Below are 56,403 nucleotides of genomic sequence, written 5' to 3' on the forward strand. Positions count from 1 at the left end.
CGTCCGCACGGTGCTGACCTACACCGACTTCGGGCTCGGCAGCGCGTACTCGTGGGTGATCACGATCGTCACGCTGGTGATCTCCATCGGCTACATCTCGACGCTGTACCAGAGAGGGCGGATCGAGGTATGACCAAGAAGATCGTCCTCTACGTACTCGCGATCGGCTTCGCGCTCTACCTCGTGGTGCCGTTCTACTGGATCGTCAACATGAGCTTCATGCACGAGGTGGACGCCGCGTCGGTGCCGCCGCACTTCCTGCCCGACAACCCCACCCTGGAGAACTACCTCAGCTTCGTGAACCCGAGTGCCAAGGAGGCCCTCGTCGGGTCGAACGCGGTGGCGGACACGCCGTACGCGGTGCTGAACAGCCTGGTGGTGGCGTTCTCGACGGCGGTCGTGAACCTGGTGCTCGGCACGTTCGCCGCCTACTCGTTCTCGCGGATCCAGTTCCGCGGGAGCCAGCTGCTGCTGATCGTCTACCTGCTGACGCGCATGGTGCCCGGTATCGCGATCATCATCCCGTTCTACCTCGTGATGCGCGCGCTCGACCTGCTCGACACCTACGGCGCGCTGATCCTGTCCTACACGACGTTCGCGCTCCCGATCACGATCTGGATCCTCAAGGACTACTTCCGGACGGTCCCGCGCGAGCTGGAGGACGCCGCGCGCGTGGACCGGTGCGGCTGGTTCCGCATGATGTGGACGGTGTTCCTCCCGATCTCCGCGCCGGGACTCGTGGCGGCGGCGATCTTCTCGTTCATGACGGCGTGGAACGAGTTCATGTTCGCGCTGTTCATGACCAGCACCATCAGCTCGCAGACCATCCCGGTGATCGCCGCCAACTTCGCCACCGACGTGGAGACCCAGGTCACGTTGATGGCGGCGGCGGGGGTGCTGGCCGTGGTGCCGCCGCTGGTGCTGGTCCTCATCTGCCAGCGGTTGATCGTGCAGGGCATGGCGGCCGGTTCGGTGAAGGGATAGACGATGGCCGAAGTCAGGCTGGAGAACGTACGCAAGGAGTTCGGCGGCGTCGTCGCCGTCGAGGACGTCTCGTTGACCGTCGCCGACCGCGAGTTCCTGACGCTGGTGGGGCCGTCCGGCTGCGGGAAGTCCACGACGCTGCGGATGATCTGCGGGCTGGAGCGCATGTCCGGCGGGGAGGTGTTCTTCGACGACGCGCCCGTGGCGCACCTGCCCGCCAACAAGCGCGACGTGGCGATGGTGTTCCAGAGCTACGCGCTCTACCCGCACAAGACCGTGGCGCAGAACCTGGGGTTCGCGCTGCGCAACCTGCGGGTGCCGAAGGCGGAGATCGACACGCGGGTGGGTGAGGTGGCCGCCTCGCTGGGCATCGAGAGCCTCCTCGAACGCAAGCCCAAGGAGCTCTCCGGCGGGCAGCGGCAGCGCGTCGCCCTCGGGCGGGCGGTGATCCGGGACGCCGGCGCGTACCTGCTGGACGAGCCGCTGTCGAACCTCGACGCCCAGCTGCGCGGCTCCATGCGCGCGGAGCTGAAACGGCTGCACGCCGACCTGCGCCGGACGTTCATCTACGTCACGCACGACCAGGTCGAGGCGATGACGATGTCGGACCGCATCGCGGTGATGAAGGACGGCCTCGTGCAGCAGTGCGCGTCGCCGGAGGAGATCTACGCCCGCCCGGCCAACCTGTTCGTCGCGTCCTTCATGGGGAGCCCGCCGATGAACTTCCTCTCGGGCGAGGTGCAGCGCGACGGCGGGCGGCTGCTCTTCCGGCACGGCGAGGTCACCGTCGAGCTGCCCGGGCACGCGTCCTCGGCGGTCGACGAGCTGTCCGGCCGGGACGCCGTGCTCGGCATCCGGCCCGAGGACGTGCAGCTCGCAGCCGTGGGCGGCGTGGGCGGGCAGGTCTTCGTGGCCGAACTGCTCGGCGCCGACGTGCTCGTCACGGTGCGGCTGGGGGAGGAGCTCGTCAAGGCGCGCGTACCGGCACCGTACGACGGCCGGGTCAACGAGGCGGTCTCGGTCGTCCTCGCCCCGGACAAGGTGCATCTGTTCGACCCGTCCGACGGGCGGGCGGTGCTGGCCGCGCGGTCGGCAAGTGTTCTGAAACAGGAGAGCCTGTGACGCAGGTGAACGTGTATCGACCCGACGATTTCGACGATTTCTGGGGCTCGACGCTCACGCAGGTGGCGAAGGTGCCGCTGCGGCCGTCGTTCGAGTACGTGGCGGAGCGGTCGACCGACGAGGTCGCCGTCTACGACGTGCACTACGACAGCTGGGAGGGCGTGCGGATCTCCGGCTGGTACGCCGTGCCGCGGGCGGCCGGGCCGCACCCGGTGCTGATGCTGGTGCCCGGGTACATCTCCGAGCCGGTCATCCCGCGGAGCTGGGCGAAGAAGGGCTACGCCGCCTTCGCGGTGGCGCCGCGCGGCAAGCTCCGGTCGAACGAGCTGTTCAACCCCGGCTACCCGGGGCTCCTCGTCGACAACATCGCGGACCCCAACACCTACGGGTACCGCGGCTTCTACGTCGACGCCGTGCGGGCCGTCGACGCGGTGCTGACCCGGCCGGAGGTCGACCCCGACCGCGTCGGCGTGCACGGGTCCAGCCAGGGCGGGGCGCTCACCATCACCACCGCCGCCCTGCTGCCCGACGTCGTGACCTGCGGCGCGGCCGGCGCACCCTACCTCTGCGGGTTCATGGACTCGGCGAGGCTCACCCGCTCCTACCCGTACGAAGAGATCAACGAGTACCTGCGAGATCATCCCGACCATGAGCAGCGGGTCGCACAGTCCGTCGGCTACTACGACGGCATCAACTTCGCACCGAACATCCAGGCCCCCATGCTGGTGTACATCGGCCTGGAGGACGACGTCTGCCCACCGGAGACGGGGTTCGCGGTGCACGAGGCGATGAAGTGCGAGAAGGAGCTGCTCACCTACGAGCGCTGCGGCCACGACGCCGGCAACTTCTGGGCGATGGAGAAGCTCGAGTCGTTCCTGGCCGGGCACCTGGGGGTGGTCCGGTGAGCGTCCCGGACGCGGAGTTCGACGAGTACTGGAACGCGGTCGACGCCGAGCTGGCCGCGCTGCCGGCCCGGCCGGTGCTCGAGCGCGTCCCGCGCCGGTGCACCGCCGACTACACCGGCTACGAGGTGCGGCTCACGAGCCTCGGCCCGTACCGGATCTTCGGCTACCTCAGCGTGCCGGCGGGGGACGGGCCGTTCCCCGGGCTGCTCACCACCCCGCGGTACGGCAGCGTCAACAACCCGCCGCACCACAACGACCGCCTCCGGTACGTCACCCTGACGATCGCGCACCGCGGCCAGCGCACCGCCGACTCGCCGTACGCCGCCGCGTACCCGGGCCTGCTGACCGACGGGATCGTCGACGCGGCCGGCTACGTCTACCGCGGGATCGTCGCCGACTGCCTGCGCGCGGCGGAGTACCTGACCGGCCTGCCCGAGGTGGACGCGTCCCGCGTGGCGGTCGCCGGGGACGACCTGGCGGTGCTCACCGCGGCCCGGCGCCCCGTCTTCGCCGCGCTCCAGGTCACCGGTGCGCTGCTGTACCGGGGCGGCGAGCAGTCCGACGCGGACTACCCGGCGGCCGAGTTCGGGGACCACCTGCGGGCGCACCCCGGCGACGCCGACGCGGTGCGCCGGACGCTGGCGTTCTTCGACGCGGACCGGCACGCGCCGGCCGTCACGGCGGCCGCCCGCGTCGAGGTCCCCGGCCCGCTGGCGACGCTCGCCGAGCGGATGGGCGCGGAGCAGTACGTCCTGACCCACGAGGGGCAGGCCGACAACGACGCGGCGGACGCCTGGCTCGCCGGCAGGTTCGGTGTGCCCGCGATGTCCCGCTTCAGCCGGGCGGCGGCATGACCGTCACCGACAACAGGTACGAGAACGAGGTCTACGCCGAGCTGGGCGTGCGGCCGGTGGTGAACGCCGCCGCAACCCTGACGAGGCTCGGCGGTTCCCTCGTGGCGCCGCCCGTGCTGCCCGCGATGGCCGCGGCCGCCCGCAACTTCGTCGACGTCGTCGACCTGGGCAAGGCGGTCGGTCGCCGGCTGGCGAAGTCCACCGGGAACGAGGCGGCGTACGTTTCCAACGGTGCGGCCGCGTTGCTCACCCTCGGCGTGATCGCCTGCATCGCCCGTTCGAAGGGCGGGCCGTTCGTGATCGAGGACCTGCCCTACCTCGACCGGACCGGTGAGAAGACGGTCGTCATGTTCCGCGACCAGCGCAACCCGTACGACTACGCGGTGCGCCAGGTCGGCGTCCGGATCGTCGAGGTGGGGCCGGAACCCGCCGAGCTGGAGGCGGCGCTCGACGGCCGCACGGCGTGCGTGCTGTGGTTCGCGGGTGCACACTTCGCCGCCGGCGCGCTGCCGATCGAGCAGGTCGTGGAGATCGCCCACAAGGCCGGGGTCCCGGTGCTGGTCGACGCCGCGGCGCAGATCCCGCCGGTGTCGTCGCTGTGGCACTTCACCACGGAGGTCGGCGCCGACGGGGCGATCTTCAGCGGTGGCAAGGGCATGCGCGGCCCCCAGTCGACCGGCCTGATGGTCGGCAAGGAGTGGCTGGTCGCGGCGGCCCGGGCCAACGGCGCACCCAACCACTCCCTCGGTCGCGGGATGAAGGTCGGCAAGGAGGAGCTGCTCGGCCTCCTGGCCGCGGTCGAGTGGACGCTGCAGCAGGACGAGCCGGAGCTGATCGCGGCCTACGAGGCGTCGGTCGAGAAGTGGATCGCCGGGCTGTCCGGGCTGGACGGGATCACGGTCAGCCGGGGCTTCCCGAGCGAGGCCGGGCAGCCGCACGGCCGGGCCATCGTCGAGATCGGCCCGGACTCGGGGTGGAGCCGCGACGAGCTCATCGGGGCGCTGTGGCGCAACGACCCCGCGATCGCGGTGGCCCCGGACGGCACGCGCGCCATCGCACTCAACCCGCAGACCCTGCAGCCCGGCGAGGACGAACTCGTCCTCGCCGAACTGCAACGACTGCTGAGAATGAGAACCAAGGAGGACGTGTAGTGGGCGACATCGACGACAGGTTGAAGGCCGCCGGCATCGAACTGCCGACCAAGGTGGCGCGCGGCGCCGGCCTCGTGCCCTGCGTGCAGCACGGCGACCTGCTGTTCGTCTCCGGCCACGGCCCCGCGGACAACGACGGGAACCTGCTCTACAAGGGCCGGGTCGGCGCGGAGGTCAGCCTCGAGGAGGCCTACGACGCCGCCCGGGCCACCGGCGTGCAGCTGCTGCGCAGCATCCGCGACCACCTCGGCGACCTGGACCGGGTCGAGCGCATCGTCAAGGCGCTCGCGTTCGTCAACAGCGACGACGACTTCCACGACCAGCCCGCCGTCGTCCACGGCTTCTCGGACCTGATGGTCGAGATCTTCGGCGAGCGCGGGCGGCACGCCCGCTCGGCGATCGGCACGAGCAACCTCCCCCTGAACCAGCCGGTGGAGATCGAGCTGATCGTGGCGGTGCGCGCCTGAGTCCGCATGGAGCGAACGGCACCTTCGCGCTCCAGTACACAGCCGGTGTCCGTGATGGTGTCCGGCGCAGCGTCGTTGGTGGCGTGGGGTTCGCCGGCTGCGGCCAGCAGCCGGCGCCGGACACCGGCCCATGTCCCTCGCGTCCGGCTGGTGGACGCCGTCCGGGGTTGCGTTCGGAGGTCGGGCCGGCCGTGACGCTCGCGGGTGCTGTCGGCGCGATGTCCCACCCGGTTCGAGCCTGTTCAGGCGGTGGGGTGTGTTCCGCGGAACGCGCAAACGATCATCGGCTGGGTCTGACCAGGGATTCGCTGCCGGTGGGTGCGCCGTACCCGGCTCGTAGCCCGACGGCCGCATCCCGTCGACGCGGTCCTGGGCGTGGGCCCCGTGTCTGTCCCCTCCTCGCGCTTGTCCGAGGTGGCCGGGTTGGCGTCACTACCGTCCCCGGTGACCCCGGGGGACGGTGGTGGTGCCAACCGGATCACCGGCGGGGGTGAGGTCGGGTCCGGACGGGAGTGGCCGCGCCCGGGGCCGGGTCGACGGGGTGGGGCGGTCGGGCTACGGGCCGGGTACGGCGCGCCCACGGGCAGCCGATCCCGTGGCGAGGCAGACCCGACCGCGAGGCGGCGGTCACGTTCGTGATCCGCGGTATCGGTTGTTCATGGCTGCGGCGACAGCCATGGACAACCGATATCCGCGATCTTCCCCGTCAAGATCCGAGGTATCGGGTGTCCATGGTCGTGTGGACAGCCATGGGCAACCGAAACTTCGGATCATGCCCGCGCATCGACGGGCTGGGCCGACGACCCGACACCACCACAGCGCCCGAACCAGCCATCAGCATCGTTCCCGTGTTCGCGGGGCCGCTCTCGGGAGCGGCGCCGGCATCGCCTCCCTCCCGTGGATCGGGGCGGCCTTGGCGCTGGCCACGATCCCCGCCGTGCTCGTCGATCGGAGGCTGTCTCAGAAGACCTCGTAGCCGGGCGTGAGGACGTCGTCCGGGTCGAACGCCTCCTTGGCCGCTCCGAACCGGTCGAAGGCCGGCCCGAAGTGCTGGCGCCAGTCCTCGGGCGACATCGTCAGGGCGCTCGGCGGGTAGAGCGTGCCGCCCTCCGCGCGGACCCGCTCGTAGACCGCCCGGTTGTCGGCGACGAGCCGGGCGGCGGTGTCGGCGGCCGCCGGTATCCGGATCAGGTTGAACGTGAAGCAGAGGTCGTCGGCGGGCAGGCGCAGCAACGGGCAGGTGACCGACCGCCCGCGGAACGCGGACACCGCGACCTGGCCGAAGGGGCCCAGATCGGCGGCGGTCAGCCGGTCCAGCTCGGCGGCGACGACGGTGTCGACCTGCGCATCCCCCACGAACGTCGTGAGCCACGGGTGGGGGAGCGACCACTGGCCGTTCGCGCGCAGCGCCCGCTCGAGCCCGGCGAGCCGGTCGAGGTGGTCCAGCTGCGACATCGTGGTGACCTGCGCCTGCCGCCGGTCGTCGGACAGGCCGGCCGGCAGGTCGGCCGCCGGGTCCCCGTCGGCGACGGCGTCGAGCCGGAACGTCCACCCGCCGGCGGGGTCGGCGAGCACGGCGCCCTGGACGGCGGCGAACCGGTCGTCACGGGCGAGCAGGCGCTGGTCGGCGAGCATCGCGGCGAGGTCCGGGTAGGACAGCAGGTGGCGCCGCACGCGCGGGGCGGCGGGCACGAGGGCGAGCGTCGCGCGGGTGACGACGCCGACCTGGCCGAGCCCGCACCGCACCGCGTCGAAGAGCTCTCCCGAGGAGCACCCGGCGACCTCGCCCCGGCCGGTCACCACCTCGACGTCGAGGACGTTGTCGGCGAGCACCCCGGAGCGCGACACCCGCGCGCCCACACCGCCGACCGCGAGGGTGCCGCCGACCGACAGGTCCAGGTAGTCCGGGAGCCCGGCCGGGACGCGCCCGCGGGCCAGGGTCGCGGCCAGCACGTCGCGCCAGGTCGCGCCCGCGTCGACGGTCACGCGGTCGTCCTCCACGGAGTGGACGGTCCGCAGCGCCGTCATGTCGGCGACGACCCCGCCGTCGACCTGCGCGCGTCCGAACACCGAGTGCCGGCGGCCCTGCGGCGCGAACCGGCGGCCGTCCTGGGCGGCCCACCGCACGCCCGTGGCCACGTCCCGGGCGGAGGTGGGGCGCAGCACGGCGTGCGGAACCCGGTGCACGAGGTGCCCGAAGTCGTCGGCGGCGGCCGCCCGGGTGGCCTCGTCGAGGCGGATGTCGGCGTCGGGTCGGGTCGGCACCTCGAGCACGATAGGAACCGACCTGGCAGGCTGTCTTGAACGAAGTTCACCTCGCGGGCCCGGAGGGTGAGCGGTGGAGGATGCCGAGCTGGAACGGCTGCGGTCGCCGCGGGTCGTCGGCGCGCCACACCCGCTGCTCGCGCCGCACCTCGCGCGGCGCCACACCGGGTTCGTGGAGCAGACGCTCCCGCGCCACCTCGTGATCCCGGCGTCGGCGACCGTGTCGGTCGTCGTGAAGCTGCGCGACTCCGCGCACCGCCCCACCGCGTTCGTGAAGGGCCCGCACCACGCGCACCTGGTGCCGGGCGGGGACTGCGCGGCCTCGTACGTCGAGATGCGGCTGAGCCCGCTCTCCGGCTACACGCTGCTGGGCGTTCCGCTGAACGAGCTGCGCGGTGGCGTCGTCGACCTGTGTGACGTGCTCGGTGCGGACGGTCGCCTGCTCGCCGAGCGGCTGCGCGAGGCGCGCACATGGCGCCGCCGGTTCACGATCCTGGACGAGCTGCTGCTGGCGCGTCTCGACCGCGGGCCCCGGCCATCCCCGGAGGTCGCTCGGGCCGTCCAGATCCTGGCCGCGACGGGCGGATCGGCGCGGATCGGCCGGCTGGCCTCCGAGGTCGGCTGGAGCCACAAGCACCTGATCACCCGGTTCACGCAGCAGGTCGGCCTCTCCCCGAAGGCGGCGGCCCGGCTGGTGCGCTTCGACCGCGTCCTGCGCAGTCTCGACCGGCCGGACTCGCCGGGGTGGGAGCGGATCGCGGCGGAGGCGGGCTACGCGGACCAGTCGCACCTGGTGCGGGAGTTCCGCACCTTCACCGGCGGCACGCCGACCGCCTTCCTATCGGCCCGCGGTAGGTAGGTGAACGGGCCCCGGCCCCGAGGGGAGAGGCCGGGGGCCCGTTCCGGGTGTCGTCCTGCCCCTCCGGGCCGTCGAGACGGCGGGACGACTGGCTCGGTCAGTCGTTCTGGCGGTGGTCGGCCGACTCGCCGCCGCCACGCCCTTGTCCTCCCCGTTCGGACCGGGTCCTTCCGCTCTCCGAGTCGTCCTCGCGGTCGCCGTCCCGGTTGTCCCGGGAGTTGGAGCCGGTGCTCTTCGAGTCGGTGCTCTTCGGATCGGTGTCCGCACCGCCCCGGTTCGCCCGGTCGGCCTTCGGGCCTGCCGGGTGGTCGGGGTTGCCGGGTGCGGCGGTCGGCGGGGTGCCGCGGCCCTCGGACCGGCCGGGGCCGTCCGTGGGGTCTGCGTCCGGTTCGTCGTCGGCGTGGCCGGGTGCCGTGTCGGACCTGCCGGGGTCGGTGCGCTCGCGGTCGGCGCAGAAGTCGGGGACGTCCTCCTCCGAGCCCGCCGCCTCGATGAGCGAACGGAAGGCCGGGTTCTCCGCGGCCTTGCCGGGGTTGTCGGTGGCGCCGGCGGCCCACGCCTTGCACAGGCCGGCGATGGACGGTTCGGGGGAAGGGCCGGCGGCGTTCGCGTCCGGGTCGACGGCGTCGTCACCTGCCGGGGCGGACCCGTCCGTCTCCGTGGACGTCGTCGACGTCTCTCCGGTCGGGGACGACGACTGGGACGCGTTCGCGGCGAGTGCCACGCCGCCGCCGGCACCGGCCAACAGGACGACGGCGGCGAGGGCCTTCGCCGCGAGGATCTTCGAGAGTGCGGTGCTGAGCATCGAGCGTCTCCGGACTTGTGCGCTGGAGAGCGGAATCGCTCGGGGAGCGTCGACGAAGGCGGCTTTCGCGGCCGTCTCGCCGGCGAGCTCGCTCGCCGTGCCGGGGCCCGCGGCGGCGGCGAGGAGCCGGGTGAGGCCGGCTGGGCCGGGGCCACCGTCGAGCAGTTGCTCCGCGGTGGCCGCGGTCAGGCGGTCCGGGTTCGAGGTGCGCATCTCGGGCCGTCCAGCGCCGTGTCCGCGCGAACCGTTACGCATCGCCCGCACCGGTCCAACGGTCGTCGCCGATCGCCTTGGCCAGCTTCTTGAGGCCGCGGTGGGCGGCCACGCGCACCGCGCCGGGGCGCTTGCCGAGCACCGCGGCCGCGGTCGGGGCGTCGAGCCCGACCACCGCGCGCAGCAGCACGGCCTCCGCCTCCGTCTGCGGCAGCGCGAGGATCTGCGCCATCGCCCACCGGGTCGACATCCCCTCCACGGCCGAGCCGTACGTGTCAGCGGCGTCCGGGTGCTCGGCGAGCACGTGCGTCTCGGTCGGGTCGGCGGGCCGGCGGGACCGGGTGCGCGCCCAGTCCATCGCGCGGTTGCGGCAGATCGTGCTGACCCACCCCCGGAACCCGTCGAGGTCACCCTCGAAGCCCCGCAGGTCCCGGGCCACCTGCAGCCAGGTCTCGGCCGTGACGTCCTCCGCCTCGGCGCCGATCAGCGCCATCGCGTACCGCAGCAGCCGGGGCTGCAGGTCGCGGTACAGGGCGACGAACCCCGCTTCGTCGCCACGGGAGGCGGCCCGCAGTGCCTCGTCGAGGAACGCCGGGGCCCGCGGTGCGATCACGTCGCCCGCGGCAGCACGCACACGTCCTAGCGTCCTCTCCACGACCGCGTCCTCTCCGGGACGGAGGGCGGGTGCGTGGGGAGCGCCGCCCGGAACCGTCCGGTCCGGCAGCGCCGTGCGCCGCCGGACCGTTACACGGACCGCGGCGCGGGACGGTTCGGTCTTGACATGTTCCGGCCTGCGGCCGACTCTTCTCCGGAGTAGAACTAAGACTGCACCCCCGGTTTCCGGGGCGCGGAAGTGCGATCGCCTGCGCAACGAGGAGCAGCTGCGGATGAGCATTTCGGAAACGACCTCTGCCACCCCGCCAGTCGGTTTCCGCGCCAAGGTCAAGCAGGTCGGCCCGGGCCTGCTCGCGGCCGCCACCGGCGTCGGCGCCGGTGACCTCGTCTCGACGATGGTGGCCGGAGCCCGATTCGGCACCGTTCTGCTGTGGGCCGCTGTGCTCGGCGCCGCGCTCAAACTCGCGCTCGCCGAGGGCGTCGGCCGCTGGCACCTGGCCTCGGGCATCACCCTGCTCGACGGCTGGCGCCGCCTGGGTTACTGGGCCACCGTCTTCTTCGGCATCTACATCGCGATCTTCGGGTTCGTGTACGGGGCGGTGGCGATGTCGGCGGTGGGGCTGCCGCTGAACGCCCTGTTCGGCGGCCTGGACGTGCGCTACTGGGCGATGATCGCCGGTGTCGCCGCCCTGGCGCTGGTGTGGGCCCAGCGCTACCACGCCTTCGAGAACTTCATCACCGTCCTGGTTCTGATCAAGTTCGCCGCGGTGGTGTTCGTGGCGATCCTCGTCGCGCCGAACCTCCTCGACCTGGCGAACGGCCTGGTGCCGCGCCTCCCCGACGGCTCGGTGATCTACGTGCTCGGGTTGATCGGCGGCGTCGGCGGCACGATCACGCTGGCCGCCTACGGCTACTGGACGATGGCGAAGGGCTGGAGCGGCCCGCGCTGGCTGTCGATGATGCGGCTGGACAACACGATCGGCTACGTCATGACCGCGATCTTCGTGGTCGCGATGCTGATCGTCGGCGCCGAGATCCTGCTCGGCCAGGACCTCGTCAGTGGGGACGAGGGCCTGCTCACGCTCGGCAGCGAGCTGGGTCAGCGGTACGGGGAGTGGGCCCGGATCGTGTTCCTCGTCGGGTTCCTCGCGGTGACCACAACCTCGTTGCTCGGCTCCTGGAACGGGTTGAGCCTGCTCTTCACGGACTGGACGCGGACCATCCGGCTCCCGCACGGCGCCGCAGGCGAGGAGGAGTCCGCGGACGCGACCCGCTACCAGGCGAGGGCCGCCGAGCGCAGCGTTCCGTTCCGGGCGTACCTGCTGTGGCTGACGATCCCGCCGATGACGCTGCTGTTCTTCGACCGCCCGTTCGCGCTCACGCTGGTCTACGGCGTGTTCGGCGCGGCGTTCATGCCGTTCCTCGGGGTGACGCTGATGCTGCTGCTGAACTCGAGGCGGGTCGCGCCGGAAGGCCGGTCCGGGTGGCTGTCCAACATCCTGCTCAGCGCCGCGTCGGCACTGTTCGTCGTGCTGCTGGCGATCGACCTCGTCGAACGGTTCAGCTGAGCCGCGCCCATCCGCGGAGCGCTCCGTAGTACGCCTGGGCCAGGTTGCGCAGCGCGACCTGCTCCGGCAGGCCGGTACCGGTCAGGTCGAGGATCTCGCGCGGATCGAACATCAGGTTGTACAGGAACAGCGCGTGGTCGAAGTGCTCGTCGGGCACCCCCAGGTGGCGCATCACGCTGCGGATCGGCCGTTCCCACGCGTCGCGTACCGAGGTGATCAGCTCGTCGCCGCCCCGGAGGCGGGCCAGGAAGCCCCGCCGCGAGCGCAGCTGCACCATCGCGGTGCCGTAGGTGCGCAGCAGGCGCGCCCACTCCGCCGCGACGTCCTCGAACAGGGCGACACCGGTCTTCGGGCAGTCGTGGCTGTAGTTGCGCAGCTGGACGATCACGCTGTGCAGGTAGGCGCCCAGCAGCTCGTCGATCGACGGGAAGTACCGGTAGGCCGTGGCCACCGAGAGGCCGGCCCGCTCGGCGACGAGCGGCATGGCCGCCGCGCCGGGGTCGGTCCGGAGGATCTCCCCGGCGGCCTCGAGGAGCCTGCGCCGGTTGCGGACCGCGTCGCGGCGCATGCTGCGGTGCGTGGCGCCCGCGTACGCCGCCGTCGTCATATCTGCGACATTACTCTTGCTTCGACACCACCCCTTTGCGGAGTCTTCCCTGGTCGGGCTGCGCAGGTCAGCTACTGTTTCTGCTATGGAGAAATCGGCGCCCCGGCCGCAGTACCCGATCGAATCGGTCGACAACGCCCTGAAGATCCTCCTGCTGCTGGGCGAGCGGAGCGAGCTGCGGCTCACCGAGGTGGCCGAGTACCTCGGCGTGGCCTCGTCCACCGCCCACCGGCTGCTCGCGATGCTGCAGTACCGGGGGTTCGTCCGGCAGGAGCGCCGGTCGAAGGCCTACCTGCCCGGCACTGCGCTGACCGGGGTGGCGTTCTCGATCCTGCAGCGGTTCGACGTCCGGCAGACGCTGCACCCCTTCCTCGAGGAGCTGAACAAGGAGACCACCGAGACCGTCCACATGGCCGTGCTCGACGGTGCCACGGTGCGGTTCATCGACGCGATCGAGAGCCCCCGGGCGGTGCGGGTGGCCTCGCGGCTCGGGCAGTCCATGCCGGCGAACTGCACGTCGAGCGGGAAGGCGATGCTCGCGACGCTCACCACCGAGGCGCTGCACCAGCTGTACCCGACCGACGAGCTGCCGGGACTCACACCCCGGTCGATCCGCAGCCGGGACGCGCTGGAGAAGGAGCTCGGGAACATCCGCCGGCGCGGCTACTCCATCAGCTCCGAGGAGAGCGAGGAGGGGGTCTCCTCGATCGCCGTGGCCTTCCCCGTGGAGCACTCGACGTTGCGGCTCGCCTTCAACACCGCCGTCCCGGTGGGCAGGCTGCAGCGCGCCGACGTCAAGCGGATCGCGGAGCACATGCGGTCGACGGTGGAGCGGGCCTCGGAACTGATGCACTGATCAGGTGTCGGGGCCGTCGCCGCGGTTCGTCTCTCGTGGGCGGGCCCGGTCACCTCGGGACAGGATGCCCTCCAGGTCCGTCCCGGGTGTCGTTGCCGGCACCCGGGGTTGCGCAGGTCTCCTTCGTCAGGGTGATGGCCGGGTTGGGGTCACTACCGTCCCCCGGGGTGGCGTGGGCGGCCGTCCCCGATGTGGGGGCACGGCGGTTCTGGACGAGACCGTCGCCGTCGGGTGCCCACGCCACTGTCCGGTGGTCCCGAACGCAGCACCGACCCCCCGCCCTGAGCTGCGTGCCGTCCCGGGGTACCGCGTTCGAGTTGTCCGGGGCGCAGTAGTCCGACGTCGGGCCGGTGGACCCGCGCGCGGGTCGGTTCCGCGGAACGCACCCGAACTCTCACCGCAGCCGTGATGCGGGTGGGGTCGGGACCACCGGATGGTCCGCGCGCACTCGGCGGTGACGGTCTCGTCGGGGACTGGCGTGCGTGACAGCCGGGGACGGCCGCCGACGCAACCCCAGGGGTCGGTGGTGCCCCCAACCCGGGCACCCACCCGAGGCGACGGGGTTCGACGAACCGGAGCGAACACGCGCGAGGCCGGCGGCGGGAGGTGGGGCCGGTAGCGGCCGGTCGGGTACGGCGCGCCCACCGCAGCGGATCCTCGGGGAATGCTCGCGCCGCGCAGCGGTGCGGCCCGTGATCGATGCGAGCAGCACTCGGCTGCGGCCGGGACCGCGCTGGGGTACTTCTCGCGACCCGTGATCGGCCCGAGCAGTACACCAGCGTGGTGGTCGCGACCGTGGTGTGCGGCTCGCCGGGGCTGGCGCGGTCGGCGACGGCCCGGGGTCGCCACCGGGAGGCTCGTGGACTGCAGGGGTGATCGGCGGGCGGGCGGATCGAGGGTGGTGCCCGGTCCCCCCGTCGAGCCGGCTCTTGAGGTGGCCTCCGTGGTGGTCGTGATCAGCAGGATCGGGACATGCACTGCACCTATGCAGCTCATGTCCCGATCGCGCCGATCATGGCGCTCGGACCATCGGCTTGATCAGCAGATGGGTGCACACATGGCCACATGTGGCTGCCCACGCACCGAAGCCGTGATCATGGCACTCCATGCCACCTCCGGCGCGGGCCGACGTGTCAGCGTGCCGACGGGGGCACCAGGCCCGGCGGGAGCCCTTCCATCCGGTCCTGGACGACGTCGACGATGCTCGGCCCCGGCTGGGCGAGCGCCTCCTCGATCGCCGGCCGGAGCTCGGCGTCGGTGGTGACGCGGGCGCCGTGGGCGCCGAGGAGGCGGGCGTACGCGGCGAGGTCGGGGTTGTCCAGGAAGACGCCGTGGTAACGGCCGCCGTGGGCGCTGCGCTGGCGGTCGCGGGTGTTGCCGTAGGCGTAGTTGTTCACCACGACGTTGACGACGGGGATGCGTTCGCGCACGCAGGTCTCGAGGTCCTGGGCCACCATCCAGAAGCTGCCGTCGCCGCTGAGCGCCACCACCCGCTGGTCGGGGCGGGCGATCGCCAGCCCCATCGCGGCCGGGAAGCCCCAGGCCATCGCCCCGCCCGCCGAGCCGTGGTAGCTGCCCGCGCGGTCGAAGCCCACGTGCCGGGCGATCCAGGGGCCGAACGTGTGGACGTCCTGCACGAGCACGGTGCCGTCCCGGTCGGCGAGCTCCTGGACCGCACGGGTCAGAGCCGCCGACGACACCCCTGCACCCGGTGCGGTGGCCGGTGGGAGGGTCGCGGCGTCGGCGAACTCCTTGCGCAGGGTGTCGCGGCGGCGCTGCCGCCGGTCGGCGCGGGCGCGGTCGGCGTCCGCCAGCGGGCGGACGGCGGCGGCGAGGGCCCGGGCCGCCGCGGTGGCGTCGGAGACGAGGCCGACCTGCGGCGGGTGCACGCGGCCGAGCTCGTCCGGGTCGATGTCGACGTGCACCAGCTGCGCCCCGGCGGGCACGAGCGTCCAGCGCTTGGTGGTGAACTCGGAGAACCGGCAGCCCAGCGCGACGATCACGTCGGCGTCGCGGACGAGCTGGTCGGACACGTCGTGCGCGCCGTAGCCGAGCGGGCCGAGGTAGGCCGGGTGGCCGTTCGGCACGGCGTTCTTGCGCAGCCAGGTGCTGACGACCGGCGCCCCGGCGGCGTCGGCGAGGTCGATCAGGGCGGCCGGCTCGCGGGCGCCACCGCCCGCGATGATCGCGGGCCGCTCGGCGGACGCGAGCAGCCACGCGGCCTCGGCGATCCCGGCGGGATCGGGCGCGGCCGGGTGGAACCGCACCTTCGGGCCGGGGACGGCGGTGGTGGCGGCCTGCAGCAGGTCCAGCGGCAGTGACACGACCACCGGGCCCGGTCGGCCCGTCACGGCCGTGCGGACGGCCCGCTGCAACAGCTCGGGTATCCGCTGCGGCCGGTGGATCTCGACGGCCCACTTGCACATCGGCCGGAACGCGGCCACGACGTCCATCTCCTCGAAGGAGCGCCGCTCGACGATGGAGGTCGGGACCTGCCCGACCAGAGCGAGCATCGGGATCGACTCGTCGTGCGCGTTCTGCACGGCGATGGCGAGGTTGGCCGCGCCCGGCCCGCGGGAGGCCAGGCACACCCCGAGCGGCCCGCCGGCCCGGGAGAACCCGTCCGCCATGAACCCCGCCACCTGCTCGTGCCGGGTGGAGAGGTAGCGGATCTCGTCCTGCCGGGCGAGGGAGTCGATCAGCTCCATGATCGTGGTGCCGGGCAGCCCGAACACGTGCGTGATGCCCTCGGCCGCGAGGCACTCGACGACGAGGTCGGCCCCGTTGCGCTCAGACAAGAACGTTCACCGCCTTGATCTCGGTGTAGCTGAGCAGCTCCTCGACGCACTCCTCCCGGTCGATCCCGGACGACTTCGTGCCGCCGAACGGCACGCCCCAGAAGTGCCGGGACGAGCCGTTGACCCAGACGTAGCCCGCTTCGAGCCGGTCGGTCAGCGACAGCGCGGTGGAGACGTCCCGCGTCCAGATGCTGGCGGTGAGGCCGTAGTCGACACCGTTGGCGATCGTGACCGCGTCGTCGAGGTCGGTGTAGGTGAGTACGGACATCACGGGCCCGAACACCTCCTCCTGGGCGATCCGCATGTCCGGCCGCACGCCGGTGAAGACCGTCGGCTGCAGGTAGTGGCCGCGGTCGAGCCCGTCGGGGCGCTTCCCGCCGTAGGCCAGCTCCGCGCCCTCGCCCGCGGCGATGTCGATGTAGCGCCGCGACTTCTCGTACTGCGCCCGGGACGCGAGCGGTCCCATCTGGGTGTCCGGGTCGAGGGGCGATCCGATCCGGATCGCGGCGATCCGCTCGAGCACGCGGCCGAGCACCTCGTCGGCAACCGAGGCGTGCAGGAGCACGCGGGAGGTCGAACCGCAGGACTGGCCTTCCGACCAGGCGAAGTTCATCCCCCCGACGATGCCGGCGGCCGCCGCGTCCAGGTCGGCGTCGGGGCAGACGATCAACGCGTTCTTGCCGCCGAGCTCGAGGCTGACCCCCTTGACGCCGACCTCGGCGGCGTCGCGCTGGATGATCCGGCCCACCCGCTCGCTCCCGATGAACCCGATCCGCCGGACGAGCGGGTGGCGCACGAGCGCGCTCGACGCGGTGGGCCCGTTGCCGGTGATCACCGACAGCACGCCGGGTGGCAGGACGTCGGCGGCGATCTCGGCCAGCCGCAGCGCCGAGAGCGGCGTGATGTCCGACGGCTTGAGCACCACGGCGTTGCCGGCCATCAGGGGTGCGGCGATCTTCGCGGCGGCGAACATGGCCGGGTGGTTGAACGGCACGATCCGGGCCACCACGCCGAACGGCACCCGCCGAGTGAAGTGCAGGTTCTCCACCGAGGCGGGGATCGTCTGCCCGCCGAGGTGCGAGGCGTAGTCGGCGAACAGCTCCAGCACCTCGGCGCCCCACCCGACGTCGCCGCGCATCGCGGTGACCGGGTTGCCGGAGTCGAGCGCGTCGAGCAGGGCCAGCTCGCCGGCGTGGGCACGCAGCGCCTCGGCGAGTGCGCGCAGCCTGCGTCCGCGCTCCCGCGCGTCGACCCGGCGCCAGGCCGTCGCGGCGTCGGCGGCCGCCCGCACGGCGGCGTCGACGTCCTCCGCGCTCGCGTCCGGCGCGACCGCGAGTGTCTCCTCGGTGGCGGGGCACTCCACCTCGTAGGTCCGGCCGCCGGTCGCCTGCCGGGCCTCCCCGCCCAGGTGGAGGAGCCACTCGCGGTCCGCGACCATGGCGTCCGTCGTCGTCGACATCCAGTTCTCCCGCAGCTAGGAAAGTCTCTCTGCTTCCCAGAAGCTAGCCGTTGACATCGGACGACGTGAAGGGCGATTCTGTGATGAGGAGCAACGCTCTGTGATACAGAGAAAGGGGGAGGCCTCGATGGGTGATCTGGGCTCCGTCCTTGCGGACGTCCGGCGGGGGATGATCCCGGCCCACATCTACAACGACGAGGAGGTCTTCCGGCTCGAGCGGGAACACCTCTTCGGCCGGACCTGGGTGTTCGTGGGCCACACCTCGGAGATCCCGCAGCCGGGCGACTACGTCGTGCGCCGGGTGCTGGAGGACTCGTTCATCGTCGCCCGCGGCGAGGACGGCGTGGTCCGGGCGCTGTTCAACATGTGCCTGCACCGGGGGATGCAGGTGTGCCGGGCGGAGCTGGGCAACGCCTCGCACTTCCGCTGCCCCTACCACGGCTGGTCCTACCGCAACGACGGCCGGCTGGTCGGGCTGCCGTTCCACCGCGAGGCCTACGGCGGCGAGGAGGGGTTCCGCCGCAAGGGGCAGGCGTTGCTGCCCGCGCCGCGGCTGGACACCTACCGCGGCCTGATCTTCGTGAGCCTGGACCCGGACGCGCCGCCGCTGCGGGAGCACCTGGGCGACTTCGCGTTCTACCTGGACTACTACACGAACCAGTCCGGGAGCGGGATCGAGCTGCGCGGGCCGCAGCGCTGGCGGATCAAGGCGAACTGGAAGATCGGCGCCGAGAACTTCGGGGGCGACATGTACCACACGCCCCACACGCACACGAGCGTCGTCGAGATCGGGCTCTTCCGCGAGCCGAAGGCCGAGAAGCGCAAGGACGGCTGCACGTACTGGGCGGGCAACGGTGGCGGCACCACCTACAAGCTCCCGCCGGGCACGCTGGAGGAGCGGCTGCGCTACGTCGGCTACCCGGACGTGATGATCGAGCGGATGAAGCGGACCTGGTCGCGCGAGCAGCTCGACGTCGTCGGCCGGGACGGCTTCATGATCTCCGCGGCCTCGGTGTTCCCGAACCTCTCGCTGGTGCACAACTGGCCGCGGGTCGAGGACTCCGAGGACGTCCTCCCGTTCATCTCGCTCCGCACCTGGCAGCCGATAGGGCCGGACGAGACGGAAGTGCTGTCCTGGTTCGCCGTCGACGCCGAGGCGCCGGAGGAGTTCAAGGCGCTGTCGTACAAGGCGTACCTGATGTGCTTCGGCTCCACCGGGATGTTCGAGCAGGACGACGTCGAGAACTGGGTGTCGCTCACCAGCACGGCGGCCGGCTCGATGGCGCGGCGGCTCCTGCTGAACAGCCGGATGGGACTGCTCGAGGACGACACGCCCGTGGTCGCGCCGCTCGGGCCGGACCAGTTCGCCGGGCCGGGCGAGGCGCACGTCGGGTACGGCGAGTACAACCAGCGCCACCTCCTGGCCCGCTGGGCCGACCACCTGGAGGTGTCGCTATGACCACGTCGCTGCCGTTCAACGACGAGAGGCACCTGCAGGCCCACCACTGGCTGGTGGACGAGGCCTACCTGCTCGACGCCCAGCGCTACGACGAGTGGCTCGACCTGCTCGCCGAGGACATCCACTACGTCATGCCGGTGCGGGTCACCACCGCCGTCGGTGCCGGGTTCGACACCTCGCCGGGGATGGCGCACTTCGACGAGAACAAGTACTCGCTCTCGCGCCGCGTGGCCCGGTTCCGCACCGAGCACGCCTGGACCGAGGACCCGCCGTCGCGGCTGCGCCACCACCTGGCGAACGTGCGGACCTTCGCCACCGACGATCCCGATCAGCTCCTCGTCGAGTCGGCGGTGCTGCTCTACCGGAGCCGGGGCGACGTCCGGGAGGCGGCGGTGATCTCGGCGGGCCGGGAGGACGTCCTGCGCCGGGCACCGCACGGCGGGGGCTGGCAGCTCGCGCGGCGCACGATCCTGGTGGACGACGCGGTGCTGCGCACCCAGAACCTGGCGATATTCCTGTGACCGCGCACGAGGCGATCGTGATCGCCAACGAGTTCGCTGAGGTGCGCGTGTCGCGGATCGAGACCCGCAACGGGGCGCGGCTGCTCATCGAGTCGCCCAAGTCCGGGCAGTGGGTGACGCTCTGCCCGCTGGAGGCCGAGGCGTTGACCTGGCAGAACCCGCAGACGTTCTCGGCGATGATCGGCAACCCGCGCGGCCCGCTGATCTCGGAGGAGGACGAATGACCGGCTGGCTGGACGGGCGCCGGGCGCTCGTCGTCGGCGCCGGGTCCGGCATCGGGCGGGCCGTCGTCGACGCGTTCCGGGCCGAGGGCGCCCGGGTGGCCGCCCTGGAGCGGGACGAGGCGAAGTGCCGCGCGCTCGAGGCGGAGATCGGCCCCGACTGCCCCGTCGTCCGGGGCGACGCCACCACGCGCGCGGCCAACGAGGAGGCGGTCGCCGCCACCGTGTCGGCGTTCGGCGGGCTGGACGTGCTGGTCAACTGCGTCGGGGTGTTCGACTTCTACCGCGGGCTCGGCGAGCTGGACGCCGACGGCCTCGACGAGGCGTTCGACGAGATGTTCGCGGTGAACGTGAAGAGCCAGCTGCACGCGGCGAAGGCGGCGCTGCCGGCGCTGCGGGAGTCCGGGGGCTCGATCGTCCTGACCGAGTCGACCTCGGCCTACCACGCGGGGCGGGGTGGCGTCCTGTACGTGTCGTCCAAGTTCGCGGTGCGCGGCCTGGTCACCGCGCTCGCCCACGAGCTGGCTCCGGACATCCGGGTCAACGCCGTCGCCCCCGGCGGCACCGTGGGCACCGACCTGCGCGGGCTGCGCAGCCTCGGCCTCGACGAACGCAGCCTGGGGGCCACTCCGAACCGGGAGGCCGAGCTGGCCGCCCGGGTGCCGCTGCGGGTCGCGCTGTCCGGGGCGGACCACGCCTGGAGCTACGTGTTCCTCGCCTCGGACCGCTCGCGCGGCATCACCGGCGGCGTCGTGCACTCCGACGGGGGGATCGCGGTCGCATGAGTGAAGAGCTCGGGCCGTTGCGGGCGTTGATCGCGCAGGCGTGCCGGGTGCTGGCCGCGCGGGGCCTGTCCGACGGCATCCTCGGCCACGTCAGCCTGCGCGTCGACGAGAGCCGGCTGCTCATCCGCTGCCGCGGGCCGGCCGAACGCGGCCTCGCGTTCACGACCGACGCCGACGTCCGCCTCGTCGACCTCGACGGGAACGCCGGAGCCGCGGGCGAGCTCGACGGCGGGTACGCACCGCCGAACGAGCTGCCGCTGCACACCGAGGTCCTGCGCCGCCGCGCGGACGTCGACGCGGTCGTGCACGCCCACCCGCCGGACGTCGTCGCCGCCGACCTCGCGGGGATCGCGATCCGCCCGATCGTCGGCGCGTTCGACATCCCCGGCACCCGCCTCGCGGCCGGCGGGGTGCCCGTCCACCCGCGCGGGGTGTTGATCCGCGACCGGCGGCTCGCGGCGGAGATGGTGGAGTCGATGGGGGACCGGCCGGTGGTCGTGCTCCGCGCGCACGGGCTCACGAGCGCTGCGGCGGGCGTCGAGCAGGCCGTGCTGCAGGCGCTCGGCGTCGACCGGCTGGCCCGGCTGTCGCTGCGCGTCGTGAGCGCCGGTGGCACGCTCGCCGACCTCCCGGAGGCCGACATGGCGGAGCTGCCCGACCTCGGCACCGGGTTCAACACGGCCACGGCGTGGCGGCACGAGCTGGCGAACCTGTGACAACAACCCGCGACGACCAACCCGTGACAAAACGGACACGACCGGCCTGGGGTTGACACTGACGGACGAATAGAAGAAGGTCTTTCCGCAAAGCAGAGAAGCACGCCGCAAGCTCGAAGGGGAGCTGCCGTGTCCATCCACGTCATCGGGGTAGTGGCCCTCGTACTCGTCTTCGTCATCGGCACGCTGCGGCCGGTGAGCATCGGCGTCCTCGCGCTGATCGCCACGTTCCTCATCGGCACGCTCGTCGCGGGCGAGAGCGTGAAGGAGCTGCTCGACGGCTTCCCGCCCGACCTGTTCGTCCTGCTCGTCGGCGTGACGTACCTGTTCGGCCTCGCGGCCGTGAACGGCACGATCGAATGGCTCATCGACCGCGCGGTCGGCCTGCTCGGCGATCGTCCGGTGCTCGTGCCGTGGCTGATCTTCGTGTTCTCGGCGGTGCCGACCACGGCGGGAGCCCTGGGCCCGGCCGGGGTCGCGATGCTCGCGCCGCTGTGCCTGCGACTGGGCGAGCGCTACGGCATCGACCGGCGCATGTCCGCGCTGATGGTCATGCACGGCTCGTGCCTCGGGAACTTCTCGCCGCTCAACGGCCTGGCGGTGATCGTTCGGCAGGCGCTGGACCACAACGGTCTCTCGGTGTCGTCCGCGGGCCTGTTCTTCGGCAACGCCGCCTACAACATCGTGCTCGCCGTCGTGATCTTCCTGCTGTTCGGCGGGCGGAAGCTGTGGCGCGAGCGCGGGGTCGAGGTGCGCGACGAGGAGGCGACTCCCGGCGCGGGCGGCGGGGTGGCCGTGCGAGAGACCACCCGCACGCCCCTGCGGGCCGACCAGGTGACCACGCTCGTCGTCGTGATCGCGGTGGCCGTCGGGGCGCTCGTGTTCAACTTCGAGATCGGGTTCACGGCGCTCATCGCGGCCGCGCTGCTGCACCTGCTGTTCCCCGAGCGGTTCGCGAAGGCCGACCGGCAGATCGTGTGGTCGGTGGTGCTGCTGATCTGCGGCGTCGTCACCCTCGTCGGGGCGATGCAGCGCTACGGCACGATCGACGCGATCGGCGACGCCATCGCCGGGCTGGGTGCCCCGCTCCTGATCGGGTTCCTGCTGTGCGTGGTCGGGGCGTTCACGTCCGCGTTCGCCTCCAGCGCCGGGCTGCTCGGCGTGCTCATCCCGCTCGCGGTGCCGTTTCTCGTCCAGGGTGAGATAGGGGTGAGCGCCATGATCACTGCGTTGGCGATCTCGGCGACCGTGGTCGACTCGACGCCGTTCTCGTCCGTCGGCGCGCTGACGCTGGCCAACGCGCCGGAGGCCGAACGCCCGGTGTTGTTCCGCACGATGTTGATCTGGGGGCTGAGCATGGCCGTCACGGCGCCGGTGTTCACCTGGCTGCTGTTCATCCTGCCGAGCGGGCTCGCATCGTGAGCGAGCTTGCGAGCGAACCATGGACACAGCGCCCTGGGCGAATGCCCGCGACGAGCGCCAGCGAGGAGCTGGTATGAGCCCGCCCGAGCTCGTCGCGACCGCGTCCCGGATCCTCGCGGCCGCGGGGCACGACGACCTGATCTGGGGCCACGCCTCCGTCCGGGATCCCGGCGGCACGGGCGTGTGGATCAAGTCGGCCGAGTGGGGTCTCGGTGAGGTCACCCCGGACCGGGTGCACCTGGTGGACGCCGACGGCGTCGTCCGGAGCGGCGAGGGGGTGCGGCACAGCGAGTACCCGATCCACACCGAGATCATGGCCGCGCGCCCCGACGTGGGCGCCGTCGTGCACACCCACCCACCGCACGCCGTGGCGCTCGCCGCGACCGGGCAGCCGCTGCGGCCGGTCAGCCACGCCGCCAACGGCTTCGTGCCGCCCGAGGTGCCGCGCTTCACCGACACCGCGGACCTCGTCCTCACCCCCGAACTCGGCCGGGCGGTGGCCGGCGCCCTCGGCGGCGCCCGGGCGATGTTCCTGGTCAACCACGGCATCGTCACGGTGGGGGAGACGCTGGAGGAGGCCACCGTGGCGGCGGTGCTCCTCGAACGCGCCTGCGAGCAGCAGATCCTGACCCACATGGCCGGCGGCTGGCCGACCTGGTCGGCCCCCGAGGAGTCGCTGGCGAAACGCGAGCACATCTACCACGACAAGGCCGTAGCAGCGGTATGGGAATACCTGGTGCGACAGCTGAACGGCGTTTGAGTCGCACTATGGATCCATACTGCTGTTTCGAGGCGCGCCAAATAGCAGTATGGATCCATAGTGCTGTCTGGGACACCCGAAACAGCCCGCGCGATCCGCCCAGGCCTCGTTCGGCCGCTCGTAGCAGCCGCAACTCCCGACCGTGCCGGTCCGCTGCCGGTGCGTAGTGCTCGGCCGGAATGCCTTGACCGGCACTGTGAGCGGCGCTAAACCTCCGCGGCGGGCGACGACGGCGGCCCGCCCGGAGGGGGTCATGGTCGAGACTCCGCGGCGCCCGGATCCCGGCGCAGAGCCAGCGGTCGATGCGCGGTGGCGGCAGGTCCGGGCGCTGGGGCGGATGAGCGCGCTGTCGGGGATGGTCTTCGCCGGGCTGTCCGTGGTGGCGATGGTCCTGGTGCAGCGAGCGCCGAAGCTCGGGGACCCGGACCCCGTCTACGCGACGTTCTACGCCGCGGGCGGCTCGGCGCTGGCCACCCTCGGGATCTACGTCGTGCCGTTCGCCGGGATCGCCCTGCTCTGGCACCTCTCCGCCACGAGGGCGATGTTCCGGGCGGTGCCCCGGGAGTTCTCACCGGTGCAGGCCTGGCTGCAGATGGCCGCCGGCCTGCTGTTCCTCTGCATGATGTTCGTCGGCTCGGCGGCCGTCGGGGCGGTGGCCCTGCTCGGCACGTTCGCGGTGAACCCGTTGCCGGCGCCGGACGTGGCGCGGGCCCTCGCCGCGGTCGGCTACGGACTGCTGTTCATCTTCGGTGTCCGGATGGCCGGCATGTACATGATCACGACCATCGGCATGGCCGTGACGGCCGGTCTCCTGCCGCGGTGGTTGGCCCTCATCGGATACCTGGCGGCGACCTTCCTGCTGGTCAGCACGACGTACCACCCGGTGGTGCTGCTGGTGTTCCCGGCCTGGGTCGTGGTTGTGAGCGTCGCTCTGCTCCTGCGCGCCGGCCGGTCCGCCGCGCCCGAACGCACAAGGAAGTGACCCCATGTCGACACCGATCCCCATCGAGGAGCTGCCCGGCCCGAACGCCCTGCCGGTGATCGGGAACCTGCTCGACATCGACGCCGCCAGTCCGTTCATCGGGCTGATGGAACTGGTACGGCAGTACGGGCCGATCTTCCGGCTCGTCACCCCCTCCGGGCCGCGGTTGATCCTCAGCGGTGCCGAGCTGGTGGACGAGGTCTGCGATGACAACCGGTTCGACAAGAAGGTCGGTGGCGGCCTGGCGAACCTCCGCAAGGGGGCCGTCGGGTCGGGCCTCTTCACCGCCGACACCGCCGATCCACTGTGGCACCGAGCGCACAACATCCTGCTGTCCCCGTTCAGCCTGCAGTCGATGCAGGACTACATGCCGATGATGCTCGACCTCGCCGACCAGCTGATGGAGAAGTGGGAGCGGGTCAACCCGGACGAGGAGGTGGACGTCCCGGCCGACATGACCCGGCTGACCCTGGACACCATCGCGCTCTGCGGGTTCGGCTACCGGTTCAACTCGTTCTACCGCGACACCCAGCACCCGTTCGTCACCGCGATGCTGAGCACCCTGGCCGAGTCGCAGCGACGAGCCCGCGAGCTGCCCATCCAGACCCGGCTGCGGATACGCGCCCAGCGCCGGGTTGAAGAGGACCAGGCGTTCATGAACGACCTGGTGGACAAGATCATTGCCGAGCGCAAGGCCCAAGGCGCCGAGGGTGAGACCCGCGACCTGCTCGGCCGGATGCTGAACGGGGTGGACCGGGAGACCGGCGAGGGCCTGCCCGACGAGAACATCCGCGCGCAGTGCATCACCTTCCTGGTGGCCGGCCACGAGACCACCAGCGGCCTGCTGTCGTTCGCGCTCCATTTCCTGCTCAAGCACCCCGAGGTCGTCGATCGAGCGCGGGCCGAGGTGGACGAGGTGCTCGGCAGCACGACGCAGCCCAGCTTCGAGCAGGTGCACCGGCTGCGCTACGTGAGCCAGATCCTCCACGAGTCGCTGCGGTTGTGGCCCACCGCGCCCGGGTTCAACCGCACGCCGTACGAGGACACGGTGATCGGCGGCCGGTATGCGATCCCGGCCGGCACACCGATCACCGTGCTGACCCCGTCTCTGCACCGTGACCAGAGCGTGTGGGGTCCGGACGCCGAGGAGTTCAACCCCGACCACGTCGCCCCGGAACGGCTCGCGGAGCTGGGCCCCAACGTGTTCAAGCCGTTCGGAACCGGCCAGCGTGCCTGCATCGGCCGCCAGTTCGCCCTGCAGGAGGCCGTCCTCGTGCTGGGCATGTTGTTGCAGCGCTTCGAGTTCGTCGACCTCCACGACTACCAGCTGAAGATCAAGACGACCCTGACGATCAAGCCGGACGACTTCCGGATCCTGGTGCGCCGCCGGCCCGACCGTCCGATCGACCACCGCAGGGCGGCAGCCGGGACCGACGGCCGGGTCACGGCTCCCGCCGCCACCGAGGCGCCGGCCGTGCTCGCGGTGGAGCGGCACGGCACCCCGCTCCACGTGCTGTACGGGTCCAACCTCGGCACGGCCGAGGGCATCGCCACCAAGCTGGGCAGGGAGGGCACCGAGCGCGGCTTCGCGGTGACCGTCGGCGCACTGGACGACCACGTGGGCGCGCTGCCTGCCGACGGTGCGACGATCGTGGTCTGCGCCTCCTACAACGGCATGCCGCCGGAGAACGCCGCGCGGTTCTGCGCCTGGCTGCGCGACCCGGCGACGCCGGCGGACGCCTGTGCCGGCGTGCGGTACACGGTCTTCGGCTGCGGCAACAGCGAGTGGGCCACCACCTACCAGGCCGTGCCGACCGCGCTGGACGCCGAGCTCGAGGCCCACGGCGCGCGGCGTGTGCACCCGCGCGGGGAGGGGGACGCGCGGGCCGACTTCGACGCGGCGTACCGCGGCTGGCACGGGGAGCTCTGGCCCGATCTCGCGGAGGCCTTCGCGCTGCCCGCGGCCGTGGCCGCCCCGGTGGCCGCGGGACCGCGCCTCACCGTCTCGTTCGTCAACCGCCAGCTGGCGAACCCGGTGATCATGTCCTACCGCGCGCGGCCCACCGTGGTCCGGGCGAACCGGGAGCTGGGCGGGATGGCGGCGGGCCGGTCCACGCGGCACGTCGAGGTCGCGCTGCCCGCCGGTACGACCTACCGCGCAGGCGACCACCTCGGGGTGCTGCCGCGCAACAGCGTCGACCTCATCCAGCGTGTGATGCGGCGGTTCACCCTCGACGCGGGGACGTATCTGACGATCATCCCCAACAGCGGCTCGCACACCCACCTGCCCATCGACGAGCCTGCGCCGCTGCTCGGAGTGCTGGGCAGCTGCGTGGAGCTGCAGGACATCGCCTCCCGGTCGGACATCGAGACGATGGCCCGCTACACCGAGGACCCGGTGCAGCGGGCCGAGCTGCTGGCCCTCACCGGCGACGACGAGGAGAGCACCCGTCGGTACCGGGAGGAGGTGTTCTTCCCGTACCGGTCGCAGCTGGACCTGCTGGAGCAGTTCCCGGCCTGCTCACTGCCGTTCGAGGTCTACCTCGACATGCTGCCCCCGCTCCGGCCCCGCTACTACTCGATCTCGTCGTCGCCGCTCGTCGACGCCGACGTCTGCAGCATCACGACCGGGGTGCTGCGGGTGCCGGCCCGCAGCGGTGACGGCGAGTTCCGCGGCATCTGCTCGAACCACCTGGCGGTGCTGGCGCCGAACAGCACGGTGTTCACGTTCGTCCGCGAGCCCACCATCGCCTTCCGGCCACCGAGCGACCCGGCCACCCCAATGATCATGATCGGGGCCGGCACCGGGCTGGCGCCGTTCCGGGGCTTCCTGCAGGACCGGGCGGCCACCGCCGAGCGCGGCACCCCCGTCGGCCCCTCGCTGCTGTTCTTCGGCTGCCGCGACCCCGAGCAGGACCAGCTCTACGCCGACGAGCTGCGGGACCTCGGCAAGCTCGCCTCCACCACGCTGCACACGGTGTTCTCGGGCCGTCCCGAGGACGGGCGGCGCTACGTGCAGCACGAGATGCTCCACCGCCACGACGAGGTCTGGGACCTGCTGGAGCGCGGCGCGGTGATCTTCGTGTGCGGCAACGCCAACACGATGGCCCCCGGCGTGCGGGCGGCGCTGGTCGACATCTACCGGCAGCACACCGGGGGCACGTCGGCGCAGGCGCAGGACTGGCTGGCGGACCTGCGCGCCCAGGACCGGTTCCTGGAGGACATCTGGGGCGGGTGACGCCAGGGGCCTCACCTCAACTCGAACAGCTCGACGGGGTGGACGGTGCCGGCGATCATGTCGTCGTCCCAGCCGCGCAGGTTGTCGTTGACGTCCATGCCGAAGAGGCGGCCGTGGTCGATCGCGAGCAGGCCGACGCCGTCGAGGGAGTGCTTCCAGAGGGTGCCGTGGTCGACCTGGAACGGGTAGTCGGGTCCTGTCAACAGGCGGACATGCAGGTCCGAATGGATATGCCCCGACTCGGGCGCCTGCGGCCTGCGTCACAGCTCTAACCTGGTAAGACGTGACTGTGGCGTGAACGGGGTAGTCGACGCATTCGTCGTGATCGGGGCCGTCGTCGCGGTCGGCTACTTCGTCGGGCGGGCGGGGGTGCTCGGCCCCGCCGCCACCCAGGTGCTCTCGCGCGCGGCGTTCTTCGTCGCATCCCCCGCGCTGCTGTTCAGCACGCTCGCCCGCACGGACGTGGCGGCCGTGTTCTCCGAGGGACTGCTCGTCACGGCCGTGACGAGCGTCCTGACGTGCCTGCTGTACGTGCCGGTCGGGCTGCTGCGCAGGCGGCCCGCGGGGGAGACCACCGTGGGGGCGATGGCGAGCGGCTACGTGAACGCGGGGAACCTCGGGCTGCCGATCGCCACGTACGCGCTGGGGAACGTGACCGAGGCCGTCCCCGTGCTGGTGTTCCAGCTCGCGGTGCTCACCCCGTTCTTCACGACGGTGCTCGGGGTGCTGTCGGAGCGGGCCGACGGGGCGCGGCCGTCGCCGTGGCGGATGGTGAGCGCACCGCTGCGCAACCCGATCGCGCTGGCCACGGGCGCCGGGATCGCCGTGTCCGCGACGGGGCTCGTCCCACCCGCGCCCCTGATCGCGCCGATCGAGCTGATCTCGGACCTCGCGGTGCCCGGGATGCTGCTCGCGTTCGGGATCTCGCTGTGCGGGGCGAAACGGCCGGGAGCGGGGGAGACCGCACCGCTGCTCGCGACCGTGCTGCTGCTCAAGTGCATCGTCCACCCGGCGCTGGCGCTGCTCCTCGGCCTGGTGCTCGGGCTCGAGGGGCACGGGTTGCTCGCGGTGGTGGTCTGCGCGGCCCTCCCGACCGCCCAGAACGTCTTCGGCTACGCGGTGCGGTTCGAGCAGGGCGAGGTGCTCGGGCGGGATGCGGCGCTGAGCACGACGGTGGTCAGCGTCCCGGTCCTGTTCGCGGTGGTCGCCGTGCTGGCGTGAGGAGGGGCCGGGCAAGATACGGCCGAATCGGGGAGGTGCACATGTTCGGTGCGAGGCGATCGGTGGCGCTCGCCGCCGCGACGGCCGTGGTGCTCGCGGTGGCGGCCTGCGGGTCAGGGGGGTCCGGCGGTGGGTCCGGTTCCGGGCCGACGCTCGTGATCGACTCGACGTTCGACCTGAAGACGGTCGACCCCGGCCGCGAGTACGAGCTCACCGGGCAGATGCTCACCCACGGCATGTACGAGACGCTGCTGACGTTCACCGGCGACGACGTCGGCACCCCGGCGCCCGGCCTCGCGTCCTCCTACGAGCTGTCGCCCGATGCCAAGACACTGACGCTGACGCTGGCCCAGGGCCGGGTGTTCTCCGACGGCAGCCCGGTCACCGCCGACGACGTCGTCTTCTCGCTGCAGCGGGTGATCGGCATGAAGGGCAACCCGTCCTTCCTGCTCGACGGCGTGACGGTGGCGAAGAAGGACGACTCGACGATCGTGCTGACCAGCGCCGAGCCGAACGCCGCCCTGCCGTTCATCCTGCCGAACCCGGCCCTGTCGGTCGTCAACTCGAAGGTCGTCACCGCCAACGGCGGCTCCACCGACGACCAGGACGGCGCGGAGCAGTTCCTCAACACCACGTCCGCCGGCTCCGGGCCCTACACGCTCAAGTCGCTCGACGTCGCCAGCCAGGCGGTGCTCACGAGGAACCCCGCGTACAACGGGCCCGCGAAGCCCGCCTACGAGAACGTCGTGATCCGCAACGTGCAGGCCGCCACCCAGGCGCTGAACGTCCAGAAGGGCGACTCGCAGGTCGCGCTGGACCTCTCCGGCGACCAGGTGGGCGGGCTCGACCAGGGCGAGCTGACCGTCACCAGCGGGGCGTCGGCCTACACGATCTTCCTGTTCCTCAACCAGGGCGCGGACGTCTCCGCCACCACCAGCAACCCGCAGTACGTCTCGGCCGTGAAGAAGGCCATCGACTACGCGGGCCTCCTGCAGGTCGCCGGTGCGGGCTCGGTGCAGCCGGCGGGCATGATCCCGACCATGATCGCGGGCTCCCTCGCCGCAGGTGACGCTCCGAAGCAGGACCTCGCGGGGGCCGCGGCGGCGCTGGCCGCGAGCGGTGCCGGCGGCCCGCCGCCGAAGCTCGCGTACCCGAGCGACTTCACGCTCCTCGGCCTCAGCTTCCAGACCCTCGCCGAGCGGCTGCAGGCCCAGCTGGCCGCGGCCGGCATCACCGTCGAGCTCGCACCGGCGCCGGTGGCCACCGAGCTGGACAACTACCGCGACGGCAAGGAGGAGATCGGGCTCTGGTACTGGGGGCCCGACTTCCCGGACCCGTCCAACTACCTGGCCTTCGCCCCCGACGGCCTGATCGGCGAGCGCGCGAACTGGCCGGCGAGCGCGGCCCCGGACATCGACCAGGCCGCCAAGACCGCCGCGGCGGCCGTCGACCCGGCGGAGCGCGTACGCCTGTACCAGGAGTTCCAGCGCAGCCTGAACGCCGGCGGGCCGTTCATCCCGCTCGTCCAGCCGGCCACGAACATCGTCACGGCCACGTCGGTGACCGGTGCCGCCTACAACCCGATCTGGACGCTGGACCTCGGGGCGGTCGGTGCGGCCGGTGGTGCGTAACCCGCTCGCCCGCTATCTGCTGCGCCGGCTCGGGGTGTCGGTGCTGCTGATCGTCGGTGTCACGCTCGTGACGTTCCTGCTGACGAACCTGGTGCCCGGCGACCCCGTGGCGGCCAACCTCGGGCAGCGCGCTGCGGCGAACCCGGAGACCGTCGCGGCGTACCGGGCGCACTACGGGCTCGACCGGCCGCTGCCCGTCCAGTACGCGACGTACCTGGGCAACCTGGCCCACGGCGATCTCGGCGAGTCGCAGCAGACGCACCGGCCGGTGCTCACCGACCTGCAGTCGGCGGTGCCGGCGACGCTGGAGATCGCGATCGGGGCGATCGTGCTGTCGGTGCTGATCGGGGTCGGGTTCGGGGTGGTCGCGGCCGTGCGGCGCGGGCGGCTCGCCGACAGCGCGCTGCGGCTGGTGTCGCTGGTCGGGATCTCGGTGCCGACGTTCTGGCTGGCGCTCGTCGCGTTCTACGTCTTCTCCTTCCAGCTCGACCTCGCGCCCGGCTCGGGCCGCCTCGCGCCCGCCACGACGCCGCCCCCGCACGTCACCGGGCTCTACACGCTGGACTCCCTGCTGGCCGGGGAGTGGGAGACGTTCGGCGACGCGCTGGCCCACCTGATGCTGCCCACGCTGGTGCTGACGCTCTACACCGTCGGCCTGCTCACCCGGTTCACGCGCTCCGCCGTGCTGGAGGTGCTGGAGCAGGACTACGTGCGTTCGGCCCGCGCCAAGGGCCTGCCGGGCCGGACCGTTCTCTTCCGGTACGTGCTCCGGGCAGCGATGGTGCCGGTCCTGACCGTGGTCGGGCTGGCGTTCGGCGCCCTGCTCTCCGGCACGGTGCTCGTGGAGGAGATCTTCGCGTGGCCCGGCGTCGGGTCCTACGCCTACCAGGCCGCATCGCACCTCGACCTGCCGGCCGTGATGGGCGTCGGCCTGCTCGTCGGCGTCATCTACCTGGTGATCAACCTGGTTGTCGACCTCCTCTACGGGGCGATCGACCCGCGGGTACGGGTCTCATGAAGATCCGGATCCCGCAGGCCTGGCGCACGCCGCTGGGCGTCACCGGTGCCGTGGTGGCGCTGGTGTGGATCCTGGTCGCCGTGCTGGGCCCCGCGTTGTGGCCCTACGACCCGCTCGTCCAGGACTTCCCGCGCCTCGAGGCGCCGAGCGGGGCCCACTGGTTCGGCACCGACGAGCTCGGCCGGGACGTGTTCACCCGCGTGCTGGCGGGCGCCCGCGTGACGATGCCGCTGGCGGTCCTGCTCGTCGGGTTGTCGGTGGTGATCGGCGGCGTGCTCGGGCTCGCGGCCGGGTTCTTCGGGCGCTGGGTCGGCGAGACCGTGATGCGCCTGACCGACCTCGTGATGGCGTTCCCGACGGTCATCCTGGCGATGGTGGTGGCGGCGTCGCTCGGGGCGAGCCTCCTGAACGCCGTGCTGGCGGCGCTGGTCGTCTCGTGGCCCGCGTACGCGCGCGTCACCCGAGGGCTGGTGGTCGGCATCCGGGAGGCCGACTACGTGCTGGCCGACCGGCTGCTCGGGTTCTCGCCGCTGCGGTCGCTGCGCACCGACATCGTCCCGATGGTCACAGGGCCCGTACTGATCCTCGCCAGCCTGGACATCGGCACGGCGACACTGCTGCTCTCCGGCCTGTCGTTCCTCGGGCTGGGCGCGAAGCCGCCCACCGCGGAGTGGGGCTCGATGGTGGCGACGGCGATCCAGAACTTCGACTCGTGGTGGCTGGGCGTGTTCCCCGGCCTCTCGATCCTGACCGTGGTGATGGCGTTCAACTTCCTGGGCGACGCGCTGCGCGACGCCCTCGACCCGCACACGGCGGGCGAGCTGGGCAAGGCGGAGACGCGGTGACCGGCCTCCGGATCAGCGGCCTGACCCTGAGCATCGGCGACACCCGGATCCTGCGCGGGGTGGACCTCGAGCTGGAGGCGGGCCGCATCCAGGGCCTCGCCGGCGAGTCGGGCTCGGGCAAGACGATGACCGGGCTCGCCGTGATGGGCCTCCTCCCGGCGCGCTCGCGGGTCGGGGGCACGATCACGTTCGACGGCCGCGACCTGCTGGCGCTCACGCCGCGGCAGCTGGGCGACCTGCGCGGCACCGAGATCGCGATGGTGTTCCAGGACCCGTCGACGAGCCTGCACCCGATGCTGTCGGTCGGCGCGCAGCTCACCGACCACCTGCGCCACCACATGCGGCTCGACCGGGCGAAGGCCCGCGCCCGCGCCGTCGAGCTGCTCGAACGGGTGCGGATCCCGGACCCCGCGGGCGCGCTGCGCCGCTTCGCGCACCAGTTCTCCGGCGGGCAGCGCCAACGCATCGCGATCGCCATCGCGCTGGCCTGCTCCCCGTCCGTGCTCATCGCCGACGAGCCGACCACCGCGCTCGACGTCACGGTCCAGGCGGGCGTGCTGCACCTGCTGCGCGACCTCGCCCGCGAGATGGGCCTCGCCGTGCTGCTGGTGACGCACGACCTCGGCGTGATGAGCGCGGTGGCCGACCGGGTGGCCGTCATGCGCGACGGCGAGGTCGTGGAGAACGGGGATCGCCGCCAGGTGTTCACCGCCCCCGCGCACGACTACACGGCGTCGCTGCTCGCGAGCCTGCCCGGTGCGACCGGCGGCGTCCGGTCCCTCGACGACGTGCGCGCGCTGGAGGAGTCGTGACCCTCCTGGAGGTCGCAGGCCTGAAGGTGGTCTACCGCGGCCGGCCGCCGGTGCGCGCCGTCGACGGCATCGACCTGGCGGTGGGCGCGGGCGAGGTCCTGGGCCTCGTCGGGGAGTCGGGGTGCGGCAAGTCGACGGTGGCGCGCGCGATCTGCGGCCTCGTCCCCCCGGCCGCGGGCACCGTGTCGTTCGACGGCCGGCCGGTCGTCCCGCTCGGCCTGCGACGCCGCCCGGTGGAGCTGACCCGCATCCAGATGGTGTTCCAGGACCCGTACGGCTCACTGCACCCGCGGCGGCCCGTCGGCACCCAGATCGGGGACGGCGCGCGGGCGGCCGTCGCCCGCGGCGCGGAGGGGTCCGAGCCGGGGTGGTGGTTGGAACGGGTCGGGCTGGACCGCGGGGCCGCCCGCCGCTACCCGCACGAGTTCTCCGGCGGCCAGCGCCAGCGGATCGCGATCGCCAGGGCCCTCGCCGCCCGCCCCGATCTCCTGATCGGCGACGAACCGATCTCGGCGCTCGACGCGTCGACCCAGGCGATCGTCGCGGCGCTGATGCGTGACCTGGCCGTCGATGCCGGTGCGGGCCTGCTGTTCATCTCGCACGACCTGACCGTCGTGCGGCTGATCGCCGACCGGCTGGCCGTCATGTACCGGGGGAGGATCGTCGAGTCCGGGCCCGCGCGCACGATCTGGGAGGACCCCCGGCACCCCTACACCCAGGCGCTCCTGGCCGCCGTGCCCCTGCCCGACGGCTCCGGGACGATGCCCGAGCCGCCGGTGGACGGGGTGGAGTTCCCGCTGGAGCCGGTGCTGCGCTGAGCGCCCTCCAGGTGGTGCCGGGCCTCCGGTGGCGCCGCGCAGTGTGCGGGGCTGTCCTGCGGGCAGGCCGGGGCCTGCCCGGTTGGGCGCGCGGCGCCACCGGAGGCGGTGTGGCAGCCATGATCACGGCTCCGGTGCGGGAGCGGCCGCAGTTGTCCTGCAGCACCGATCAAGGGCAAATGGTCGCTCCCAGAGATCATTTGGCGACCATTACTCCTTGATCGACGGTTCGGCGCATTCGCGGGCCGAATCCGCCCGGGAGTGCGCCCAACTGCTGATCAAGCCGCTGCTGCGAAGGGACCTTTCATGATCAAGTCGACACCAGGGGCCTCGCCGTCGCCTCAGGGACACGTGGCGTCGATCTGATCATGCACACGGCCCGTCAGGAGAAGGTCCACTTCGTGGCGCCGTCCGGTGCGGCGGTGGCGACACCGACGGCCGTCCGGAGCGTGAAGCGGTGGAGGTGCCACGGGGGCGGCCCGGCGCTGGGTGCGCTGAAGGGTGCGGTGAGCCCGCCTTCCCCGTCGGACTCGGCGGGCCAGCCTTCTGCGGCGTAGTGCGCGGCGAGCTGCTCGATGGTCCCGACGTCGGTGACGCGGTGAGCCTCGCCTTCCATCGTCAGGTCGAGGCCCGGGATGCGCACGGAGATCGTGCAGGCCGGGTTGGCGGCCAGGTTGTGGGACTTGCGGGTGCCGGGCCCGCTGGTGAAGTAGATCTCGCCGTCGTGCCATGCCGCCCCGATCCCGGAGGAGTGGGGGCGGCCGTCCGGGCTCGCGGTGCCGAGGAAGACCGGGGTTTCCATCTTGGTGAAGCTCTCGGGCAGGACGTCGCGTGCCCTGCTCCACGGCAGGGCCTCGTTGCCGTAGTGGTCGAGGTTCGTGGCGGCGGTGGGCTCGTGTTCGGTCATGGGGAGGTGACTCGGGCGGCGAGCGGAACTCATCGCCGGGGCTCAGTCCTCGTCCCCCACGGCGAGCCGGCTGACGTCGGTCCGGCGGCCGCGGGCCCGGGCCAGCAACCGCGGCGCGTGCGGGAGCAGGAAGGCGGCGAGCGCGAGCGCGAGGATGACGGCCGAGAGCGGCCGGGTCACGAACACCGACCAGTCGTCGTTGGACGCGGTGAGGGCGCGGCGCAGCTGGCTCTCCAGGTTCGGGCCGAGGATCGCGCCGAGGATGACCGGGGCGATCGGGAAGCCGTACATGCGCAGGGCCAGCCCGACCGCGCCGATGCCGTAGGCGATGAGGATGTCGATCGGGTTTCCGGAGACCGAGAAGACCCCCAGCGTGGCGAAGACGAGGATCCCCGCGTAGAGGACCGGCCGCGGGATCTGCAGGACCTTCACCCAGACGCGGATGAGCGGAAGGTTCAGGGCCAGCAGCATGACGTTGCCGATGTAGAGCGAGGCGATCAGGGCCCAGACGAGGTCGCTGGACGTGTCGAACAGCTGGGGTCCCGGCTGGAGGTTGAAGATCTGGAAGGCGGCGATCAGGACCGCCGCCGTTGCGGACGTCGGGAGCCCCAGGGTGAGGAGCGGGACGAGCACGCCGGAGAACGACGCGTTGTTGGCCGCTTCCGGGCCCGCCACCCCCTCGATCGCGCCCTTCCCGAACTCGTCCCGCCCGCGGGAGCGGCGCTTCTCGTAGCTGTAGCTGAGGAACGTCGGCAGCTCCGCCCCGCCGGACGGCAGCACGCCGAAGGGGAACCCGAACGAGGCACCGCGCAGCCACGGCGCCCAGGAGCGGCGCCAGTCCTCGCGGCTCATCCAGCCGATGCTGCCCTTCTCCGGCGGCGGCAGCTCGGCGAGCCTGCCGGGCCGGGTCCGCCCCTTGACCAGGACGTAGAGCGTCTCGCCGATCGCGTACAGGCCGATGATCAGCGTGACCTCGTCGATGCCGTCGAAGAGCACCGGCTGGCCGAACGTGAGCCGCGGCTGCCCGGACAGCGCGTCGAGGCCGATGATCCCGATGGTCATCCCCAGCGCGAGGGACAGGAGCCCGCGCACCATCGAGCGCCCGACGAGCGCGGTGACGGAGACGAGGGAGAGCACCATCAGCGCGGCGTAGTCCGCTGCGGTGACGGTGCTGGCCAGCCGGCCCAGGGGCACCGCGACGACGGTGAGCAGCAGCGTCGAGATCGTGCCGGCGACGAACGAGCCGATGGCCGCGGTGGCGAGCGCCTGCCGGGCGCGCCCGGCCTTCGCCATGAGGTGGCCTTCCATGGCCGTCGCGACGGACGCCGACTCGCCCGGGGTGTTGAGCAGGATCGACGTGGTGGAACCGCCGTACATCGCGCCGTAGTAGATGCCCGCGAACAGGATGAACGCCCCGGCCGGCTCGTCCATCTGGAAGGTCACCGGCAGCAGGAGCGCGATCGTCACCGCGGGGCCGATCCCGGGCAGCACGCCGACCAGGGTGCCGAGGGTGACGCCGAGCGCGGCGAAGAGCAGGTTGCCCGGGGTCAGGACGGTGGCGAAGCCGCCCAGGAGGTCGTCGAGGATCACAGGGGGAGCACCCCCGATGGCAGTGATATCCCGAGCAGCCGGGAGAAGACGAAGTACACCGCCAGGCTGAGCAGCACGCCGACGACCACGTCCCGCCGGTGGTGGGTGGACCCCAGCGCGGCGGCGGCCCCGATGAAGAACAGGGCCGTGCTGAGGACGTAACCCAGCGGGTAGAGCACGTACACGTAGACCACGAGCAGCACCGCGAGGACCGCCAGCCGCTTGACGTGTGTGAGCCGCTCGGTGCTCTCGTCCGGTGCGCCGCTCGCGACCACCCGGATCCGGCTCGCCAGGTAGAGCACGCCGAGGACGAGCCACAGGACACCGAGTGCGGTGGGGAAGAAGCGCGGCCCCTGCGGGCTCAGGTCACCGCGGACACCCAGCCCCTGGGTGAGGACGACGACACCGAGCAGCAGGATCGCCGCGGCGAACGCCAGCTGCGCCCATGACGCCGCGGGCCGGGTGGCCTCGTCGGCGTCGGGCGTGGTCACAGCCCCAGCTCCTGGAGGGTGCCGGTGACCGTGTCGTTCTGCGAGCGCACGAACTCCGCGGCCTCGTCGCCGGTGCGGAAGTCGTCGGCCCAGCCGCGCTTGGCCAGGATGTCCGACCACTGCGAGCTGTCGTGGATCTTCGTGACGAAGTCCGTGATCGCCGCCTTCTGCTCGTCGGAGATCCCGGGCGGGGCGAAGAGCCCGCGCCAGTTGACGAAGTCGACGTCGTACCCGGCGGCCTGGAGCGTCGGTGCGGGCTGCCCCGCGACGTCACCCGCGTCCGAGCTGACGGCCAGCAGCCGCATGTCGCCGGACTCGATCTGGCCGACGAACTCCGAGAGGCCCGAGATTCCCACCTCGACGTCGCCGGAGAGGATGCCCGCGGTCGCCTCGCCACCGCCCGCGTAGCCCACGTACTTCAGGCCGGCCGGCTGCTGGCCCGCCGCCTTCAGCAGCAGGCCGGCGGCGATGTGGTCGGAGCCGCCCGCCGAGCCGCCGCCGAAGATCACCGACGTCGGGTCGGCCGCGTACTGGTCGACCACCTGCTGGATGGAGGTGAAGGGGGAGTCCTTGCGGACGACGAAGGCCTCGGTCTCCGAGGTCAGCGTCGCGATGGTCGTGGCGTCGGTGACCTTGAGCGGCGAGTCGGCCTGCACCAGGGCGCCGATCATGACGAGCCCACCGAGCATCAGCGTGTTGGGGTCGCCGCTGTCCTGGCCGGTGATCTGGGCGAGCCCGGTGGCCCCGCCGCCGCCCTCGCGGTTGACGACCTCGACCGACTGGTCCGTCAGGTGGGCCTCGGTGACGACCTGCTGGAGCGAGCGGGCCGTGGAGTCCCACCCGCCACCCGGTGCCGCCGGGACCAGGAGCGTGACCGGCCCGCTCGGGTACGTGCCCGCGTCCTGGCTGCCGGTGCCCGGCGAGCCGGGAGGGCTGCACGCCGTGGCCGCGACCACCAGCCCGAGGGTGATGGCCGCCCGAATGAGCCGGGTGCGGATCGACGTCATACCTGTCTCCCTTGTCAGCGACGTGCGGCGACACTGTAGACACCGAACCATCCTGTGGTCCAGAGAAACCGATAGATGGTTTTTCGTGTTACCGTCCCGCCATGCCAGCCGCCGCCGAACCACAGGTACGCAGCGTGGGGCGGGCGTTCGGGATCCTCGACCTGCTGACGCGGCGGCCCCCGGTGCTGCCACTCCGCGAGATCGTGGAGGAGACCGGGCTGCCGAAGACCACCGTCGTCCGTCTGCTGGCCGATCTGCAGCGGCGCTCCGTGGTCGTGGCGGTCCGGGACGGGGAGTACTCGCTCGGGGCGGCGATGCTGTCGTGGGTGCGGGCGGCGGAGGGCCTGTGGCGCGTGGACGAGGAGACCCACGCGATCATGGCGCGACTGGTGCGCGAGCACAACGAGACCGTGTGCGTCTACGTCCGGCAGGACCTCAACCGGATCGCGATCGCCCAGCACGAGGGCCGGCACACGGTGCGCAACGTCGTCGAGGTGGGAGCACCGATGCCGCTCTGGGCCGGTGCGGCGAGCAAGGTCCTGCTCATCGCGCGGCCACAGCTCGTCGAGCGGCTGCCCGTCGACGAGGAAGGGCGGGTGTCGCTGCTGCGCGAGGTGGCGGCCGCGGGGGTGCGGGGCTGGGCGCGGTCGGACGGGGAGCGTGAGGTGGGGGCGGCAGCGGTGGCGGCGCCGATCAGGGGTCGGGACGGCCGGGTCATCGCGGCGCTGAACATGAGCGGGCCGAGCTCGCGGTTCGCCGGGGACGTGCTGGCCGCCGGCCTGGACGGCCTGCGGGCGGCCGCGGAGCGGCTCTCGGAGCGCGGTATCGGCAGCGTGGAGGCGCTCCTGTGAGCGGAGCTTGCGGAGCGAACCAATGTCACAGCGCCTGCGCGAAGCGCCGCCCGAGCGACAGCGAGGGCGTGCGGTGAGCGCTCACCTGCTGGAGGGCGTCACGGTCCTCGACCTCACCAACGTGCTCGCCGGCCCGTACGCCGGCTACCAGCTCGCCCTGCTCGGGGCCGACGTCGTCAAGATCGAGAACCCGCGCGGGGGCGACCTGGCCCGCAGGCTGGGGGCCGATCCCGACCTCAGCGACGAGCTGCTCGGGGTGTCGTTCCTGGCGCAGAACTCGGCGAAGCGGTCCATCACCCTCGACCTGAAGGCGCCCCGCGGCGCGGAGATCTTCACCCGGCTCGTGCGCGGCGCCGACGTCGTCCTGGAGAACTTCCGGCCCGGCGTGATGGAGCGGCTCGGGTTCGGCTGGGAGGCGCTGCGCGCGATCAACCCGGGCGTCGTCTACTGCGCGATCTCCGGGTTCGGGCAGACCGGCCCGATGCGGGGCCGCCCGGCGTACGACCAGATCATCCAGGGGCTGTCCGGCCTGATGAGCGTCACCGGCACGCCGGAGACGGCGCCGCTGCGGGTGGGCGCGCCGATCTGCGACTCCATGGGCGGGCTCGCGGCGGCGATGGCCGTGAACGCCGCGCTCGTGCGCAGGGGCCGCACCGGCGAGGGCGCGTTCCTGGACGTCTCCATGCTCGAGACCGCCATGACGTCCATGGGGTGGGTCGTCTCCGACCAGCTCGTCGCCGGGGTGGCGCCCACCGTGATGGCCAACGAGAACCGCACCGCGGCGCCGTCGGGCACCTTCGACACGGCCGACGGTGCGCTCAACATCGCCGCGAACAAGCAGGAGCAGTGGGAGACGCTGTGCGCCGTGCTCGGGCGGGACGAGCTGGTGGCCGACCCGCGGTTCCGCACGCGGGAGCTGCGCAAGGCCAACCGGGACGTGCTGCGGGCCGAGCTGGAGACGACGCTGCGCGAGCGCTCCGCCCAGCACTGGGACGCGGTGCTGCTCGGGTCCGGGGTGCCGGCCGCGCCGGTCGTCTCCGTCGCGGACGCGCTGTCGAACGAGCAGGTGCAGGCGCGGGGGCTGGTCGCCGAGCTGCCGTCGCCCGCGGCGGCCGACGGCACGGTGCGCCTGCTCGGCGGCCCGGTGCACGTCGACGGCGCGCCGTCGGCGCCGGACCGGCGCCCGCCGCGCCTCGGCGAGCACACGGACGAGGTCCTCGGCGGCCTGGGCTACGCAGGCGACGAGATCGCGCGGCTGCGCGAGGAAGGGATCATCTGATGTCGAGACAGGCCACCAGGGACGACCACGACCCGGCGTCCCGGTGGTGGGCCACCGCGATCAGCGACATCACCCCCGGCGTGATCCGCCTCCGGGGCTACCCGGTCGCCGATCTCATCGAGGAGGCGTCGTTCGCGCAGGTCGTCTGGCTGCTGCTGCGCGGTGACCTGCCGTCGCCGGCACAGGCGCGGCTGCTCGAGCGGGCGCTCGTCGCGGGGGTGGACCACGGCCCGCAGTCGCCGGCGATCGCGATCGCCCGGATGGCGGCCACGTGCGGTGTCGGCATCAACAACGCGATGGCCAGCGGCGTGAACGTGCTCGGGGACGTCCACGGCGGGGCCGGGCAACAGCTGATGGAGCTGCTGGCCCGGATCGAGGCCGAGGACGGCGCCCCGACGGACGCGGTCCGCGCGGCCCTCGCCGACCTGAAGGCGCGGCGGGTCCACGTGCCCGGCTTCGGGCACCGGTTCCACCCGGTCGACCCGCGCCGCGACCCCCTCATGGCCGCGGTCGAGCGCGCGGTCTCCGACGGGGTGGTCGCCGGGGACGCGTACCGGGTCGCGCTGGAGATCGAGCGGCAGCTGGCCCCGATCCCGATGAACATCGACGGCGCCACCGCGGTGGTCTTCAGCGAGCTCGGCTTCGCGCCGGAGCTGGGAAGGGGCCTCTTCGTGCTGTCCCGGTCGGTGGGCGCGCTCGCCCACGCGTGGGAGGAGAGCGGGTCGGGTCTGCGCAACAAGGGCCCGATCCCGCGCACGAGCCTGCCCGCCTACACGGGGCAGCCGGAGCGGCGGGTGGGTCACCGTGGCTGAGATGGCGTCCTTCCCCCGGATCGACCCCGAGCTCGTCGCCCGCCTCTCCCGGTTCGGCGCCGCGGTCCTGAGCGACGCGATGGGCCGGCGCGGCTGCGTCGACGACGCCGTCCAGGCGCGGTGGCCCGGGGCCGCGGTGGCCGGCCCCGCCTTCACCGTGTGGACGCGGGAGGGCGACAACCTCGCCGTCCACGAGGCGCTCGAGGCGACGGCACCGGGCGACGTGCTGGTCGTCGACGGGCACGGCGCCACCGTCCGGGCGCTCATCGGCGAGATGATCGGGATCAAGGCGGTGGCCAGGGGGTTGGCCGGGTTCGTCATCGACGGCGCCGCGCGGGACATCGCCGAGCTCGAGGCGCTCGGCATGCCGGTCTTCAGCCGCGGGCAGACCCCCGCGGGCCCGTTCAAGACCGGCCCGTTCGAGCTGCTGGACACGGTGGCAATCGGCGGGGTCGTCGTCCACCCCGGCGACGCGGTCGTCGGCGACCGCGACGGGGTCGTCGTCGTCCCGCGGGAGCGGGCGGCCGAGGTACTCGCCCGCGCCGAGGAGATCGCCGCGGGCGAGGTCGCCAAGCGCGCCGCGAACGCGGTCCCGATCCGATGACGAGCTGGCTGACCTGGGTGCCCCGCCCCATCGACGACGCGGCGTGCGACCGGCTGCGCGAGGTGGGTGACGTCGCGGTCGGGGTGCCGTGGGAGGAGGTGGCCGGGCGCGTCGACGCCGTGCTCCTGCGCAGCGACCGGATGGACCGGGCCCGGATCGAGGCCGCGCCCCACCTCCGCATCATCGCCCGACACGGCGCCGGCTACGACACGGTCGACCTGGCGGCGGCCCGCGAGCGCGGCGTCGCCGTCACGGTCACCGCGGACGCCAACGCGGTGTCCGTGGCCGAGCACGCGCTCGCGCTGATCCTCGCCGTCGTGCGCCGGGTGGCCGCCGCCGACGCCGGGGTGCGGCAGGGCCGCTGGGACCAGGCGCGGCGGGCAGCCGTGGGCCAGGAGCTCGACGGGAAGGCGCTGGGTGTCGTCGGGTTCGGGCGGATCGGCCGCCGGGTGGCCCGGATGGCCGCCGCGTTCGACATGACGGTCCTGGCCACCGACCAGGACGCCCATGTCGAGCCGGCGGCGCTCGAGCTCGGCGTCCGGCTGGTCGGGTTGCCGGAGCTGCTCGCCGCGTCGGACGTCATCTCCCTGCACGTCCCGCTGCTGCCCGCCACCCGCCGCCTGATCGACGCGCGGGCGCTGGCCACCGTCCGGCGTGGCGCGGTCCTCGTGAACACGTCACGGGGCGGCCTGGTGGACGAGTCCGCGCTGGTCGACGCGCTGGACCGCGGGCTCCTCTCCGGGGCGGGCCTCGACGTGTTCGACGAGGAACCGCTCGCCGCGGGCAGCCCGCTGCTGCGCGCCGACGTCACCCTGACGCCGCATTGCGGCGGGCAGACCGTCGAGGCGATGCGCCGCGTCGGCCTGCAGGCCGCCGACTCGGTGGTGGCCTGCGCGCGCGGGCTGCCGCTCGATCAGCGCTCGTTGATCGCGTAGAACGTGACGCGGCCGCCGTCGTCGTCACCCTCACCGGACTCGGCCTGCTGGTAGTCGCCGACCTGGAAGCGGACCGTCTCCCCCTGGAACTCCTCGGGTACCGGGGCGGTGGCCTGCTTCGTGTCGCCGCCGTGGGTCGCGCTGATCGTCATCGAGCCGTTGCCGTCGTCGCTGATCGTGAAGTCGAACCGGTCGTTCAGCGGCACCCCGGACAGCAGCGGGAAGGTCTGCTTCTCGTCCCCCTTCTGCTTCTGCTTGACCTCCGCCTCGATGTCCCCGTCCTTGTAGTGGAGCATCACGTACGGCACCGACTTGATGTCGTCGGAGCCGTGGACCTGCCCGATGATGATGTCCTTCGAGTCGGTCGGCACCTGGGACACCGCGAGCGAAGCGGTCAGGCTGCGCTGGTCCGTGCCGGCGGAGAAATCGTTGAGGCTGATGAGCTCGGTACGCGGGCTCTTGGAGTTCTTGGTGGTCGCGCCGGCGGCCGGAGCCCAGAACGTGAGGCTGCCGTCGGGCCCGGCGGTCAGCCAGGGGTCCGTGACGGCGGCCGGCTCGACCTCCGCGGCCTTGCCGCCCTTGCCCTCCTCGGGGAGCGTGAGCTTCCAGCCCTGCAGGTCGATCGCGCTCGGGGTGGTGGGTGGCTCGGGTCGGAGAACGCCCAGAACCAGCCACAACAGCCCACCGACGAGGATGATCACTCCAACGACGATAGCCAGTACCCGGCGGTTCACCGTGCGGTGATCTGCTCGAATGGCCATGCGGGCGATGCTAGGTGGAGGAAACTATGAGCACGCTGAAGAACAAGATCTGCCTGGTCACCGGCGCGGGAAGCGGCATCGGGACGGCCACGGCGGTCGCGCTGGCCGCCGAGGGAGCGGTCACGGTCCTCGTCGGCAGGCGGCGGGGGTTGCTCGAGGAGGTAGCCGCGACGATCGCCGCGGCGGGTGGCACCGCGCACGTCGCGCCCGCCGCCGTCGACGACCCGGAGCAGGTGGCCGCGCTCGTCGACGGCGTGCGCGAGCGCGTCGGTCCGGTGGACGTGCTGGTCAACGTCGCCGGGTCGGCCTCGAAGGTGCGCAACGCCCGCTGGATGTCCGACGACGACTGGGACGCCGTGCTGCGGGTCAACCTGAGCGGCGTGTTCACCCTGACCCGGGCCGTGCTGCCGGACATGCTCGACCGCGGTGCCGGCACCGTGATCACCGTGTCGTCGAACGCGGCGCTGCGACCCGGCCTGCTCAGCGGGCCGGCCTACGCCGCGGCGAAGGCCGGCGTCGTCAACTTCATGCACTACCTCAACGCGTCCTACCGCAACGACGGCGTCCGGGCCACCGCGATCCTGCCCGGAGAGGTCGACACCCCGATCCTGGACAACCGGCCGCTGCCCCCGCCGGCGCGGGAGCGCGCCACGATGCTCATGCCGGAGGACGTCGCCGCCGCCGTGCTGCTCGCCGCGTCGTTGCCGCAGCGGGCGGTGATCGAGGAACTGCTGATCACCCCGACCCACCAGCGCGACCTGTCGCCCGACATCGAGGCGGGGCGACGGTCCGGCGCTCCGGAGGATTTCCGGCCCTTCTGAGCCGAGGTTCGTCCGAGTGGGGGACGTCTTCTGCTGCCATCCGGCACCGTTTGTTCTAACGTTGTCGCACCTGGTCTCAGGACTTTCTCAGGACGGAGGCCCAGCCATGCGGCACGTCGTCACGATCTCCGCCAGCTACGGGTCCGGCGGTGCGTTCATCGGCCCGGCGGTCGCCGAGAAGCTCGGCGTGCCGTTCCTGGACCGCGCGATTCCCAGGGCCGTGGCGAGCGAGCTCGGCATCCCGGTCGAGGACGCCTTCAACCGGGACGAGCACGTCCAGGGCTGGCTGACGCGCATGCTGACCGCCGCCGCCCCGGCCTCGTCCGACTGGATGATCGGGGTCAGCCCGCCGCCGGGCGCGCTGCTGCCCGACGCGCACTTCCACGCCTGCACCGAGCGCGTGATCCGGGCGGGGATCCGGGAGCACGGTGGGGTGATCCTCGGCCGGGCGGCCGCGATCGTGCTGCGCGATCACTACACGGCGCTGCACGTGCGGCTGGACGGCGACCCGGAGCGCAGGGTCCGGCAGGCCATGAGCCTGCTGGGGGTCGGGGAGCGGGAGGCGCGGGACGCGATGGCCCGCAACGACAGCGCGCGCGAGTCCTACGTGCGGCACTTCTACCGCACCGATGCGGGCGGCCCGGAGCACTACCACCTCGTGCTCGACAGCACGCGGATCTCCACGGAGGACTGCACGGAGATCATCGTCAAGGCGGCGGAGGCGCGCAGCCGGGTGCACGCCGAGCCGGCGTGACGGTGCACGCCCTCAGATGATCGGCCGGCTCGGGTGCAGTCCGAGCCAGCCGGTGGTCGGAGGGCCCTGGACCTCACCGAAGTACAGGGCGAAGGACTGCCGCCAGCGCTCGACCTCGGCGCGGTCGGCCATGAACTCCACGAAGTGGTCGACGTGGGCGTTCGGGTACTCCCAGATCGGCCTCAGCCCGTCGGCCGGGGGGATGTCCGTGCGCACCGACCAGCCGTTGGACGCGGCGTGCTGCACGTCGGTGGAGAGCTGCCAGTTCAGGTAGAGCTTCGCCGCAGCGGGGTGCTCGGCGCCGGCGAGGATCGCGGCGCGCTGGCCCCAGGCCAGGAACGGGATGTCGTCGGTGGCGACCCAGCGGGTCGTGGACGCCACCGCCGGGCTCGGTGTCCCCGGGCCACCGATGCCGATGGCCTTCTGCCTCGCGGCCACCGCGGCGCCCGGGGTGTGGGTGCCGCGGGCGAAGTGGACGTTCTGCGCGGCGAGCCGGGCCGCCCACTCCCAGCCGTACTCGTAGACGTACTGCCGGTACAGGAACAGGACGGCGTCGTCGTCGTGCGGGTACGCCGACGCGATCCTCCCCTTCCACCGCGGGTCGACGAGGTCAGGCGGTGTTCTGGGGGCGGCGCCACCGACGCTCGCGCTGTCGTACATGAAGCTGAAGGCGATCACGGCGGTCGCCACCCACGCGCCGTCGGGGTCCTTGAACCCGTCGTGGAGGGCCGAGAAGCCGGCGGGCTTGTACGGCAGCAGCAGGCCCTCCTCCTTCCAGCTGGGGAAGTCGTGCAGGGTATGCAGCTGGACCACGTCCGGGAGCAGCACGCCGGTGGCGACCTGGTTGTCGACGCGGGCGTCGTGGAACTTGCTGTAGTCGACCACCGTGGTGGGCTGCATGCCGGGGAAGCGGGACCGGAACGCCTGCTCGGTGGCGTCCTGCTGGTTCGCGGTGTCCCCACCGGCGTACACGACGAGCGGGCCGCCCTCCTGCAGCGCCTCGGCGTACAGCTGGTCGAGCGACGTCGTCTCCTCCGGGACGCCGGGGGGCTCCTGGGTCGTTCCGCTCGCGGTCTCGCTGCGCGCGGCGAACGCCGCCGCACCGAACGACGCCGCCCCGACCGCGGCGGCGCCGGCGGCGAGCACCTGCCGCCTGCTGAAGGTGGTCATCGCACTCCCCCTTCGCCGCCGACCCCGTCCGCGCGCGGACCGTACGTCGCAGGCCGGTGGTCCGGCCGGGCCGAGCACCCGGTCGGGCCGGGGATTCAGCCGATCGGGGCCATCGCGAGGCGGGCCCGACGGTGGGCGGCCATCCGGACGGGTGCGTTCGGTGCCCCGTACGCGTCGTAGCCGCCGATCCGCTGGACGACCTCGAAGAAGACCCGCCCGCCGAGCACCTCGGAGTAGAGGTGCAGGTACGCCCCTGAGCCGGTCTCGTCGTAGAAGAGCCCGAGGTCGCGCATCTCGGCGAGCCGGGCCGGGTCGAGGTCGAAGCGGGCGTCGAGGTCGTCGTGGTAGTTGGCGGGGACCTCCAGCAGCGGGGCGCCCGCCGTGCGCAGCGCACGCGCGGCGGCGACGATGTCGCCGGTGGCGAACGCGACGTGCTGGGGTGCCGGGACGCCGGGGGACCACCCGCCCCGGCGCAGCAGCGATGCCGTCAGGGTCAGGCGCACCGAGCGCCCGGCGTCGGTCACCGCGCGGTCGCGGACCAGGCCGAACGGCGCCGGGATCTCGGTGACCGCCTCGGGGCCGAGCCCGAGTACCTCCCGGTAGAACAACGCCGCCTCGTCGAAGGAGTCGAACGGCTGGGTGAGGCCCACGTGGTCGATCCCGGTGATCCCGGCGCCGCCGTCGCGGGGCACCCCGGTCGGGAGGAAGTCGGCGGGCCAGCCGTCGGCGACGGTGCGGGTGAAGAAGACCTGGGTGCCGTCGGGGGCCGCGACGGCGGAGAGGTCGGCCTCGGCGACGCCGCGGGCGCGGGGGAGCACCGGGGCGAGCAGCGACGTGGCCCGCTGCGCCGAGCCCGCCGGGTCCTCGCTCTCCAGGCCCAGCGCGGCGACCTCGGCCACCCCGGCCGCCGCGGGCCGCACGACCGACGCGTTCAGCAGGATCCGGGCGCCTCCCTGCTCCCACAGCTGGACGGGCTTCGTGCGGTGCTGCCCGGTGTGGGCGAACCCGAGCCGGGCCAGGACGTCGCCGACGCGGGGCCCGGAGATGCCGTCCACGGCCAGTTCGGCGAACGAGTGGCCGGTGAGCCGGGGCGCCGCCGGGCGCCTCGGCAGGCCGAGGTCGGGCCGCTCGGTGGCCGCCCGCTCCTCGAGCCACAGCAGGGAGCGCATGGCGTCGACGGCCGTGCGTGCCGGATCGGCCTGCCGGAACACGTCGTTGAAGACCTCCAGCGAGAGCGGTCCCGGGTAGCCGGCGTCGAGGACGTGCGCGAGGAAGGCGGGCAGGTCGAAGGCGCCCTGGCCGGGGAAGAGGCGGTGGTGGCGGCTCCACTGCAGGACGTCCATGTGCAGGTGCGGGGCGTCGGCCAGCTGGAGGAAGAAGATCTTGTCCGGATCGATGCCGGCGAACCCGGCGGGGTCGCCGCCCCGGGAGAGCACGTGGAAGCTGTCCAGGCACAGCCCGAGGGCCGGGTGGCCGGCGCGGCGGACGGCCTCCCACGAGCCTTCCCACGTGCTGACGTGCCGGCCCCACGCGAGGGCCTCGTAGGCGATCCGCAGCCCGCGCCGGGCGGCCGGCTCCGCGGCCGCGGCCAGCTGCTCCGCGAGGCGCCCGGGGTCGGCCACGGCATCGGCGGCGACGGAGGAGCACACGAGCACCGTCGACGTGCCCAGGCGTTCCATGACGTCGAACTTGCGCTCCAGCCGGCGCAGGTTCCGGGCGAAGCGGTCCGGGTCGGTCGAGTCGAGGTCCCGGAAGGGCTGGTAGAGGTCGATGGTCAGGCCGAGGTCGGCGCACCGGGCGGCCAGGTCGGCGGGCGACCAGGGGGATGCGATCAGGTCGGGCTCGAACACCTCGATCCCGTCGAACCCGGCCGCGGCCGCGGCGGCGACCTTGTCCTCGAGCGTGCCGGACAGGCACACGGTGGCGATCGAGCGGCGTGGCGGCGTGCTCATCGAGGACCCTCCGGGGATCTATCGCGGACCGGTCGACCCGCGGATGACGAGTTGCGAAGGCAGCACGATCTGCGGCGTCGGCCGGCTGCCTCGGGGGTGGCCGACCGACTCGAGGAGGATCTCCACCGCCGCGCGCCCGACGTTGGTGTGCGTGCCGCCGAGCGTGGTGAGCGATGGCGTGCACAGGTCGGCCGCGAAGATGTCGTCGAAGCCGACCACGCTGACGTCCTCCGGCACCCGCACGGACCGGTTCGCGAGGCGGCGGAGCACGCCGATGGCGAGCAGGTCGTTGTGGGCGACGATCGCGGAGGCTCCCGTCCTGATCGCCGCGTCGGCAGCGGCTCCGCCGCTCTCCACCGTCGGGGTGTACGGGCCGGTTCCCAGCGCGCTCATCCCGAGCTCCGCCGCGGCGTCGCGGAGCCCGGCCCACCGGCTCGCGGCCATCCAGGAGTTGGTCGGGCCGGCGAGGTAGACGAGCGAGGTGTGCCCGAGCGAGGCCAGGTGGGCGACGATCTGCCGGCAGCCCTCCCATGGTTCGAGGACCACGCTCGCGATGTCCTCCACCTGGCGGTTGATGAGGACGACCGGGTGCGCCGCCGCCAGCTCGACGAGCTTCTCGTCCGGTTGCCGGCTCGCGGCCAGCAGGAACCCGTCGACGGATCTCGTCAGGCGCCGGACCTGTTCGAGCTCCATCCGCGTGGACTCCTCGGCGTTGACGAGCACCAAGGTGTAGGCGGCGGCCTTGGCCCGCATCTCCGCGCCGCGGATCAGCTCGAAGAAGTGCGGGTTGGTGATGTCGGAGACCACCATCGCGATCGTCTGCGTCCGGTTCGAGGTCAGCGCCCGCGCGTGGGGGTTCGGCTGGTAGCCGAGCTCGCGGGCGGCCTCGAGCACGCGGTCCCTCGTCGCCGCGGCGATGCGGCCGGGCTTGCCGAAGACGCGCGACACAGTGGACGTCGCGACGCCCGCGGCCCGTGCGACGTCGTAGATGGTCGGGTTTTCCACGTGTCCATCGCCCACGTGTCCATCACAGTCGGATGACGGCTATTTGGCAACCTTGGCAACCGCTTGCCAGCCATCCGGCCGCCACTTACGGTCCGACCGACGTGAGATCGCTGGCACCGATGCCGGAAGGGCGGGTCGATGGGCCGGGACCTGGGCCGAGATGTCCGATAGCGCGCCCGAGCGCCGGAGATGGGCGCCGTGGGTGGATTTCGTGACGCGGCTGGAGCTGGCCATCGGCGCCGCCGCGCTCGTGCTCATCTTCCTGTTGGTGCTGGTGCAGGCCACCCAGCGCTACCTGCCCGTGTCCGGCTGGCCGTGGACCGGGGAGCTCGCGCGCTTCGGCCTCGTGTGGCTCACGATCTCCGTGGCCGGGGTGCTGGTCACCAGCGACTCGCACATCGCCCTGCAGCTGGTCGACGGCATCAGGAACCCGGTCGTCGTGCGGGTCGTGCGGGTGGTCGCGGCCTTGACGGTCGCCGCGGTCGGCGCGGCGTTCGCGCTGGAGGCGTGGGACCTGATGGTCTCCCAGGGGCGCCTGCGGTCCCCGTCGTTGCGCATGCCGCTCACGTGGCTGTACCTGTTCCCGTTCCTCGGTTTCCTGAGCACCGCGGTGCGGGGCGTCGTGGCGGCGATCGGGTTCGCCCGGTCCGAGGAGCCGGCATGAGTCTGCTGTTGCTGAGCCTCGGGATCGTGCTGCTGCTGGTCCTGCGCGTCCCGGTGGCGTTCGCCTTCCTCGGGCCGTCGCTGGCCTACATGTGGGCGACCGGGCAGTCGCTGGGCCTGAGCCTGCGGCTGATCGTCAACGCCACCGCGAGCTTCCCCCTGCTGGCCGTGCCGCTGTTCGTGCTGCTGGGCGTGGTCGCCAACCGCGGCGGGATCGCCGAGATGCTGTTCGACTTCGCCCTCGCCGTGCTCGGGCGGGTCCGCGGTGGGCTCGGGTACGTCAGCGTCGGGGTCAGCCTCGGCTTCTCGTGGATGAGCGGTTCGGCGGTCGCCGACGCGGCGGCGCTCGGGAAGGTCCAGATCCCGGCGATGCTCCGCAACGGCTACCCGCTGCGGTTCGGCCTCGGCGTCACCGGTGCCGCGGCGCTGATCGCTCCGGTCATGCCGCCGAGCATCCCCGCCGTGATCTTCGCGGGTCTCGCGGCCGTCTCGACCGGTGCCCTGTTCGCGGCGTCGGTCATTCCGGCGCTCCTCATGGCGCTGGGCCTGTGCATCGTGGTGTTCGTCCAGGTGCGCCGCCAGGCCGGCATCGTGCCGACCGAGTTCTCGATGCAACGGGTGCTCAGCACGGGGAAGCGCGTGATCGCCCCGCTCGGCGCGCCGGTGGTCATCCTCGGCGGGATCCTCACCGGCGCCTTCACCCCCACCGAGGCGGCCGCGGTCGGGGCCGCCTACATGCTCGTGCTCTGCTTCGCCTACCGGACGCTGCGCCTGCGGGACCTGCCGGGGGTGTTCACCGAGACGGTCGTGACCACCGCGGCGATCATGCTGATCGTCTCGTCCGCCGCGCTGCTGGGCCACATCCTGGCGCGCGAGCGGGTTCCGCAGCTGCTGACCGAGAGCATCTTCGGCTTCACCGGGGACGCGACGATGTTCCTGGTGATCACGGCCGTGCTGATGCTGATCCTCGGCACGGTCGTGGACGCCACCGCGGTGCTCGTGCTGGTGGTGCCGATCCTGCTGCCGATCAGTGCCGGGTTCGGCGTCGACCCGATCGTGCTCGGCGTCCTGATGATCGTGACCTTGATGATCGGGCTACTGACCCCACCGGTCGGGACCGTGCTCTACGTGCTGAGCTCGGTCGCGCGGACGAGGGTCAACGAGGTGTTCCGGGGGTCGCTGCCCTTCATCGTGCCGTTCCTGGTGATCGTCGTCCTGATCATCGCCTTCCCGGACGCGGTCCTCTGGTTGCCGAAGGCGCTGGGGCTGTGAGTAGCGATGTGCGGCGCACGTCGTACCTGGCCGGGCTGCTCGGCCAGGGCATCGGCCCGTCGCTCTCCCCCGAGCTGCATGAGCGGGAAGGGGCGCGGCAGGGGCTGCGCTACACCTACCGGACGGTGGAGCTTTCCGATGCCCAGCTCGACCGGGAGCAGCTGCGCGGGCTGCTCGCGCACGCCGTCGAGCTGGGCTTCGACGGGCTGAACGTCACCCACCCCGTCAAGCAGGCCATGGCCGCGGTCGTCGACGAGCTGGCCCCCGAGGCGGCCGCCATCGGGGCGATCAACACGATCCTGGTGGGGCCCGGGGGCACCCGCGGGCACAACACCGACGTCACCGGCTTCGCCGCGGCCGTCGCCGACGGGCTCGCGGGCGCCGCGCTCGACCGGGTCGTGCTGGTGGGAGCGGGCGGTGCCGGCACCGCGGTGGCCCACGCGCTCGCCGGGATGGGGCTCTCCGCCCTGTGGGTCGTCGACGCCGACCCGGAACGCGCGGAGCGGCTCGTGCGGTCCTTGCGGGATCGGCCGGGCCTCCGGCTCGCGACGGGTGCGCCCGCCGAGCTGCCCCGGCTCACCAGGGCGGCGTCCGGGCTGGTGAACGCCACCCCGATGGGGATGGCCGCCCATCCCGGCTCGCCCGTCGACCCGGAGCTCCTCGACGACGACCTCTGGGTCGCCGACATCGTCTACCGGCCCCTGCTCACCGAGCTGGTGCGCACGGCGTCCGCGCGGGGCTGCCGGGTCCTGACCGGGGCCGGGATGGCGGTCAACCAGGCCGCCGACGCCTTCGAGCTGATCACCGGCCGTCCCGCGGACCGGGCCGCCATGTCCCGGGACTTCGACGAGCTCGTCGCCGACGAGGTCGCCGCGTCCCCCCGACGAAGGGATTGACCATGTTCACGCAGCAGTGCCGCCGCCGTGCATTCGTCGCGGTCCTCACCCTCCCGCTGTTCCTCGGCACGGCATGTGGCGGGGGTGGCGGATCGGCCGGGGAACAGGGCGGCGCCGAGAACATCGAGCTGACCCTCGCCCACAGCTACAACGAGCAGCAGCCCCAGCACCGCTGCGGGGCCAAGGTCATCGCGGACGAGGTCGCGGCGGCGAACGTGGGCCTCACGGTGCAGGTCTTCCCGAGCAGCCAGCTCGGTGGTGACGCCGACCGGATCCAGTCGGTGATGTCCGGTGACATCGACCTGGACATCCAGGGCGCCTCCGCGCTCGGAGCCGTGTACGACCCGATGAGCGTCGTCGACGCCGCCTACGCCTTCGACGACGGCGCGCACCTCGCGCGCTTCTTCGGCAGCGACGCGTCCAAGCCGCTGACCGACGGGTTCGCCGAGGCCACCGGGGTGACCGTCCTCGGAGCGTGGTCGGCGGGCTCCCGGCAGTTCACCGCCAACCAGCCGATCCGCCGCCCGGAGGACCTCGCGAACCTCCGGATGCGCTTCCCGAACTCCCCGCAGTTCCTCATGAACGCCGCGGCGCTGGGCGCCAACCCCACCGAGGTCGCCTACGAGGAGCTCTACCTGTCGCTGCAGCAGGGGATCGTCGACGGCCAGGAGAACCCGATCGTCAACATCGACGCGCTGAACCTCGGCGAGGTCCAGGACTACATCAGCCTGTCGCGCCACCAGGAGAACTCGAACCTGGTCCTCGTCGGACCGGTGTGGAACGAGCTGAACCCGCAGCAGCAGGAGGCGCTGTCGCGGGCGGTCGACACGGCCGTCGCGCAGGTGCCCGGATGCGTCGAGCAGGACGAGAAGAAGATCCTCGACGGGTGGCGGACCGGCGGCCAGTTCCAGGTGGTCGACGACGTCGACGTGGCCGCGTTCCGGGCCCGGGTGGAGCCGTACCTGCGTGCCAACCTCAGCCCCGAGCAGCTCACCGTCTACGAGGCGATCCGCGGGTCGGCCGCGTGACCGTTCCGACGTTCCGGGGGTCGGTTCCCGCCGGGGAGCTCGGCCCGACGTTGATCCACGAGCACGTCTTCGTCGGCAGCCCCGAGCTCGATCTCAACCACCCGCACCCGGAGTGGGATCCCGTGGAGGCGGTCGAGGGGGCGGTCGCCGCGCTGACCCGGGCACACGACCTGGGGATCCGCACGGTCGTCGACCTGACCGTGCTCGGCCTGGGACGCGACGTCGCCCGGGTCGCGAGGGTCGCCGAACGGGTCCCGGTGCACCTGGTGGCCGCCACCGGCTACTACACCTCGAACGTGCTGCCGCCGTTCTTCCGGACCCACGGCCCCGGCCGGCTCGTCGACGGCCCGGACCCGCTCGTCGAGTACTTCGTGCACGACATCGTGGAGGGGATCGCCGGGACGGGCGTCAAGGCGGGCATGATCAAGGTCGTCACCGACGAGGAAGGTCTCACCGACGACGTCGTCCGGGTGCTGACCGCGGCCGCCGAGGCGCACCGGCGGACCGGGGTCACCGTGACCACGCACAGCAGGCCGGCACTGCGCAACGGGCTGGAGCAGCTGGCGTTCCTGCGGGCCCGGGGCGTCCCGCCCGAGCGGATCGTCATCGGCCACTCCGGCGACACCGACGACGTCGACCACCTCCGGCAGCTCATGGACGAGGGCGCCACGATCGGCATGGACCGGTTCGGGATGGAACACGTCCTCCCCGACGACCGCCGCGTCGCCACCGTCCTCGCCCTGCTCCGGCTCGGCTACGCGGACCGGATGGTCCTGTCGCACGACGCGGCCTGCTTCAGCCGGATGACCCCACCGTCGTGGCGCGCGGCCCACACCCCGCACTGGCACTACGAGAACATCCCCCGCCGGGTGCTGCCGATGCTGCGCGCCGGCGGGGCCACCGAGGCGGACATCCACCGGATGCTCGTGACGAACCCCGGCCGGCTGCTCGCGCGGTGATCGGGACCGCTACCGGGTGATGCCGGTGTGGCCCAGGGAGTACCGCCCGGGCTGCGGCCAGACGCAGAGCCCGTGCGGGCCGTTCCCGACGGCGATCTTCTGGATGAGGTGCCCGTCGGCCGTCGAGAGCACGTAGACGGACCGGTCGTAGCGCCCGGAGAGCCACAGCTGGGAGCCGTCGGCGGTCACGTTGCCCATGTCGGGGCTCCCGCCACCGGGGATCTGCCACTTCGTGATCGGTGCGCCGGTGTACGCGTCGAGCACGCTCACGGAGCCCTCGTGGCGGTTGGTGACGAAGAGCCTCGCGGCGTCGCGGGAGAGGTAGAGCCCGTGGGCGCCGTGTCCGGTCGGGATCTCCCGGACGACCGTCGTGGCGGCCCCGTCGAGGACCCACAGCCCGTTCTGCTCGGCGTCGGCGATGTAGAAGACCGAGCCGTCGGGCGCGAGCTTGATGTCCTGCGGGCCCATGGACGTGTTGCGGCGCGGCATGTCGATCATCCGCAGCAGCGTCCGGCCCGCGACGTCCACGACGGCGACGCGGCCGGCGAACTCGCAGGTGAACACGGCGGTGCGCCCGTCCGGGCTGAACTCGGCGTGGTCGATCCCGGCACAGTCCGGGGTGCGCAGCTCGCCGAGCTGCGTCCAGGTGCGCGGGTCGTAGAAGACGAGCCGACGGAGCCGCTCGGCGACCGAGATCGCGACCGTGCCGTCGGGGGTGAAGTACATGTTGTACGGATCGAGCACCCTGATCGCGGCGCCGGGCGTCCCCGTGGTGGGGTCGAACGGGACGATCCTGTTCCCGGTGTCGTCGGTGGCGTAGAGCGTGGTCATGTCCCAGGACGGGACGACGTGCTGCAGCTCGCCGCCGAGGTGGTGGGTCCCGACCGTCGCAAAGGTGGCCGGGTCGATCACTCGGACCTCGCCGGACTTCGTGTGCGGCACGTAGACCAGCGGTTTCGCTGTCTTCGCGGCGGCGGAGAGCATGCCGGCGCCCGCGTTCGCGTAGACGTTGTGCGGGTCGGTCACCGGCGGCATGCCCGGCAGGGAGTCCGGGTCCGCGACCGTCGTGACCACCGGGGGTGCCGTGACCACCGGGGGCGGACCGGCCGGCGCGGCGTCCGCGCCGCACGCGCTGAGGGCGGTGCCCAACGACATGATCACGAGCAGGGTGCGTGCGAGCCGTCGTCGGACGACGACGGTCACGTCGCGGCCCCGCCGGCGGGCGCCGCGAGCGGTTCCCCCGGGGGCCCGGCGGGCGCGGCGCCCGGCGGTGCGGCCGCGGGCCGCGCGGACAGCAGCCCGACCCCGATGGAGGTGGCCAGTGCGCCGGCCACCCCGATGGCCAGGGTGATCGGGGTGGTGCCGAACGACTCGCCGATGACGAGCATGCCCATCGCGCCCGCGGTGAACGGGTCGAGCAGCGTGAGCACCGCGAGCGGTGCCCCCAGCCCACCGTCGCGGTAGGCGTGCTGGGCGAGCACCGTGCCGAGGCAGACCACCACGACGCCGACCGCGATCCGCGGCACCTCGAGGTGGCCGAGCCAGATGGTCTTCGCCGTGGCCGAGGTGAAGCCGAAGCACACGGCGGCGGCGGCCGCGTAGGCGATGCCCGCGACGTGCGAGCGGCTCCGGGCGCCGAGCACCAGGGCGGTGACCAGCGCCAGCGCCACGACCACCGCCAGGACCGCCGCGACCTGCCAGTACCCCGCGGCGTTGCCGCTCTGCTCCCCGGCATCGTGCGGGACCGCGGCCAGCACCGCGGGCAACCCGGCGATGACGCACGCGGCCCCGGCCCACGACCGGGCCGCAACGCGCCGCCGACCCAGCCGCGAACCGATCACCAGCGCGATGACCAGGGTCGACACCCCGATCGGCTGCACGACGACCAGCGGTCCTGCGCCGACCGCGGCGAGGTGGAGCAGGGCCCCGACGCCCGTCGCGGCGAGAGCGGCCCACCAGCCGCGGCGGCGGGCCAGGCGGGCGACGAGCGCCAACCCGCCTGCCTGTTGCCGGGACGCCTCCCGCTCCTGCAGCACCGCCGACAGCGCGTAGCAGACCGCCGAGGCCAGCGCGAGCGCCACGGCGAGCTGCGGGTACATGGCTCTACCGTACGAGGCGACCGGTCGGCACCTGCGCTCGCCGCGCCTTCAGGCCGTAACACCGTGCGGTCCGCGGACGCAGAGGCTCATGTGGTCCCCAACTTCGTGGTTCAGCCGTACCCGCTGTTCGCAATCGTCGTCGTGGCCGGGCGCCTCGAGCCGTACGTCGGACGGGTCGTCGGGTGGGAGCGGGTCGAGGACGATCCCGCGGGCGTCATCGGTCCGGTCGTCACCCTGGGCGCGCGGACGTTCGTGCCGGGCGTCGCGGACCACGTCGCGTACGCGGACTCCCGCGAGGAGGCCGAGCGGCGCGCCTTCGTGTTCGCCGCGCCGGCCCGGCAGGAGGACGAGCTGCGGGTGGACGGCCCGCTTCCCCAGCAGCGCGTCCCGGGCGAGCGCTGACGGCCCCGCCACCGTGCGATCATGCCGCCGGCGGCCCGACGACCCTGGAGCGTGACGATGCCGAGGACCATCACCGACGGGAAGGAGTTCAAGCTCGGGCTGTTCTCCGCGAACTGCTCGTCGGGGCTCGCGGTGACCCGCGTCCCGGAGCGCTGGTCGGGCAGCTGG

At 72.6% G+C, this 56,403-nt stretch carries 56 protein-coding genes (2 of these 56 only partly in view); 39 read left to right on the forward strand and 17 right to left on the reverse strand.

Translation table 11 applies throughout. The annotated features are described in order from the left end of the window. The 7 genes in view from ACU436_RS34185 to ACU436_RS34215 are tightly spaced (at most 3 nt apart) and all read left to right on the forward strand, a layout consistent with a single transcriptional unit that may run on beyond the window. Nucleotides 1-133, forward strand: partial view of a carbohydrate ABC transporter permease gene (locus tag ACU436_RS34185; protein WP_459031196.1) — the 3' portion only. It extends 812 nt beyond the left edge of the window; only the last 133 of its 945 coding nucleotides appear in the window; its start codon lies beyond the left edge, outside the window; its stop codon occupies nt 131-133. Next, the gene (locus ACU436_RS34190) at nt 130-984 is read left to right on the forward strand and encodes a carbohydrate ABC transporter permease (protein ID WP_459031197.1); all 855 of its coding nucleotides are present in this window, start codon (nt 130-132) and stop codon (nt 982-984) included. Before ACU436_RS34185 ends, ACU436_RS34190 begins: the two co-directional genes overlap by 4 nt. 3 nt (nt 985-987) lie before the next feature. Next, nucleotides 988-2,106: an ABC transporter ATP-binding protein gene (locus ACU436_RS34195; RefSeq protein WP_459031199.1), complete on the forward strand. Its 1,119-nt coding sequence runs from the start codon at nt 988-990 to the stop codon at nt 2,104-2,106. Then, on the forward strand, nt 2,103-3,011 hold the full coding sequence (locus ACU436_RS34200) for an acetylxylan esterase (RefSeq protein ID WP_459031200.1): 909 nt from the start codon (nt 2,103-2,105) through the stop codon (nt 3,009-3,011). The genes ACU436_RS34195 and ACU436_RS34200 overlap by 4 nt, the downstream gene beginning before the upstream one ends. After that, nucleotides 3,008-3,865, forward strand: a complete 858-nt coding sequence (locus ACU436_RS34205; protein WP_459031201.1) for an acetylxylan esterase — start codon at nt 3,008-3,010, stop codon at nt 3,863-3,865. Before ACU436_RS34200 ends, ACU436_RS34205 begins: the two co-directional genes overlap by 4 nt. Further along, the gene (locus ACU436_RS34210) at nt 3,862-5,016 is read left to right on the forward strand and encodes an aminotransferase class V-fold PLP-dependent enzyme (RefSeq protein WP_459031202.1); all 1,155 of its coding nucleotides are present in this window, start codon (nt 3,862-3,864) and stop codon (nt 5,014-5,016) included. The genes ACU436_RS34205 and ACU436_RS34210 overlap by 4 nt, the downstream gene beginning before the upstream one ends. After that, nucleotides 5,016-5,483, forward strand: a complete 468-nt coding sequence (locus ACU436_RS34215) for a RidA family protein (RefSeq protein WP_459031203.1) — start codon at nt 5,016-5,018, stop codon at nt 5,481-5,483. Before ACU436_RS34210 ends, ACU436_RS34215 begins: the two co-directional genes overlap by 1 nt. A 960-nt stretch (nt 5,484-6,443) precedes the next feature. Here the strand turns inward: ACU436_RS34215 and ACU436_RS34220 are convergent. Next, nucleotides 6,444-7,748, reverse strand: coding sequence for an FAD-binding protein (locus tag ACU436_RS34220; RefSeq protein ID WP_459031204.1), 1,305 nt, complete (start codon nt 7,746-7,748; stop codon nt 6,444-6,446). Nucleotides 7,749-7,821: 73 nt separating this feature from the next. On the opposite strand from ACU436_RS34220, the gene ACU436_RS34225 reads away from it, so the two are divergent. Further along, complete coding sequence (locus ACU436_RS34225) at nt 7,822-8,607, forward strand: helix-turn-helix domain-containing protein (RefSeq protein WP_459031205.1); 786 nt, start codon at nt 7,822-7,824, stop codon at nt 8,605-8,607. A gap of 97 nt (nt 8,608-8,704) precedes the next feature. Here the strand turns inward: ACU436_RS34225 and ACU436_RS34230 are convergent, their stop codons facing one another. After that, nucleotides 8,705-9,625, reverse strand: a complete 921-nt coding sequence (locus ACU436_RS34230; protein ID WP_459031206.1) for a hypothetical protein — start codon at nt 9,623-9,625, stop codon at nt 8,705-8,707. A gap of 34 nt (nt 9,626-9,659) precedes the next feature. Continuing rightward, a complete protein-coding gene (locus tag ACU436_RS34235; protein WP_459031207.1) occupies nt 9,660-10,259 on the reverse strand; it encodes an RNA polymerase sigma factor in 600 nt (199 codons plus the stop codon). 253 nt (nt 10,260-10,512) lie between these two features. Between ACU436_RS34235 and ACU436_RS34240 the strand changes: the two genes are divergently transcribed. After that, a complete protein-coding gene (locus ACU436_RS34240) occupies nt 10,513-11,808 on the forward strand; it encodes an Nramp family divalent metal transporter (RefSeq protein ID WP_459031208.1) in 1,296 nt (431 codons plus the stop codon). Here ACU436_RS34240 and ACU436_RS34245 read toward each other — a convergent pair. Further along, a complete protein-coding gene (locus ACU436_RS34245) occupies nt 11,801-12,415 on the reverse strand; it encodes a TetR/AcrR family transcriptional regulator (protein ID WP_459031209.1) in 615 nt (204 codons plus the stop codon). The two genes, ACU436_RS34240 and ACU436_RS34245, sit on opposite strands and share 8 nt — an antisense overlap. A gap of 85 nt (nt 12,416-12,500) precedes the next feature. Here ACU436_RS34245 and ACU436_RS34250 point away from each other — a divergent pair, with 85 nt between their 5' ends. After that, a complete protein-coding gene (locus ACU436_RS34250) occupies nt 12,501-13,271 on the forward strand; it encodes an IclR family transcriptional regulator (protein WP_459031210.1) in 771 nt (256 codons plus the stop codon). Nucleotides 13,272-14,404: 1,133 nt separating this feature from the next. On the opposite strand, the gene ACU436_RS34255 is transcribed toward ACU436_RS34250, so the two are convergent. After that, complete coding sequence (locus ACU436_RS34255; RefSeq protein WP_459031211.1) at nt 14,405-16,069, reverse strand: thiamine pyrophosphate-binding protein; 1,665 nt, start codon at nt 16,067-16,069, stop codon at nt 14,405-14,407. Continuing rightward, a complete protein-coding gene (locus ACU436_RS34260) occupies nt 16,062-17,528 on the reverse strand; it encodes an aldehyde dehydrogenase family protein (protein WP_459031212.1) in 1,467 nt (488 codons plus the stop codon). The genes ACU436_RS34255 and ACU436_RS34260 overlap by 8 nt, the downstream gene beginning before the upstream one ends. 127 nt (nt 17,529-17,655) lie before the next feature. On the opposite strand from ACU436_RS34260, the gene ACU436_RS34265 reads away from it, so the two are divergent. The 9 genes from ACU436_RS34265 (at nt 17,656) to ACU436_RS34305 (ending at nt 27,632) form a co-directional block, all read left to right on the forward strand. Beyond that, nucleotides 17,656-18,987 carry a Rieske 2Fe-2S domain-containing protein gene (locus ACU436_RS34265; RefSeq protein WP_459031213.1) on the forward strand — a complete coding sequence of 444 codons (1,332 nt, stop codon included), beginning with the start codon at nt 17,656-17,658 and terminating at the stop codon, nt 18,985-18,987. Next, nucleotides 18,984-19,508: a 3-phenylpropionate/cinnamic acid dioxygenase subunit beta gene (locus tag ACU436_RS34270; RefSeq protein ID WP_459031214.1), complete on the forward strand. Its 525-nt coding sequence runs from the start codon at nt 18,984-18,986 to the stop codon at nt 19,506-19,508. Before ACU436_RS34265 ends, ACU436_RS34270 begins: the two co-directional genes overlap by 4 nt. Then, nucleotides 19,505-19,732: a hypothetical protein gene (locus tag ACU436_RS34275; RefSeq protein ID WP_459031215.1), complete on the forward strand. Its 228-nt coding sequence runs from the start codon at nt 19,505-19,507 to the stop codon at nt 19,730-19,732. Before ACU436_RS34270 ends, ACU436_RS34275 begins: the two co-directional genes overlap by 4 nt. Continuing rightward, nucleotides 19,729-20,514, forward strand: a complete 786-nt coding sequence (gene hcaB / locus ACU436_RS34280; RefSeq protein WP_459031216.1) for a 3-(cis-5,6-dihydroxycyclohexa-1,3-dien-1-yl)propanoate dehydrogenase — start codon at nt 19,729-19,731, stop codon at nt 20,512-20,514. The genes ACU436_RS34275 and hcaB overlap by 4 nt, the downstream gene beginning before the upstream one ends. Then, a complete protein-coding gene (locus ACU436_RS34285) occupies nt 20,511-21,230 on the forward strand; it encodes a class II aldolase/adducin family protein (protein WP_459031217.1) in 720 nt (239 codons plus the stop codon). The genes hcaB and ACU436_RS34285 overlap by 4 nt, the downstream gene beginning before the upstream one ends. Nucleotides 21,231-21,359: 129 nt before the next feature. After that, nucleotides 21,360-22,652, forward strand: coding sequence for an SLC13 family permease (locus tag ACU436_RS34290; protein ID WP_459031218.1), 1,293 nt, complete (start codon nt 21,360-21,362; stop codon nt 22,650-22,652). Nucleotides 22,653-22,725: 73 nt separating this feature from the next. After that, nucleotides 22,726-23,412, forward strand: a complete 687-nt coding sequence (locus ACU436_RS34295) for a class II aldolase/adducin family protein (protein WP_459031219.1) — start codon at nt 22,726-22,728, stop codon at nt 23,410-23,412. A gap of 253 nt (nt 23,413-23,665) precedes the next feature. Further along, nucleotides 23,666-24,394, forward strand: a complete 729-nt coding sequence (locus ACU436_RS34300; protein WP_459031220.1) for a hypothetical protein — start codon at nt 23,666-23,668, stop codon at nt 24,392-24,394. Between the two features lie 4 nt (nt 24,395-24,398). Further along, complete coding sequence (locus ACU436_RS34305; protein WP_459031221.1) at nt 24,399-27,632, forward strand: bifunctional cytochrome P450/NADPH--P450 reductase; 3,234 nt, start codon at nt 24,399-24,401, stop codon at nt 27,630-27,632. 11 nt (nt 27,633-27,643) lie between these two features. On the opposite strand, the gene ACU436_RS34310 is transcribed toward ACU436_RS34305, so the two are convergent. Then, nucleotides 27,644-27,835: a hypothetical protein gene (locus ACU436_RS34310; RefSeq protein ID WP_459031222.1), complete on the reverse strand. Its 192-nt coding sequence runs from the start codon at nt 27,833-27,835 to the stop codon at nt 27,644-27,646. Nucleotides 27,836-27,926: 91 nt separating this feature from the next. Between ACU436_RS34310 and ACU436_RS34315 the strand changes: the two genes are divergently transcribed. Genes ACU436_RS34315 through ACU436_RS34340 form a run of 6 tightly spaced genes read left to right on the forward strand, consistent with a single transcriptional unit; the run spans nt 27,927 to nt 33,977 of the window. Next, a complete protein-coding gene (locus ACU436_RS34315; RefSeq protein ID WP_459031223.1) occupies nt 27,927-28,853 on the forward strand; it encodes an AEC family transporter in 927 nt (308 codons plus the stop codon). Nucleotides 28,854-28,894: 41 nt separating this feature from the next. Next, nucleotides 28,895-30,484: an ABC transporter substrate-binding protein gene (locus ACU436_RS34320; RefSeq protein ID WP_459031224.1), complete on the forward strand. Its 1,590-nt coding sequence runs from the start codon at nt 28,895-28,897 to the stop codon at nt 30,482-30,484. Continuing rightward, complete coding sequence (locus ACU436_RS34325; protein ID WP_459031225.1) at nt 30,474-31,502, forward strand: ABC transporter permease; 1,029 nt, start codon at nt 30,474-30,476, stop codon at nt 31,500-31,502. The genes ACU436_RS34320 and ACU436_RS34325 overlap by 11 nt, the downstream gene beginning before the upstream one ends. Continuing rightward, the gene (locus ACU436_RS34330; RefSeq protein WP_459031226.1) at nt 31,499-32,347 is read left to right on the forward strand and encodes an ABC transporter permease; all 849 of its coding nucleotides are present in this window, start codon (nt 31,499-31,501) and stop codon (nt 32,345-32,347) included. Before ACU436_RS34325 ends, ACU436_RS34330 begins: the two co-directional genes overlap by 4 nt. Then, nucleotides 32,344-33,159, forward strand: coding sequence for an ABC transporter ATP-binding protein (locus ACU436_RS34335; RefSeq protein ID WP_459031227.1), 816 nt, complete (start codon nt 32,344-32,346; stop codon nt 33,157-33,159). Before ACU436_RS34330 ends, ACU436_RS34335 begins: the two co-directional genes overlap by 4 nt. Then, nucleotides 33,156-33,977, forward strand: coding sequence for an ABC transporter ATP-binding protein (locus ACU436_RS34340; RefSeq protein ID WP_459031228.1), 822 nt, complete (start codon nt 33,156-33,158; stop codon nt 33,975-33,977). The genes ACU436_RS34335 and ACU436_RS34340 overlap by 4 nt, the downstream gene beginning before the upstream one ends. 382 nt (nt 33,978-34,359) lie before the next feature. Here the strand turns inward: ACU436_RS34340 and ACU436_RS34345 are convergent, their stop codons facing one another. Genes ACU436_RS34345 through ACU436_RS34360 form a run of 4 tightly spaced genes read right to left on the reverse strand, consistent with a single transcriptional unit; the run spans nt 34,360 to nt 37,972 of the window. Then, nucleotides 34,360-34,884, reverse strand: coding sequence for a pyridoxamine 5'-phosphate oxidase family protein (locus ACU436_RS34345; protein ID WP_459031229.1), 525 nt, complete (start codon nt 34,882-34,884; stop codon nt 34,360-34,362). A 42-nt stretch (nt 34,885-34,926) separates the two neighbouring features. After that, entirely contained in the window at nt 34,927-36,474 is a 1,548-nt protein-coding gene (locus ACU436_RS34350; protein ID WP_459031230.1) for a tripartite tricarboxylate transporter permease, read from the reverse strand. After that, entirely contained in the window at nt 36,471-36,965 is a 495-nt protein-coding gene (locus ACU436_RS34355) for a tripartite tricarboxylate transporter TctB family protein (protein WP_459031231.1), read from the reverse strand. The genes ACU436_RS34350 and ACU436_RS34355 overlap by 4 nt, the downstream gene beginning before the upstream one ends. After that, entirely contained in the window at nt 36,962-37,972 is a 1,011-nt protein-coding gene (locus tag ACU436_RS34360) for a Bug family tripartite tricarboxylate transporter substrate binding protein (protein WP_459031232.1), read from the reverse strand. The genes ACU436_RS34355 and ACU436_RS34360 overlap by 4 nt, the downstream gene beginning before the upstream one ends. Before the next feature lie 101 nt (nt 37,973-38,073). Between ACU436_RS34360 and ACU436_RS34365 the strand changes: the two genes are divergently transcribed. From ACU436_RS34365 to ACU436_RS34385, 5 genes are all read left to right on the forward strand, one after another. Next, nucleotides 38,074-38,823 carry an IclR family transcriptional regulator gene (locus tag ACU436_RS34365; protein ID WP_459031233.1) on the forward strand — a complete coding sequence of 250 codons (750 nt, stop codon included), beginning with the start codon at nt 38,074-38,076 and terminating at the stop codon, nt 38,821-38,823. Nucleotides 38,824-38,896: 73 nt separating this feature from the next. After that, nucleotides 38,897-40,102 (forward strand): CaiB/BaiF CoA transferase family protein, encoded by a 1,206-nt coding sequence (locus tag ACU436_RS34370; protein WP_459031234.1) that lies wholly within the window; start codon nt 38,897-38,899, stop codon nt 40,100-40,102. Next, entirely contained in the window at nt 40,102-40,914 is an 813-nt protein-coding gene (locus ACU436_RS34375; protein ID WP_459031235.1) for a citryl-CoA lyase, read from the forward strand. The genes ACU436_RS34370 and ACU436_RS34375 overlap by 1 nt, the downstream gene beginning before the upstream one ends. A 1-nt stretch (nt 40,915) precedes the next feature. Then, nucleotides 40,916-41,518: an RraA family protein gene (locus tag ACU436_RS34380; RefSeq protein ID WP_459031236.1), complete on the forward strand. Its 603-nt coding sequence runs from the start codon at nt 40,916-40,918 to the stop codon at nt 41,516-41,518. Then, on the forward strand, nt 41,515-42,453 hold the full coding sequence (locus tag ACU436_RS34385; protein ID WP_459031237.1) for a hydroxyacid dehydrogenase: 939 nt from the start codon (nt 41,515-41,517) through the stop codon (nt 42,451-42,453). Before ACU436_RS34380 ends, ACU436_RS34385 begins: the two co-directional genes overlap by 4 nt. Here ACU436_RS34385 and ACU436_RS34390 read toward each other — a convergent pair. Continuing rightward, nucleotides 42,432-43,154, reverse strand: a complete 723-nt coding sequence (locus ACU436_RS34390) for a polysaccharide lyase family 7 protein (RefSeq protein WP_459031238.1) — start codon at nt 43,152-43,154, stop codon at nt 42,432-42,434. The genes ACU436_RS34385 and ACU436_RS34390 overlap by 22 nt on opposite strands. An 86-nt stretch (nt 43,155-43,240) precedes the next feature. Between ACU436_RS34390 and ACU436_RS34395 the strand changes: the two genes are divergently transcribed. Continuing rightward, nucleotides 43,241-44,035 (forward strand): SDR family NAD(P)-dependent oxidoreductase, encoded by a 795-nt coding sequence (locus ACU436_RS34395; RefSeq protein WP_459031239.1) that lies wholly within the window; start codon nt 43,241-43,243, stop codon nt 44,033-44,035. Between the two features lie 106 nt (nt 44,036-44,141). Beyond that, nucleotides 44,142-44,789 (forward strand): cytidylate kinase-like family protein, encoded by a 648-nt coding sequence (locus ACU436_RS34400; RefSeq protein WP_459031240.1) that lies wholly within the window; start codon nt 44,142-44,144, stop codon nt 44,787-44,789. Nucleotides 44,790-44,801: 12 nt separating this feature from the next. Here ACU436_RS34400 and ACU436_RS34405 read toward each other — a convergent pair whose 3' ends face one another. From ACU436_RS34405 to ACU436_RS34415, 3 genes are all read right to left on the reverse strand, one after another. Beyond that, entirely contained in the window at nt 44,802-45,959 is a 1,158-nt protein-coding gene (locus ACU436_RS34405; RefSeq protein ID WP_459031241.1) for an ABC transporter substrate-binding protein, read from the reverse strand. A gap of 95 nt (nt 45,960-46,054) precedes the next feature. Then, on the reverse strand, nt 46,055-47,911 hold the full coding sequence (locus ACU436_RS34410) for a bifunctional sugar phosphate isomerase/epimerase/4-hydroxyphenylpyruvate dioxygenase family protein (protein WP_459031242.1): 1,857 nt from the start codon (nt 47,909-47,911) through the stop codon (nt 46,055-46,057). A gap of 18 nt (nt 47,912-47,929) precedes the next feature. Continuing rightward, a complete protein-coding gene (locus tag ACU436_RS34415; protein ID WP_459031243.1) occupies nt 47,930-48,916 on the reverse strand; it encodes a LacI family DNA-binding transcriptional regulator in 987 nt (328 codons plus the stop codon). 211 nt (nt 48,917-49,127) lie between these two features. Here ACU436_RS34415 and ACU436_RS34420 point away from each other — a divergent pair, with 211 nt between their 5' ends. Genes ACU436_RS34420 through ACU436_RS34440 form a run of 5 tightly spaced genes read left to right on the forward strand, consistent with a single transcriptional unit; the run spans nt 49,128 to nt 53,734 of the window. Then, a complete protein-coding gene (locus tag ACU436_RS34420) occupies nt 49,128-49,580 on the forward strand; it encodes a TRAP transporter small permease (RefSeq protein ID WP_459031244.1) in 453 nt (150 codons plus the stop codon). After that, nucleotides 49,577-50,851, forward strand: coding sequence for a TRAP transporter large permease (locus ACU436_RS34425; RefSeq protein WP_459031245.1), 1,275 nt, complete (start codon nt 49,577-49,579; stop codon nt 50,849-50,851). Before ACU436_RS34420 ends, ACU436_RS34425 begins: the two co-directional genes overlap by 4 nt. Continuing rightward, nucleotides 50,848-51,747, forward strand: coding sequence for a shikimate dehydrogenase (locus ACU436_RS34430; RefSeq protein ID WP_459031246.1), 900 nt, complete (start codon nt 50,848-50,850; stop codon nt 51,745-51,747). The genes ACU436_RS34425 and ACU436_RS34430 overlap by 4 nt, the downstream gene beginning before the upstream one ends. Before the next feature lie 2 nt (nt 51,748-51,749). Beyond that, nucleotides 51,750-52,775 (forward strand): DctP family TRAP transporter solute-binding subunit, encoded by a 1,026-nt coding sequence (locus tag ACU436_RS34435; protein ID WP_459031247.1) that lies wholly within the window; start codon nt 51,750-51,752, stop codon nt 52,773-52,775. Next, on the forward strand, nt 52,772-53,734 hold the full coding sequence (locus ACU436_RS34440) for a phosphotriesterase family protein (protein ID WP_459031248.1): 963 nt from the start codon (nt 52,772-52,774) through the stop codon (nt 53,732-53,734). Before ACU436_RS34435 ends, ACU436_RS34440 begins: the two co-directional genes overlap by 4 nt. Nucleotides 53,735-53,743: 9 nt before the next feature. Here the strand turns inward: ACU436_RS34440 and ACU436_RS34445 are convergent, their stop codons facing one another. Further along, nucleotides 53,744-54,937, reverse strand: coding sequence for a YncE family protein (locus ACU436_RS34445; protein WP_459031249.1), 1,194 nt, complete (start codon nt 54,935-54,937; stop codon nt 53,744-53,746). Further along, a complete protein-coding gene (locus ACU436_RS34450; RefSeq protein ID WP_459031250.1) occupies nt 54,934-55,833 on the reverse strand; it encodes a DMT family transporter in 900 nt (299 codons plus the stop codon). The genes ACU436_RS34445 and ACU436_RS34450 overlap by 4 nt, the downstream gene beginning before the upstream one ends. A gap of 105 nt (nt 55,834-55,938) precedes the next feature. Between ACU436_RS34450 and ACU436_RS34455 the strand changes: the two genes are divergently transcribed. Further along, a complete protein-coding gene (locus tag ACU436_RS34455; protein WP_459031251.1) occupies nt 55,939-56,235 on the forward strand; it encodes a hypothetical protein in 297 nt (98 codons plus the stop codon). A gap of 57 nt (nt 56,236-56,292) precedes the next feature. Next, on the forward strand, nt 56,293-56,403 hold the start of the coding sequence (locus tag ACU436_RS34460) for an LLM class flavin-dependent oxidoreductase (RefSeq protein ID WP_459031252.1). It continues 990 nt past the right edge of the window; only the first 111 of its 1,101 coding nucleotides appear in the window; the start codon lies at nt 56,293-56,295; the stop codon falls past the right edge of the window.

The sequence above is a fragment of the Pseudonocardia wallangbongensis genome, assembly GCF_054486945.1.

Coding starts and splice junctions, on each gene's coding strand:
- ACU436_RS34300 (WP_459031220.1), top strand. CDS start 23,666: ATGGTCGAGACTCCGCGGCGCCCGGATCCCGGCGCAGAGCCAGCGGTC.
- ACU436_RS34380 (WP_459031236.1), top strand. CDS start 40,916: ATGGCGTCCTTCCCCCGGATCGACCCCGAGCTCGTCGCCCGCCTCTCC.
- ACU436_RS34450 (WP_459031250.1), bottom strand. CDS start 55,833: ATGTACCCGCAGCTCGCCGTGGCGCTCGCGCTGGCCTCGGCGGTCTGC.
- ACU436_RS34305 (WP_459031221.1), top strand. CDS start 24,399: ATGTCGACACCGATCCCCATCGAGGAGCTGCCCGGCCCGAACGCCCTG.
- ACU436_RS34320 (WP_459031224.1), top strand. CDS start 28,895: ATGTTCGGTGCGAGGCGATCGGTGGCGCTCGCCGCCGCGACGGCCGTG.
- ACU436_RS34265 (WP_459031213.1), top strand. CDS start 17,656: ATGGGTGATCTGGGCTCCGTCCTTGCGGACGTCCGGCGGGGGATGATC.
- ACU436_RS34270 (WP_459031214.1), top strand. CDS start 18,984: ATGACCACGTCGCTGCCGTTCAACGACGAGAGGCACCTGCAGGCCCAC.
- ACU436_RS34245 (WP_459031209.1), bottom strand. CDS start 12,415: ATGACGACGGCGGCGTACGCGGGCGCCACGCACCGCAGCATGCGCCGC.
- ACU436_RS34395 (WP_459031239.1), top strand. CDS start 43,241: ATGAGCACGCTGAAGAACAAGATCTGCCTGGTCACCGGCGCGGGAAGC.
- ACU436_RS34250 (WP_459031210.1), top strand. CDS start 12,501: ATGGAGAAATCGGCGCCCCGGCCGCAGTACCCGATCGAATCGGTCGAC.
- ACU436_RS34210 (WP_459031202.1), top strand. CDS start 3,862: ATGACCGTCACCGACAACAGGTACGAGAACGAGGTCTACGCCGAGCTG.
- hcaB (WP_459031216.1), top strand. CDS start 19,729: ATGACCGGCTGGCTGGACGGGCGCCGGGCGCTCGTCGTCGGCGCCGGG.
- ACU436_RS34330 (WP_459031226.1), top strand. CDS start 31,499: ATGAAGATCCGGATCCCGCAGGCCTGGCGCACGCCGCTGGGCGTCACC.
- ACU436_RS34405 (WP_459031241.1), bottom strand. CDS start 45,959: ATGACCACCTTCAGCAGGCGGCAGGTGCTCGCCGCCGGCGCCGCCGCG.
- ACU436_RS34400 (WP_459031240.1), top strand. CDS start 44,142: ATGCGGCACGTCGTCACGATCTCCGCCAGCTACGGGTCCGGCGGTGCG.
- ACU436_RS34365 (WP_459031233.1), top strand. CDS start 38,074: ATGCCAGCCGCCGCCGAACCACAGGTACGCAGCGTGGGGCGGGCGTTC.
- ACU436_RS34285 (WP_459031217.1), top strand. CDS start 20,511: ATGAGTGAAGAGCTCGGGCCGTTGCGGGCGTTGATCGCGCAGGCGTGC.
- ACU436_RS34360 (WP_459031232.1), bottom strand. CDS start 37,972: ATGACGTCGATCCGCACCCGGCTCATTCGGGCGGCCATCACCCTCGGG.
- ACU436_RS34435 (WP_459031247.1), top strand. CDS start 51,750: ATGTTCACGCAGCAGTGCCGCCGCCGTGCATTCGTCGCGGTCCTCACC.
- ACU436_RS34410 (WP_459031242.1), bottom strand. CDS start 47,911: ATGAGCACGCCGCCACGCCGCTCGATCGCCACCGTGTGCCTGTCCGGC.
- ACU436_RS34260 (WP_459031212.1), bottom strand. CDS start 17,528: ATGTCGACGACGACGGACGCCATGGTCGCGGACCGCGAGTGGCTCCTC.
- ACU436_RS34190 (WP_459031197.1), top strand. CDS start 130: ATGACCAAGAAGATCGTCCTCTACGTACTCGCGATCGGCTTCGCGCTC.
- ACU436_RS34230 (WP_459031206.1), bottom strand. CDS start 9,625: ATGCGCACCTCGAACCCGGACCGCCTGACCGCGGCCACCGCGGAGCAA.
- ACU436_RS34295 (WP_459031219.1), top strand. CDS start 22,726: ATGAGCCCGCCCGAGCTCGTCGCGACCGCGTCCCGGATCCTCGCGGCC.
- ACU436_RS34195 (WP_459031199.1), top strand. CDS start 988: ATGGCCGAAGTCAGGCTGGAGAACGTACGCAAGGAGTTCGGCGGCGTC.
- ACU436_RS34385 (WP_459031237.1), top strand. CDS start 41,515: ATGACGAGCTGGCTGACCTGGGTGCCCCGCCCCATCGACGACGCGGCG.
- ACU436_RS34425 (WP_459031245.1), top strand. CDS start 49,577: ATGAGTCTGCTGTTGCTGAGCCTCGGGATCGTGCTGCTGCTGGTCCTG.
- ACU436_RS34375 (WP_459031235.1), top strand. CDS start 40,102: ATGTCGAGACAGGCCACCAGGGACGACCACGACCCGGCGTCCCGGTGG.
- ACU436_RS34240 (WP_459031208.1), top strand. CDS start 10,513: ATGAGCATTTCGGAAACGACCTCTGCCACCCCGCCAGTCGGTTTCCGC.
- ACU436_RS34345 (WP_459031229.1), bottom strand. CDS start 34,884: ATGACCGAACACGAGCCCACCGCCGCCACGAACCTCGACCACTACGGC.